The following is a 55901-nucleotide window of genomic DNA, read 5'->3' as shown; positions in this document are numbered from 1 at the left end:
ATCGCCAAGATGCGCGAGGCGCTCAACGGCTTCGTGATCCGTGGCATCAGCTCCAACATTCCGTTCCAGGCCGCGCTGCTGGCCCACCCCAAGTTCATCGCGGGCGACTTCAACACCGGCTTCATCGCCGAGCACTACGCGGGTGGCTTCCATGCCGAAGATGTGCCGCACAGCGACCCGCAGTTCCTCGTGGCGCTGGCCGCGTACATGAACCGCCGCTACCGCGAACGCGCCTCGACCATCACCGGCCAGATGCAGGGCCATGAACTGCAACTGGGCATCGATTACGCCGTGGTCACGCTGGGCGCCGAAGGCCGCAACCAGCACGCTTCGGTGCGCGTCGAAGACTTCGACCTCGCGCGCCATGCGAGCAAGGTCACGGTGCATGGCGAAGGCGGCGACAAGGTCTACGAGATCAGCAGCGACAGCCATCTGCGCGACGCACGTCTCGCCGGCCTGGTCAATGGCCAGCCGTTCACCGTGCAGATCGAGCGCGGCACGGGCAAGAACCCGCTGGCCCTGCGCGTCGCGCACAACGGCACGCAGATCGAAGCCCTGGTGCTGTCGCCGCGCGGCGCCGAGCTGCACAAGCTGATGCCTTACAAGGCACCGCCCGACCTCTCGAAGTTCCTGCTGTCGCCCATGCCCGGCCTGCTGATCGACATCGCCGTTCAGCCCGGCCAGAAGGTGCAGGCGGGCGAGAAGCTGGCCGTGATCGAAGCCATGAAGATGGAAAACATCCTGTTCGCCACGCAGGACGGCGTGGTGGGCAAGATCAGCGCCAGCAAGGGCGATTCGCTGGCGGTCGACGAGGTGATTCTGGAATTCGTCTGATCTGACGCCGTAAGTTCACTCACCCCGGTCCTGCCCCAGGGGATCGCCAATGCCAGGCGGTTCCCTGCGCTAGGCCCGGCGTTTTTGGGCCGCGGCATGGACCGCAATGACGCGACCGCGCGGCGCAGATGCGTGGTGCGGACCGCCGATGTGTTCCCAAGCGATGGGACGAGATCGGCAAGTCATAAACCTGACACAAGCGCAGTGGTCAGGAGGCCGCTTTGGGCAAGAGTGTAAGCAAAAGCATGCTATTTTTTGCACGGCATTCACGACCTGAAACGTGCCGACCTTTAACGCCTTGCCCTCGGTCCTCTCCCCACAGATTTCTATGTACTTCAACAACCTTTCGGTCGCCGGCAAGCTCTGGACGATCATTCTTGGTCTCATGCTGTCCCTGCTGGCCCTTGGCACCGGTCTTTACATGACGACGGTGCGACTCAACGCCGAGGCGGCCCAGGCCGTGCAGACCAAGGAAGACCGCATTTCCCTGGCGCTGCGCTGGAAAGGCATGACCGAGCTGGCAGTCGAGCGCGTGGTGATCGGCTCGATCACGACCGACGAATTGCTCAGCCAGCGCCTGCAGCCGCAACTCAAGACCAGCATCCAGGCCGTGTCGGCAGTGCAGAAACAGATCGTCGATGCCGCCGAATCGCCCGAAGACAAGGCCCAGCTCGAGCGCGTGGCCGCCGAGCGCGTCATCGTGCTGCAGCTTGTCGCCGAGGCGCAGAAGACGCGCAGCGCCGGCGATGTGGAAGGCGCGCAGCGCATAGTGAACGACCGACTGGTTCCTGCGGTGACCAAGTACACCGCCGCGCAGGAAGCCTTTGTCGAGCTGCAGCAACGCCAGCGCGACCTGATCAAGGCCGACGCCACGCAGCGCATCGCCGTGGCGCAATGGATAGGCGAGGCCTTCGCCGCCGTGGTGCTGCTCATCGGCGTCATGCTGGCCGCACTGACGGTGCGCTCCATCACCCGGCCGCTGGACCAGGCCGTGCGACTGACCGATGCCATTACCGCCGGCGACCTGACGGTGGACGTGCGCGATGACCGCAAGGACGAACTCGGTCATCTGCTCAGGTCGCTGTCCACGATGGCCGCGCAGCTGCGCGGCGTGGTGACCGAAGTGCGTTCGGGCGTCGAGTCGGTTTCGACCGCCTCCACGCAGATCGCCACCGGCAACCAGGATCTGTCGGCGCGCACCGAGCAGACGGCGGCCAACCTCCAGGAAACGGCCGCCAGCATGGAACAGCTGACCGCCACGGTGACCCAGTCGGCCGACACCGCGCGCCAGGCCAACCAGTTAGCGTCCACCGCGGCCCAGGCCGCCGAGCGCGGCGGCGAAGTGGTGGTCCAGGTGGTGCACAGCATGCAGCAGATCACCGACAGCTCGCGCAAGATCAACGACATCATCGGCGTGATCGACTCCATCGCCTTCCAGACCAACATCCTGGCGCTCAATGCGGCCGTGGAAGCGGCACGCGCGGGTGAACAGGGCAGGGGTTTCGCCGTGGTGGCGTCCGAGGTGCGCAGCCTTGCGCAGCGCAGCGCCGAGGCCGCAAAGGAGATCAAGCAACTCATCAGCGCATCGGTGCAGAACGTCGAGGCCGGATCGGCGCAGGTCGCACATGCGGGCCGCAGCATGGAAGAGATCGTGAGCAGCGTGCGCCGGGTCTCCGACCTGATCGGGGAGATCACGGCCTCGTCCACCGAGCAGCGCGACGGCATCGGACAAGTGAATCAGGCGGTCTCCAACCTGGACCAGATGACGCAGCAGAACGCGGCGCTGGTGGAAGAGTCGAGCGCGGCGGCCACGGCCATGAGCGATCAGGCGCAGCGCCTGTCGCAGGTGGTGGCGGTGTTCAATGTGGGTGCGGCAGTGGCCAAGGCGCCGGCGCTCTATTCGCCATCCGCCCAGCCCGCACGCGCAACGCCCAGGAAAGTGGCCGCAGCCCGGCCCGTATCGGCCCGCGCCTGGCGCCAACCGCGGCGATGCGCGGCCCGGACAAGGCGCCCGCGCCAGCCCCGCGTGTCGCGGGCAAGGCCGAGGACGAATGGGAAAGCTTCTAAGCGAGTATCTGCAAACCTGGTTTGCATACGGCCCGCCAGGCGTATGCATTCAATAATGTCGCCATGAAAATCGACACCCTCACGGTCCAGCTGGCACTGGCCGTCGCCGAGGAAGGCAGCATCTCGCGCGCGGCCGACAAGCTGCAGCTGGCCGTGGCGGCGGCGTCCAAGCGGCTCACCGATCTGGAGCGCCAGCTGGGTACGCCGCTGTTCAAGCGTGTGCCGCATGGCGTCAAGGTCACCGAGTCTGGCACCAAGCTGCTGGCCCATATCCACCAGATCGACAGCCTGATCACGCGCCTGGCCGACGACGCCCAGGCGATGCGCGAAGGCCAGGACGGGCGCATCATCATCGGCGCGCCCAAGGCCGCGATCATCGAATTCCTCGCCAGCGATCTCGCGCTGGTGCGCGCCAGGTACCCGCAGATCACGCTGCACATCATCGAGGAGAACAGCCGCATCATCCAGCAGCTGCTGCGCGACAAGGTGATAGACATAGGCATCTTCGAGAAGAAGAGCGGTTTCATCGACATGGAGAAGTTCGACTACCGCTCGGACGATCTGGTCGCCATCTACAGCCGCGCGCATTTTTCCTTTGCCGATGCTCCGCTCGAAGCCGATCCGCTGCTCGACTGCCCGTTGGTCAGCCTGGGCCAGGGCTCGGCGATTCTGGCCAGCCTGCAACGCCTGCACCAGAGCCGCGGCCGCACGCTGGGCCGGCATCTCACCGTGAGCGGCTTCGACACCATGCTCGCGCTGGTGCGCCACGGCCTGGGCGTGGGCCTGATGCCGCCCGCGGTGCTCGCGAGCCTGCACCCCGAGCCGGGAATAGGCCAGGTGGCGCTGGCCGGCGACTGGCACCAGCGCACCTATGTGCTGGCCAGCGTGCAAGGCCGGGCGCAGGAGCAGACGCTGCGCAATGTCGTCTGCGCACTGCTGAATTAACAGTTCGACCAGGGTTTCCTCGTATTTTGTGGGCTCCGCGGGCCTGGGTTTCGTAAAACACGAAGCCAGGCATGTGTGATGCATTCTTGCCGCCGCAGTCGCGCTCGGCGAGCATTGCTGCAAACAAAACACAGGAGACAAGATGAAGCGACGCGAATTCCTGGCCGGCAGCGCAGCTGCCCTGGCCACGCCCTGGGCCCTGGCCAATGCCGCCGACCTGCCCAAGGGCCCGGTGAAAATCCTCGTGGGCTGGGCGCCGGGCGGCGGCACCGACGTGTTCGCGCGCATCGTGGGCCAGAAGCTCACGGACCTCTGGGGCCGCTCGGTGATCGTCGAAAACAAGCCCGGCGCGACCGGCGCACTCGCGGCCGACTATTTCGCCAAGACCCGCTTCCACGACGGCCTGACCCTGCTGATGGCCCATGTCAACACGCATGCGATCTCGCCGCAGATCTTCAAGAGCATCACCTATGACCCGCTCAAGGACTTCGCGCCCATCGTGCTGATCGGTGCCACGCCGCACATTCTGGTGACCAGCCACAAGAACAGCTATGCGAGCGTCAAGGAAGTGGTCGAGCTGTGCAAGAAGAACCCAGGCAAGATCAGCTTCGGCTCGTCGGGCACGGGATCGGTACAGCATCTGGCGGCGGAAATGTTCAACATGGCCGCGGGCGTGCAGACCATTCACGTGCCCTACAAGGGCTCGGGCCCGATGCAGACCGACCTCATAGGCGGCCAGATCGATTTCAGCTTCGACACCATGACCGCGGCCACGGCCCAGGTCAAGGCCAAGAAGATGAACGCCATCGCCCAGACCCGCGTGAGCCGCGCCAAGGGCTTCCCCGAAGTCACGACCATGGATGAGCAGGGCTTCAAGGGCTTCGACGCCTCGAGCTGGTACGGACTCGTGGGCCCCAAGGACATGTCCAAGGAACTTGCCAAGCGCATCAATGCCGATGTCAACAAGGTGCTGGCCATGCCCGACGTGGTCGCGCGTTTCGACGGCTTCGGCGTCGAGGACGGCGGCGGTTCGGTGGAGAAATTCGCGGCCTTCATGGCCACCGAGTACAAGAAATGGGGCGAAGTCGTTCGCCTCGCCAAAGTGACCGAGGAGAGCTGAAATGACCCAGACCACCCCCCAATTGCCGCTGCAAGGCATTCGTGTTCTCGACGTGAGCCAGGTCATGGCCGGCCCGTTCGCCTGCATGCTGCTCGCGGATCTCGGCGCCGACGTGATCAAGGTCGAGCCGCCGACCGGCGACCAGACGCGCGGCGCCATGGGCTTCAAGATGAAGGGGCCCGACAGCATGGGCTTTCTCAACATGAACCGCAACAAGCGTTCGCTGACGCTGGACCTCAAGAGCGACGCAGGCCGCGAGTTCTTCTACAAGCTCGCCGAGACCGCCGACGTGATCGTCGAGAACTACCGCCCCGGCGCCGTGCAGCGCATGAAGATCGACTACGAGACGATTCGCAAGATCAATCCCAAGATCGTCTACGTGAGCATTTCGGGCTTCGGCCAGAGCGGCCCGTGGGCCACGCGCCCGGGTTTCGACCTGATGGCCCAGGCCATGTCGGGCGTGATGAGCGTCACGGGCTACAAGGGCGAAAAACCGGTCAAGGCCGGCGTGCCCGTGGCCGACATAGGCTGCGCGCTGTTCGCCACCTATGGGCTGCTGGCCGCCTACATAGGCGCGCAGAAGTCGGGCCAGGGCCAGCATATCGACGCCTCGCTGTTCGACTCGGCAATGGCGTTCTCCATCTGGGACATGTCCGACTACTGGGGCACGGGCGTGCCGCCATCGCCGCTGGGCACCAGCAACAAGATGAGCGCGCCTTACCAGGCCGTGAAGGCGCGCGACGGTTACTTCGTCATGGGCGCGACCAACCAGAAGCTCTGGGCCAAGCTGTGCGCGTTGCTCGAACGCCCCGACCTGGTCGAGCACGCGGATTACGCCACCGTCGCGCTGCGTCTCAAGCACCGCGAAGCGCTGATCGAGGAACTAGAAAAGAGCTTTGCCCAGCGCGACAGCGAAGACTGGGTGGACACCATGCTCGAAGCCGGCATTCCGGCCGGCCCGCTGCTGACCTATCCGCAAGCGTTTGAAGGCGAGCACGGCACGCACCGCAAGATGTGCATGGAGATCGACCACCCGATCGAAGGCAAGGTCAAGAACATCGGTTTTCCTGTCAAGATGCTGGGCACGCCGCAGCAGGTGCGCCGCCATCCGCCGCTGCTGGGCGAGCACAATGAGGAAATCATGGCCGAAATCTACGCACTCTCCGCATGAGCGAACTGGTCCAACTCAGCATCCAGCCTTCGGGCGCGGCGGAAATCACCATCAACCGCCCCGAACGCCACAACGCCATGACGCAGGCGATGTACGAGTCGCTGCTCGAACGCATCGCCGACTGCGCGCGCAACCCCCAGGTGCGCGCCATTCTGTTTCGCGGCGCGGGCGGCAAGTCCTTCATCTCGGGCACGGACATCGCGCATTTCGCCGACTTCCAGCGCGGCGAGCAGGGCATTGCCTACGAGGCCTTTGTCGAGAACGTGATCGACCGCGTGGAGCGCATCGCCGTGCCGACCATCGCCGTGATCGACGGCTGGGCCGTGGGCGGCGGCCTGGCCCTGGCCACGGCCTGCGACTTCCGCGTCTGCACCGAAGGCGCGCGCTTTGGCGCGCCGATTGCCAAGACGCTGTCCAACACCTTGTCGTCGCGCAACATCGCGCGGCTGCAGGCGGCCCTGGGCGTGCCGCGCGTCAAGAGAATGCTGCTGCTGGCCGAGTACATCGACGCCGCCGAAGCGCTGGCCTGCGGCTTTGTGTACGAAGCCTGCGCGGCCGATCAGCTGAGCGCCCGCGCGCACGCGCTGGCCGAACGGCTGATGCCGCTGTCGGGCGTGACCCAGGCCGCGGTCAAGGAAAGCATTCGGCGCATCGTCATCGAGCAAAGCCTCGAAGACGATGACCTGGTGCACGCGGTCTACGGCAGCGACGCCTTTCGCCAGGGCGTGGCCGGCTTTCTCAAACGCTGACCTTCGGCGTTCTCACCCGAACCGCCGGCCCCGGCGGTTTTTTTCTGGGCGCGCGCCAGGCCAAGGGCCGGCATTTCTCCGAAAATGGCGAAGGCGCCCGCACCGGGCACCGTTCAGAACAATACAAGGAGCAACATGACTGCAGCGCAGCGCCCATTCAAGGTCTTGGGCATTCAACAGGTGGCCATAGGCGGTACCGACAAGAACCGCATGAAGAAACTCTGGGTCGACATGCTGGGGCTGGAGCAGACCGGCACCTTCCAGAGCGAGCGCGAGAACGTGGACGAAGACATCCTGTCGATGGGCCGCGGCGCGATGAAAGTCGAAGTCGACATCATGCAGCCGCTCGATCTGGACAAGAAGCCCGCGGTCCACACCACGCCGCTCAACCATATCGGCCTGTGGATCGACAACCTGCCGCTGGCGGTCGAATGGCTCACTGCCCAGGGCGTGCGCTTCGCGCCCGGCGGCATTCGCGCCGGCGCCGCGGGCTACGACATCTGCTTTCTGCACCCCAAGAGCAATGACGAATTTCCCATCGCGGGCGAAGGCGTGCTGATCGAGCTGGTGCAGGCACCCGCGGACGTGATCGCGGCCCTGGGCTGAGCCCTCAGACCAGCAGCAAGGCCGCGAAGGCCGACAACGCCACGACGCGCAGCGGCGACTGGCGGCCCCAGGCCAGCAGGCCGAATGCCGCCAGCGCAATGCCGAAATCCAAACGGGTATGAATGGCGCTGGTCCACAGCGGATCGTAGAGCGCGGCGAGCAACAGGCCCACCACGGCCGCGTTTGCTCCGGCCATGGCGCGCTGCACCTTGCGCCGCTGGCGCAGCGACTCCCAGAAAGGCAATGCACCCGCGACCAGCAGCAGTCCGGGCAGGAACACGGCGGCGAGCAATAACAGCCCGCCCGTCCAGCCGCCCATGGGCGCGGGCATCAAGGCCCCGAGATAGGCCGCAAAAGTGAACAGCGGCCCGGGCACGGCCTGGGCCAGGCCGTAGCCGGCGATGAAAGCGTCGTTCGTGATCCAGCCCGGCGGCACCACGGCGGCCTGCAGCAGCGCCAGCACCACATGGCCGCCGCCGAACACCAGCGCTCCGGCCTGGTAGAACGCGGCGAACTGCGCGCCCAGCGAAGGGCCGGCAGCCACGGCCATGGACAGCAGCAACAGCAGGCCGAACACCAGCAGCAGAACTGCGGCCGTCTTCTTGCCCAAGCCAGGATTGCGCGGCATGGAAGCGGGCAGTGCCGTGGGCCGTATCCACCACCAGCCGACCAAGCCCGCGCCGGCGATGGCAACCACCTGTCCCAGTGCCGAAGGAATCGCCAGCGCGAGCAGCGCGGCCGCAATCGCCAATGCGGCCCGGGGTCGGTCGGGGCAGAGCGAACGTGCCATGCCCCAGACCGCATGCGCGACCACGGCGACCGCGGCCAGCTTCAGTCCATGCACGGCGCCCGATGTCGCCAGCCAGGCCCACTGCTGTATGCCGAAAGCAAACAGGATCAGCGCCAGCGCCGACGGCAGCGTGAAACCCAGCCAGGCGGCCAGTGCGCCCGGCCAGCCCGCACGCCCCAGGCCCAGCGCAAAGCCGACCTGGCTGCTCGCCGGGCCCGGCAGGAACTGGCACAGCGCGACCAGATCGGCATAGCCGCCGTCATCGATCCAGCGCCGCCGCTCGACGAATTCGGCGCGAAAGTAGGCCAGATGCGCGACCGGCCCGCCGAAAGCCGTGAGCCCCAGCTTCAGAAACACGAAAAAGACTTCGACGGCATGGCCTGCCGTGGCGCGGTGTGCGGGTGCTTCGGGCAAGGGTGGCGGGGAAGACATCAGGGACAGACCATGAAAACCGGTGAATGCCCGCGCAAACCGGGGCGCCGTGGCGTGAACTGACAGCATAGCGCGCGCCGATGACACGGGCCGTGGGCAAACGCCGGAATGGTCCTGGCGTTTTTGGCCGCAGTTGGCGTGCGTTGCGCGCAGCATCACAGCGACAGCCAACACAGTCACCAACACACATTCAATTTCACGCATCTCCTCTTAAAAATAGCTGAATTTGCCTGCATTTGCAGGCATCATTTTTAGCCCATTTATTTTGGGGCATGAGGCGCAGCGCAAGGGAATTCGGCTCCCACAATCGCTGCCATGGACTGCCAGCCGTCGCCAGCAGCCTGATCCAGGAGTCATTTCCATGCCTGTTTTGAACCCGTCTGCACCCGCAGCGCACACGCTGAATTTCCACCCACCGGTTTCCACCATGGCCGCTCCGCGGGCTGAAGTGGGCGAATGGAGCGAAGAAGCCGTGCAGCAATTGCTGGACCTGCCTTTTCTCGACCTGCTGCACCGCGCGCAAACCGTTCACCGCGAACACTGGCCCGAAGGCGACATGGAGCTGGCGACGCTGCTGTCGGTCAAGACCGGCGGCTGCCCCGAGAACTGCGGCTATTGCCCCCAGGCCGCGGAGTTCGACACCGGCGTCAGCGCGCAAAAGCTCATGGGCGTCGATGAAGTGCGCGCCGCGGCCCAGGCCGCCAAGGATGCGGGAGCGACGCGCTTTTGCATGGGCGCCGCCTGGCGCGCGCCCAAGGACCGCGATATCGAAAAAATGGCGGTACTGATTGAAACCGTCAAAGGCCTGGGAATGCAGACCTGTGCCACGCTGGGCATGCTGCAAAGCCACCAGGCCACGGCGCTGAAGGAAGCCGGCCTCGACTACTACAACCACAACCTCGACACCGCGCCCGAGTACTACACCGACGTGGTGAGCACGCGCAGCTACCAGGACAGGCTCGATACCTTGAGCGCCGTGCGCTCGGCCGGCATCAGCGTCTGCTGCGGCGGCATCGTGGGCATGGGCGAAGCGCCGGTACACCGCGCCGGGCTGATTGCCCAATTGGCGAACCTCGATCCCTATCCCGAGTCGGTGCCGATCAACAGCCTGGTCGCCGTTCCCGGAACGCCGCTGGCCGACAGCCCGCCCGTGGACCCGCTGGATTTCGTGCGCGTGATCGCGGCCTGCCGCATCACCATGCCCAAGGCCAGGGTGCGCATGTCGGCGGGGCGCCAGCAAATGGGGGAGGCCGTGCAGGCGCTGTGCTTCCTGGCCGGCGCGAACTCGATCTTCTATGGCGACAAGCTGCTGGTGACCGGCAACCCCGAGGTCGACGCCGACAACCAGCTGCTGCAAAAACTGGGCATGCGGGTTCGCCGCAGCCCAGTCTGAGTCGAAACCGCAGGGCAGGCGCGTGCAGCGCCTGCCACCTGCTTTATGCCAAGGTCAGCGTGACGTCGATATTGCCGCGCGTGGCGTTCGAGTAAGGGCAGACCTGATGGGCGGTGTCGACCAGTTCCTGCGCCTGGGCCTTGTCCATGCCGGGCAGCGAGATGGTCAGGCGCACGGCGATGCCGAAAGCCTGGCCCACGGGGCCCAGATCGACTTCGGCGTCGATGGCCAGATCCTGGGGCAGGGTCACTTTCTGACGCGCGGCCACGGCCTTGAGCGCGCCGATGAAGCAGGCCGAATAGCCTGCGCCAAACAGCTGCTCGGGGTTCGTGCCCGTGCCTGCGCCGCCGGGCGAAGACAGGCTGATGTCCAGGCGGCCGTCGTCACTGCTGGAAGCGCCGTCACGGCCACCGGTGGTGTGGGTGCGGGCGGTGTAGAGAACTTTGTCGAGCGATGCCATGGGGTGAACTCCTGAAAAGTGAATACGCTTCAATTGGAAGCGGGAGGGATCAGCGTGACCAGATGGTCGCGCCATTGCTGGAGTTGCAGGCGCAAGGCCTGCAGCTCGGAAAGGGTGCACGGGCTTTGCTGCAGCAGGCACTCGGGAATGCCCGCGAGCTTCTCGCGCAGATCGCGGCCGGCGTCGGTCAGGGCGATGCGCACACGGCGCTCATCGGCGCTGTCGCGCTGGCGTTGCAGCCAGCCCGCGCTTTCCATGCGCTTGAGCAGCGGCGTCAGCGTGCCGGAATCGAGAAACAGCTGCTCGCCCAGTTCGGACACCATGCAGCCATCTTTTTCCCAGAGCGAAAGCATCACCAGGTACTGCGGATAGGTCAGGCCCCAGGGCTTGAGCAGCGGCTTGTAAAGCTTGGTCGTCGCCAACGAAGCGGAGTACAACGCAAAGCACAGCTGGTTGTCGAGCTTGGGGAACTGATCGCTGGAAGGTTGAAGGGCGCTGGGCATGGGTGTATTGTTGCTCACAATTGAATTGTACGCAATCTAATTGGCAAAAGAACCTGCTTTCAGCAGGGTCGTGCCGCGCTCAGTTGGCGGCAGGAGGGCGCACCGCGCCCGGCTGCGCCTTGTGCGCCAGCCAGGCGCGGCGCACGAACGGGTCGGTCACGCAATACATGCCATGGCTCTTGCGCATGATGATGTTGGCATTGCGCAGCTCGTCGGCGACGCGCTGGACCTGGTCGGTCGTGACGTCATGGCCGACCGCGGCGCTGTACGCGCTCACCGATTCGGTGGAGAACAGCCCGCGCACGCCTTCCTCGGCAGCGACCACGCGCTCGAAGACCGCCATGGCCAGCATTCCCAGGTCTTCGATCTTGCGCAGCTCCACATCCGCGGACGCACTCTTGAGCGTCAGCGCGATCACGGGAAAGAACGTGTCGACCTGCTCCGGCACATACTGCTGGACCATGCGCAAGGCGCGCAGCAGTTCTTCGGGCCTGTGGCCCAGCGTATCGAACGCCGCGACCGCGACCGCAAGACTGGGCACTTTCGCGCCTTCCGCCCGAACGGCATCGAGCAGATACTCGACATAGTCGTCGCCCAGCGTGGGGTAGCTCAGCGACGTCGCGCCGGCAAAGGCCTGCTTGCCTTGCAGCGTGAGGCTCGCCACCTGGGCGCGGTGCGAGCCCGTGCCTATGAACAGGAAGTACCCAGGCGTGTCGGGCCGGGGATTGATCGCATCGCGCGCGGCCTTGAGCGCGAGCATCAGCTGCGCGCCCTGTTCGGTGGCCAGCACCTGCTGCACTTCATCGACGATCAGCACTACATGGGTCCTGGCCTTGTCGACGACTTCCATCAGCGCCTGGGCCAGGGGAGGGCCGGCCTTGGTGCCCAGGTCGGCAAGCTCGAAGCCGAACTTTACGCCCAGCGCCTCGACATCGAGCCCCTTGATGCGCGCCAGCCGCGCGAGTACGCTGGAGGCAGGCGTCTGCAGCTCCTGCAGCGCATTGCGAATCGCCGCATGCACCAGCGCGCCGGGCTCGGCATGGGTGTCGGACCACAGGTCCACATAGATGACGACCGCATCATGGGCTTCTAGCGCGGGCATCAGATCCTGCTGCAGGAACGTCGTCTTGCCCGTGCGCCGCGAGCCCGACAGAAACAGGCCCGAGCGCAGGCCCTGGTCCAGGATGCCCGGACGCAGCAGCTGTCTGGCCATCTGTTCGGCCAAGTCTTGACGACGGAAGTAGCTCATTATTGCCAATTATCCAATTTCGATAATTATCATTATTGAATAATTCACGCTAATTGACCAGCGCCGCCGGCGACGGCATCCGGATCACTTCTTGTCTTCCATCATGCGCGCCGCCTGGTTGCCCAGCGCGGATTCGGCGCGGAAGTAGCCCATCACCGTTGCCACGCTCTGGTGGCCGGTCATGGCCATGGTGTCTGACAGGGGAACGTTCTGGCGCCCGGCTTCGGTCACAAAGCCCGAGCGCAGAGAGTGCGCGGAGAAATCGCCTTCGATGCCGGCGAGCGCGCAGCGCTCGCGCACGATATTGCGCACCGCGGGCGGGCTCAAAGGCTCGGCCAGATGCCCGCCCTTGCGTATGCGCCGGAAGATCGCGCCTTCTGCGATGCCGCTGGCCTGCAGCCAGGCCGCGAGCGCCACCGCCGCCGCGCCCAGCACGGGCTTGTGGTTTTCTGGCGCATCGACACCCGCCTGGTTGGTCTTGGAATGGGCCAGCGTATAGAGATAGTCGCCCGAAGGCAGGAGCCGCAGGTACTGCATGTCGGCGCCCGCGACTTCGGAGCGCCGGCGCCCGCCGCTGGCCCAGGCGAACAGCAGCAGCGCGCGGTCGCGCCGCCCGCGCAGGCTGTCGTCGCAGGTGTCGAGCAATTGGGTCAGCAGGTCGCGCGTCAACGCTTCCTTTTTCTGCGGCAGCGCGCCGCGCTTGGCGTAGGCCTTGCGCGTGCGCGACAGCAACTCGCGCACGCGCGGGTCGTGGCAGGGGTTGGCCAGGTCGCGCACCTGATGCGCTTTCGACAGCACCGAGACGCGGTGCACCAGCGTGTTGTGCGCGGGCGCGCCGGGCCGCGTCTTGTAGCCGGCCTCGATCAGCGCCTGGTCCATGGCCGCAGGCAATTCGCAGATCAGGCCTTGCGGCGTGCTGCGCTGCGCATGGTCGACGACGAACTGCAGCACACAGTCGGCCGACAGCGGCAGCACGATCTGCCGGCCGTAGCGCAACGCATGCCAGGCCGCCCAGTAGCGCAGCGCACTCTGGTAACTCATGCGCGTATTGGCCGACTCGCCTTCGCGCAGCAAGGCCTGCATGGCCTGGCGCGCCTGCGCATCGAGCCCCTGGCCAGGCAATGTCGCGGGCAGGGCCGCATGCACCGACCCAACACGCAACGCATCGGACGTTTCGGCACCGGAATTCCCTGAAGAGGGCAGGGCAAGGTCAAAAACAGCAGGATGCATGGAATGATTTGTATTTTTGTATTATTTAATATGTAATACATATCATATAATACATATATAATTGATAGATCGCGATAACAATCTATTATCGATACTAATCCTATCAGGATGCGAAGATGAACCCACCAAAAGTCACGCGCGGCGTGCAGGAAGCCGATGTCTGGGCCGCGGCCGACGCCTTGCTCGCCCAGGGCCTGCGCCCGACGATCGAGCGCGTGCGCCAGCAGATAGGCCGCGGCTCGCCCAATACCGTGAGCCCCATGCTCGAATCCTGGTTCGCCACGCTGGGCCAGCGCCTGGGCGTGGCCCAGTCGGACGTGCAGGACGGCGTTCCCGAAAACGTTCTGCGCCTGGCGCAGGAGCTGTGGAACAGCGCCACGCAGCAAGCCGTTGCCGCGGCGCAAAAGACGCTGGAAGAGCGCGAAAACGCGCTGCAGGCCAGTCGCCTGTCGCACGAAGCCGACCTGGAGCACATGGCGCAGCGGGAAAAAGCGCTGCACCAGCAAAAGCAGGCCATGGACGAAGCCATGAAGCTGGCCCAGGGCCAGGCCCAGGAGCTGTCGCGCCGCCTCGATGAAATGCAGCAGCTGGCCCAGGACCGCGAAGCCCAGCTGGGCAGCCTGCGCGCCGAAATCGCCGCCCAGACCAAGGCGCGCGAACTCGAACGCAAGGAGCACAGCGAAGAGCTGCAGGCCGCGGCCCAGGAGCGCCAGCGCCTGGCAGAACAGTTCGCCGGCAACGAGCGCCGCATGCTGACCGACCTCGACCGCGCGCGCCAGGAAGTCACCAGCGCCAAGAAAACCCAGGCGGAGCAAGAGCGCAAATCGGAAGCCCGGTTGGCCGAATGGCAAAGCCGCCAGCAGCACCTCGAAGAAGAACTGTTGCAGGCGCGCACCCAGCTGCTGGGCGCGCAGCAATCGGCCCAGGCCGCGCAGGAACGCGTGACCGATCTCAAGGCCTTGCTGCTGGCCACGCAATCGGCGAGCGCACCGGCAGCCGCCGCCAAGGCAGCGCCGCGCTCGGGCAGTCCGTCGCTGCAGCGGCGCGGTCTGTCGCAGCGCGCGCGCAATCTGCCGCGCAAGTAAGCCACGCTTAGAGCAGCTAACAGAACCCAGCAAATCGAAGATTTGCGGTTGAGACTAGGCGCGTTGCCGCAGACAGTGCGAGTAGCACGGCAAGGCAACGCAACGACGTCTCAAGGGTTTTGTTAGGTGCTCAAGGCAGGCGAGGGCGTTTCCCGGTCGCGTGTACTGCCTATCGTTGCAAATGCCCTGGCGCCGGTCTAGGCTGGCGGCTTCTCAGGAGCATCGCCATGCGGGCCTTTGTCTTCCCCTTGCTGTATCTGCTCGCCAGCCTGGCCCAGGCCACACCCGGCGGGCTGGACGCCAGCGGCTGCCATCACTCGAAGAAAAAAGACTTCCATTGCCATATGACGCGCGACAAACCCCAGGCCAAGACCCAGGGCCGCGCCGAAACCACGGCCCAGCGCGAAAAGCGCCTGCTGCGCGAATGCCGGGGCCGTCCCAACGCGGGCGCCTGCCTGGGTTATGCGCAGCAGACGGAGGGTCCGACGCGATAGCAAGAAGGCGTTGATGGGCGACGATACGCGCCACAGCGCAGGCACCCAAGGTGCTCGTTGCGTGGACGTTCTGTGGTTTTGCGGAGAATATGCCACCTATTCTCCGCAAAAATGCGGAGAATAGGCGCTCTAATCACCGCAAACCTATGGTCACCGAACCCCGCACCTATATCTGGCAGTTGCCCGAATGGCCACAGTGGCGCTACGACATCGGTGCGCTCGCTGCGCCTCTGACCGAAGTCGCGATGGCGCAAGGAAAACTGTTTGGCGCGTTGTCGCAGTTGGGCCTGGCCGTGCGTGAACGCATGGAAGTCGACGCTTTGACCTCCGACGTTCTCAAGACCAGCGCCATAGAGGGCGAGCATTTTCCACCGCAATCCGTGCGCTCTTCAGTTGCCCGCCGCCTCGGCGTGGATGCCGGCGCAGTAGTGGCGGCCGACCGCAACGCCGAAGGCGTGGTAGACATGGTGCTCGATGCCACGGCCGGCTGCGCCCAGCCCTTGAGCCAGGAGCGACTTTTTGCCTGGCATGCCGCATTGTTCCCCACGGGCTATAGCGGCTTGCAGCGCATACAGCCCGGCGAGTGGCGCAAGGATGAGCAAGGCCCCATGCAAGTCGTGTCGGGGAGAGTCGGCCGTGAGCTGGTGCACTTTGAAGCGCCCGCGGCGGACCAGCTCACGGCGGAGATGGCACGATTTGTCGACTGGGCCAACACCGATACCAGCCACCATCCACTGGTCAAGGCGGGGCTGGCCCACCTGTGGTTCGTGACACTGCACCCCTTCGAGGATGGCAACGGCCGCGTCGCACGCGCAGTGGGAGATCTGTTCCTGGCCCGCGCCGATGCCAGCCCGCAGCGCTACTACAGTCTCGCCGCTCAGATCCAGCGCGAACGCGAAGCCTATTACCAGATTCTGGAACAGACACAGCAGGGCAGCATGAACGTCACGGCCTGGCTGCAGTGGTTTCTGCGCAGCGTACGCCTGGCAGTCGAGCATGCCTTGGCGGGCGTTGGCATCAGCCAGCAGCGCAACGCGTATTGGAGCAAGTTTGCGCATGTGGCGCTCAACGCGCGCCAGCAAAAGGTGCTCAACCGCCTGTTCGAAGACTTCGAAGGCAAGCTGACGGCCAAGAAATGGGCGGCCATCGCCAAGACTTCGGACGACACCGCCTTGCGCGACATCACCGCGCTGGTGGATGCAGGTATGCTCGTCAAGGCAGCCGCGGGCGGACGCAGCTCGGCCTATGAAATTCCCGCAGAATTTCGCTGAGAGGGCTTGCGCTGGCCCACATCGAGCGTGTCAGACCTTTCTACAATGCCCGCGATGCACAGCAGCAACGACAACAATAATCCCGTGGTGGTGGTTCTCGCCGCGGGCCAGGGCCAGCGCTTTCGCGCTTCAGGCGCACAGACCGGCAAACTGCAGGCGCAGCTGCATGGGCGCAGCGTGCTCGAACACACGCTCGCCGCCGTCGCCGCCAGCGGCCTGCGCGCGGTGCTCGTCGAGAACGGACCGCATTGGCACAGCGCCGGCATGGGCCATTCGATCGCGCGCGGCGTGGCGCTGTCGCCCGATGCCAGCGGCTGGTTGATACTGCCCGGCGATCTGCCGGCGGTCGCACCCGGCAGCCTGCGTGCCGTGGCCCAGGCACTGCAGGCGCAGGGCGGGGTGGTTCGGCCGCAGGTCGAGGGCCGATGGGGGCATCCCGTCGGTTTTTCCGCGGCATGGAAGGCGCAGCTGCTGCAGTTGACGGGCGATACCGGTGCCCAGAGCATCGTGCGGGCCGCGCAGGCCCAGCTGCATGTCCTGGCGCTCGATGACTGGGGTATGTTGGCGGATACCGATACGCGCGCGGATCTGGCGGCGGTCGCGGACCGCTGGACGCAGCGCCGGGTTTGAATCGCTTCTATGCCGCCGGCACAGGCTGGCTCTGCGCAGCGGGAATGAAATCACCGCGCACGCGGTCGATATCCGGAATATTCGGATAGCGCAGCACACGGTATCCGGCAGCGACCAACATGGCATCGCGCGCTGCATCCTTGTCGGTTTTCCCCTTGTGGCTGGCGTCGTCCAGCTCGATCACGGCCAGCACCTGGAAAGCCTTGTCGCACACCACGAAATCCGCGGTCTTGCGATCGAACGTGTTGCGCGCGGCATAGGCCCTGGCGGTCAGCAGCGCACTGAAGCTTACCTGGGCCAGCACCACCAACTCGGGAAGCGCATGCGAAAGCCGGTTGTGCATGGCTTGTTCACGCTCCGAAAGCAGTTGCCTGCGTCGGGGTTGCTCTGCGGAGTTTCCTTTTTCATCCGCGCCCGGCGCTGCGCCTTTTTTGGCGATCTTGGTGAAATACACCCATGCCAGAACGGCCAGAACGATGACAAATAGCAATGTTTTCATGATTTCCTCCCTTGTGAGGGCAGTCTCGCATGAAACGGCTATTCGTCACAAATCGTAACTTTCAGCACGGTTATTTCTTGGGCGTTCTTTCGCGCCGGTAGCTTTTGGGTGAGTAGACCGTACTCAGGTGGGAAAAACGCCGTTGCTCGCGTGGCGATCGCAGCAGCGGCGCCGCAGAGACGCGGCCACGCCGATATGCGCGTCTTGTGCCCGCCAAGCGTATCGCGACACCCACGCCGATGAGCAAGCCCAGCAGCATCCACGGGTGACTCGCGGCCCATTGCATTGCAAGTTTTATCGAGTCCATGCGCCGCAAATTAGCACAGTTGTCGAGCGGGCACGAATAGCATCTGGAACTTGCGCGTTAGGATTGCGCGCTATGGCCATTGATACCCGCGACTACTACAGAGACAAAATCCGCAAGAAGACTGGCTACGTCGAGCGCGCCGATTTTCGAGTGAGCGAACATGACGTCTCGCGCCGCAAGCACGCCAACGCATGGCGCGGCAACTGGATCAAGCTGGGAATCTTTCTGGCCTTGCTGATCGCCTGGATCTGGTTCAAGCGATAGGGGTCACGGCAGATCGGGAGTGGCGCGCCATCGGCACGCTGGAGTTCACGCAAACACTCGGGCCCCGAAAGCAGCAATCTGCGTGGTGACGGCGGGGGGCTGGCAGTTCATGGCGATGCTCTGTCGGAATGATACTTAACATAATATACATCGTATCTACCACCATGTTTTCGAGGCACAGTGCCCTGAAAGACGCTCAAATGAGAATGCATATCAGTTGTATAGAATGCTGCAACTTATCGACATTTCGAGAAAAGTCCCGTGACCCCATCGACCGACGACGCCGCCAGTCTTGCGCTGGGCAGCATGTACGTGCAGCACAATCATTGGCTGGTCGCGTGGCTGCAGCGCAAGCTCGGCAATCGCGGCGATGCAGCGGATCTTGCCCAGGACACTTTCACGCGCATCTGGGCCAGCGCAAAGACGGACGCCATCGCGGAAATACGCGAGCCCAGGGCCTATCTGACGACCGTGGCCAAGCGCTTGCTGGTCAATCATCTCGAACGTCGATCGCTGGAACAGGCTTATCTCGCCTCGTTGCATCTGCTGCCGCAAGCTTCGGTGCTGTCCGTCGAAGCACGCGCCATTCTGCTGGAGACATTGCAGGAACTGGACGCGCTGCTCGATGCCTTGCCACCCAAGGTCCGCATGGCATTTCTCATGTCGCAGCTGGAAGGCATGTCTTACGAAGAGATCGCTGCACATATGCAATTGAGCGTGCGCACCGTGACCCGCTACATGGCACAGGGCTTTCGCCAGTGCCTGCGGGTGATGCTCGAGGCCTGAGCATGCGCGTTGCCGATCCACGCATCCTCGACGAAGCCGCGCATTGGCTGGCCCGCCGACATGCGTCGGACTTCAGTGAAGTCGAGCAGGCGGCCTTGGCCCGTTGGCGCGGCCAGAGCAGTCAGCATGAACATGTTTGGCAGCGTGCGCAGCAATTGCAAAGCCAGATGAGCGGTTTGCCCGCGGCAATGGGCATGGCCGTTCTGACGCGCCCTCGCCCTTCGAACTCGCGTCGCCAGCTTTTGCGCGCAGCAGCCTTGGTCGTCACCACTCCTGCGCTGGGATGGTTCACCTACCAGCACCTGCCTTGGCGCAGCTGGACGGCCGACTACCGCACGGCCACGGGCGAGCTGCGCACGTTCACGCTGGCCGATGGCAGCCGGGTGCAACTCAATACGGCCTCGGCCATCAGCGTTCGCATGGACCGTGAGGCACGGCGCATACGCCAGCACGCGGGCGAAATTCTCATAGAAACATCGCACGCACCGGAGTTTGCGCGCCAGCCTTTCATCGTGGAGACCAAGGACGGCCAGATGCAGGCGCTAGGCACACGGTTCGTGGTGCGCAAGCACGAGAACGGCACCACCCTCTCGGTGCTCGAAGGCGCGGTGCGCGTCACCCCGGCATCCGTCCCCACGCCGGTGGTCGTGAACGCAGGAGAGCAGTTGCGTTTCGATGGCAATGGCACCAGTCCGGGCGTCGCGTCCGCGCTCCAGTCGGATGCCTGGACACAGAGCGTGCTCTATGCACAAAACATGCGTCTGCAAGATTTCCTCGCAGAGGTCGGGCGTTATCGGCAAGGCATTCTGCGTTGCGACGCCGACGTGGCGGATCTGCGCGTTTCGGGCACCTACCAACTGCGCGACACCGACAGCATCCTGGCGCTGCTGGAGCAGACCTTGCCGGTGCGTGCGCACCAGCGCACCCGCTACTGGGTCACGCTCGCGCGTCGCTGAAATTTTTTCTCCATCGCTGTCCGGTTTTTTGCTCTCGCCTGTCATGGCTTGTGAAGTCCATCTTTTTGACAGCTACGGGAATCAAACGACATGCACACCAGCCCATTGCGCGCCACGGCCCTGGCCGCCCTCACCCTCACCACGGCGATGCTTCTGCAATCGCCGGCAGCGCAGGCCGCCGGTCCGGCCGCCCACAGCGCGCAAAAGTCCTACCAAGTTGCGGCTGGACCGCTGGGCCCGGCGGTGATGGCCTTTGCCGCGCAGGCGGGTGTCAACCTCAGCGTGGACTTGAAGCAGCTCGGCGGGATGAACGCGCGCGGCTTGTCTGGACAATTCTCCGTGGATGAAGGTTTTGCGTACCTGCTCGAAAACACCGGGTTTGGCGTGCGCCGGGTGAGTCCTGGCAACTACGTCGTGGAAACCCGGTCCGCGCCCGTGCCGGCTTCGAACTCCGCACGGGAGGCATCGGATCTGGCCACGGTCACGGTGACCGCACGCACACAGAACAACCTCGTGGCGCCCTCGCGCCAGGTCAGCATTCTCGAAAGCGATGAAATAGAGCAACTGCGGCAAGGTTCGGACAGCCTGGCCACCATGCTCAGCAAAGTCGTGCCAGGCATGGCGGACTCCAGCCATACCATCACGGACTATGGTCAGACCCTGCGCGGGCGCAACATGCTGATCCTGGTCGACGGCATTCCGTTGAACACCAATCGCGATTCGTCGAGAAACCTCGCCAACATCAACCCAGCGGATGTCGAACAAATCGAGGTGTTGCGCGGCAGCAGCGCCATCTACGGCAGCGGTGCGGCCGGCGGCATCGTCTCCGTGCGCACCAAGCGCCCGTCGGGCGAGACCAAGGCCGAAACCATCGTGACGGGCTCCTCCCCGCTCTACAAGCCCAAAGGCGCGGGAATCGGCGGCGAAGTGCAGCACTATCTGTCTGGCGGCGGCGACGTCGTCGACTACTCGGTGAGCCTGGGTGCAAAGCATGTCGGAGGTTCATTCGATGCGAAGGGCAATCGCATTGCACCGGAACCCAGCCAGGGCGATCTTTTTGACTCCAATGTGTACAACGCATCGGCCAAGATCGGTTTCAAGCTCGATACCAACCAGCGACTGCAGCTTTCGGCGAGCCACTACAACGCCAACCAGGACACCGACTACGCTTCCGATCCTTCGGTGGCGCGCCTGCCTGCGGGCTCGGCGGCGGCAAGACCCATCAAGGGCCTGGTGCTGGCCGATCAGAACCAGATCAAGAACACCATGCTGGGGCTCGACTACGAGAACCGCGACCTCGCTGGCAGCACGCTGGCCGCCCAGCTCTACTACCGCGACTTCCATACGCGCTTTGCACCGTTCGACGCCCGCGCGGTCCCGGTGCGCGGCGCCAATGTCGACCAGTCGATGCAGAACTCCGATGTCTTCGGTGGGCGTCTGACCCTCAAGACGCCGCTGGGCAAGGAGAAGAACACGTTGCTGATCTCGGGCGCCGACTTCAACCATGAGCGCACCGATATGCCCATAGACATTTTCGACCCCAAGGTCTATGACGCCACGGGGGGGCTGGCTTTTCAGAAGGTCGGTCGCCTGATTTACATGCCTCCTGTGACGACGGGCAGCCTTGGCGCCTTTGCCCAGTTGCAGCACAAATTCAACGACCAATGGTCGGTAGAGGGTGGTGCGCGCTATGACCGGGCACAGGCGAGCTTCAACGACTTCACGCCGCTGTCCCAATCGAGAGTGCCCAGCCCCCAGTCGGTGGCCGGTGGTACCGTCAAGTACGACGCCTGGACCTACAACCTTGGCAGCGTTTTCACGCCGACCAAGGGCCAGGAAATCTACGCGTCCTATAGCCAGGGCTTTGAACTGCCCGACATCGGTGTAGTGGTGCGCAACGCGACCCTGGGCTTCAACATCGGCAACTCCAACCTGCAAGCGGTCAAGACCAACACCGTTGAAATCGGCTGGCGCGGAAAGTTCTCCAACGTGATGGCCAACTTCGGCGGCTTCCAGTCACAATCCGATCTCGGCGCGGTGCAGAGCTTCAACAACGGGCTCACGCTGCTGCGTACCAAGGAGAAGATCCATGGCCTGGAAGGTGGCCTGGACTATTACAGCGATGACGACCATTGGAGCACCGGCGGCAGCTTCACCTGGATGAAGGGGCGCGAACTTCCGCAAACGGCCAACGGATACCAGGGCATGACGGGCTTTCGCATTCCTCCGCTGAAGCTCAGCGCGTATGTGGAGTACCGGCCCAATGCCCGCTGGAGTCACCGTATCCAGGCCACGTCCTATGCGGCCAAGGACTACCGTCTGGATGGCAAGACGAGCTTCGGCCGCTATGACACCAGCGGCTACACCACCGTGGATTTGATCAGCCAATGGAAAATCGACCCGAAAAACCGCGTATCGCTGGGAGTGGAAAACCTCTTCAACCGGAGCTACTTCCCGCTCTACAGCCAGTTGCTGCGCAGCAATAACAACACCAGCCGTCTGCCCGCAGCGGGTACGGTGCTCAGGGTCAGCTACGCCCACACCTGGTGATACGCGATGCGCGCCCTGCTGCGCAGGCTGCACCGCTGGTGCGGCCTGGTCATCGCGATTCTTCTTCTGGCGTGCAGCGTCACGGGCAGCATCATCGCCTTCGAGCATGAACTGGACGCGGCGCTGAACCCCGCGCTGTTTCGCACCGGCAACGCACAGCCGGCGCTGCCGCTGGATGCGCTGATTGCGCGCATCCAAACCCAGGACCCACGCCTGCGTGTCACACAGCTGCCGCTGGACACCAGACTGGGTCAAGCCAGCGAAATGCATGTGCAGGCACGGGAGGGCAGCACGGCCGCGCTCGGTTTCGATCGCCTGTTCGTCGACCCGTCTTCCGGCCGGGTGCTCGGGGCGCGCCAATGGGGCGGGTGGCGATGGGATCGCGCCCACTTGCTGCCCTGGATCAACCGCTTCCACCGCACACTGACCCTGCCGGGCAGAATCGGCAATCAGCTGCTGGGCACCATGGCCGTCCTGTGGCTCTTCCTGTCGATCAGCGGCCTGGTGCTGACGCTGCCCGCACGCTGGTCCCAGTTCTGGAGCCGCTGGAAGCCGGCATGGCAAGTGAAGGCCGGGAGCAAAGGCTTTCGGTTTGTGAACGATCTGCACCGCGCCATGGGGCTTTGGGTATTGCCTTTTGCCCTGTGCACGGCCTTCACAGGCATCTACCTCAACCTGGGCAATGAAGTCTTCAAGCCGGTTGCCAGTCTGTTCGGTGCCATTTCGCCCCACCCTATTGCGGGCCTGCCGCATCTGGATTCTCCACGCCCCGCCGCATCGGTGCTCACGCCCGAACAGGCGCTGAGCGCCGCGCGCAGATTGCTGCCCGAGGCAACGCAGGACTATGCGCCCTGGTACATGGGACACCTGGCGCCGCGTGGCGCGTACCGTGTGGCCTTCAAGGAGCACGGCATGCGCGAACAAGCCTTGCGCGTGCGCTACGAGCAGGTCTTCATCGACGACCAGACGGGGGAGCTGCTGGGGCGCTTCGGCTACCTGAGCGGCACCCCGATGGACCGGTTTCTGGTCTGGATGTACCCCTTGCACTCCGGCAAATCCCTGGGCATTTCGGGACGCCTGGCCATCGGTCTGAGCGGACTGTGTGTGGCACTGCTGTGCATCACCGGGCTGCTGCGCTGGCTGAAAAGGCGAAGCATGGGCAACTAGACTTGAGCAACAACGTTTCTCGGCGCGCCGCCGAGAACAAGACCACATGTAAGTTACATTGAATAACTCACATGAAAGCCTGCGCAAGCCGTTTTTTGCGTCCGATGCAGCGCACGACCATGCATACCCATTCGGTAAAGTTCCCCAACTTTACATCCCGTTCAAAAAAACATGACGAGAAAGTAATATATTGAGACTTATTCGCATTCAATACATAACATGAACGTTCCATTTCCACTGGATGCGCGCAGCCCTGCGCGCGTATGTGCCCTTTGCCTCCGGCAGCATGCGCGGGTTTGCAATGAGTGATGTTGCTTCCATTCCAGAGCCGGGCCTGCGGCCCAAGAAGGCTGCAGTCGCCATGGGCCGTTACCGTTGTGCCGTCGCCTCGCGCGCGCTGGCGGCGGCATTCGGCGGCTATGCCCTGTCTTCGGCGATCGCCGCGGGCGTGGGACTGGCGCTGGCCCGCTCCGGCAGCAGTTCGGTCGACGCGGTCCTCTGGGCGACCATGCTCGCTTTCATCGCCCATGCCGTCGCCGCCCTGTGGGCTTTCGGCTGCGCCAATGCGCGGCGCGCGTGGCTGGGCATAGCCATTCCCGCGGCGCTGCTGGGCGCTCTGGCCCATGCACTGCGAGGAGCCGGCGCATGAGGCCCGATGGCAAACCCGAAGGACTGCGACAGTCCATGTCATGGCTGCACACCTGGAGCGGCCTGCTGTTGGGCTGGCTGCTCTATGCGGTGTTCTTCACGGGCACGCTGAGCTATTTTCTCGACGAAATCACCGACTGGATGCGGCCGGAGCTGCACCAATCGGTGCCCGGCCCGCAGACCGCCGCGCTCGCCGTGGCGACGATGCAAAAGCTCGCGCCCGATGCCTCGACCTGGACCATCAATCTGCCCGGCGAACGCCAGACCGCGGTCGAGGCAAGCTGGCGCAAGCCGGGCGCGGCTGCGGGGCGCGCGGGGAACCAGCGCGTGCAACTCGATGCCGGCACGGGCGAAGTGCTGCACCCGCGTGAAACCCGCGGCGGCAGCTTTCTCTACCGCTTCCACTTCGAGCTGTACGCCATGCCCCGCGTCTGGGGCCGCTGGATCGTCGGCATCGCCACAATGTTCATGTTCGTCGCGATCATCAGCGGCGTGATCACGCACAAGAAGATCTTCACCGAGTTCTTCACGTTCCGCCCGCGCAAGGGTCAGCGTTCATGGCTTGACGCGCACAACGCCACGGCGGTGCTGGCCTTGCCATTCCACATCATCATCACCTTCAGCGGCCTGTTGCTGCTGATGTTCATGCTGATGCCCTGGGGTATAGATGCGGTCTACAACGGCGATACGCAGAAGTACTTCGCCGAAAGCCGCGGCTGCCCCGCTGCCGGTGCGGGCGAACGCGAAGGCGGGCCGCGCGGCGGTCGGGCGCAGGCCGCCGAGCCCGCGCAGTTGACGGCCATCACTCCGTTGATGGAAACGGCCCAGGCGCGCTGGCCGGACCGCGGCGTGGGCAGCATCGTGGTGCAGCGCCCCGGCACGCCGGGCGCGACCATCGAGTTGCGCGAACAAGGCGCACGCGCGCTGGTGCGCGGCGGCGGCGAGCGGCTGCTGTTCGACGGCGTCACCGGAGCGCCGCGCACCCCGCCCGAAGCGCGTGCCACCTCGGCCGCACAGGCCGTCTCCGGCGCGGTCATGGGCATCCATCTGGGACGGTTTGCCGACCCGGCAGTGCGCTGGCTGCTGTTTCTTTCGGGCTTGATCGGCACCGTGATGGCGGGTTCGGGCATGGTGCTGTGGGTCGTCAAGCGCCTGCCCGAACGCCGCAAGCTGGGCCGTACGCCGCGCGGTCACCGGCTGGTCGAAGTGCTGAACATCGCCGCCATCGGCGGTCTGTCGGTCGCCACGGCCGCTTATTTCTGGGCCAATCGACTGGTACCCGTGGACATCGCCCAGCGCGCCGACACGGAGATCCGCTGTTTCTTTGCCGTCTGGGGGCTTTGCCTGCTGCATGCGATGCTGCGCCCGCACCGGCGCGCCTGGCTGGAGCAGTTGTGGATCGCGGCCATCGCCTTTGCCGCGCTGCCGCTGCTGAACGCGGCCACGGGCGGCGTGGCCCTTCCTGCCGCCATGCTGCGAGGCCAGTGGGGCATCGCCGGCTTTGATCTGGTGGTGCTCGCGCTGGCAGTACTGCACGGCTTCGCGGCCTGGAAGCTGGGCGCATCGGCGGCCCTTGCCGCACCCCAGCGCAATGCCAGCGGAGCAGGCATGCGCATTCCGCGCCCCGTGGCGCAGTCACCGGAGAAACAAGCATGAGTGCCTGGATTGCCGGGGCCCTGGCCCTGCCCGCCTTCACCGCCCTGAGTCTTGCCATGGAGCGCCACCAGGATCAGGTCTTTGGCCGCACGCTGGCGGCGAAAGCCAGCGTGGCCTGGCGCCTGGCGGGAATCGCCCTGCTCAGCCTGTCGCTGGCCGCCTGCCTGGCTTCGGGCTGGAGCGGCGCGGTCGCTGCCACGGCCTGGTTCGGCGTACTGACCGTCGGCGCGATTGTGACGGGCTGGATACTGGCCTATGTTCCGCGCCACCTGCTGCGCCTGGCGGGCGCGAGCCTGGCAGTGGCGGCGCTGGCCCTCGTTGTCAGGGGCTGGTAGAGCAACGCCAACGCTCAGGTCGGTGCACAGGGCTTTATCTCGCGGCACAATCGAACGCATGAGATTCCTACACACGATGCTGCGCGTTGGCAACCTTCAACGCTCGATTGATTTCTACACCAATGTGCTGGGCATGCAACTGCTGCGCAAGTCTGAAAACAGCGAATACAAGTATTCGCTGGCGTTTCTGGGCTATGACGGCGGCAATCCCGGCCAGGCCGAGATCGAGCTGACCTACAACTGGGGCACGGAAAGCTATGACCTGGGCACGGCCTACGGCCATGTGGCGCTGGGCGTGGCCGATGCCTACGCGGCCTGCGAGAAGATCAAGGCCGCGGGCGGCAATGTGACGCGCGAAGCCGGTCCGGTCAAGGGCGGCAGCACGGTGATCGCATTCGTCACCGACCCGGATGGCTACAAGATTGAGCTCATCCAGGAGAATTCCCGCGCGCATGCCGCGGGATCGAACGCAGACCCTCTGCGCGCCGCCTGAAACGGCACAGCCTTCGCGGCTGTGTCGATCCAGCATGCCGCCATGCTCCACAATGGCGGCATGAGCCAAATTTCCTCTTCCATTGCCGATCTGCGCAAAAGTTACGAGCGCGCGGAACTCAGCGAAGACGCTTCGCACGCCAATCCCATGCAGCAGTTCGACCAATGGCTGCAGGAGGCAGTGAATGCCCAGGTGCCCGAGCCCAATGCGATGACGCTGGCCACCGTGGGCGCCGACCAGCGCCCCAGCACGCGCATCGTGCTGATCAAGGGCTATGACGAGCGCGGCATCGTCTGGTACACCAACTACGACAGCCGCAAGGGCCGTGAACTCGAAGCCAATCCGTTCGCGGCGCTGCAGTTTCACTGGGTCGATCTCGAACGCGTGGTGCGCATCGAAGGCCGGGTGGAGAAAGTCAGCGCCGAGCAAAGCGATGCCTATTTCCAGAGCCGCCCGCTCGACTCGCGCATAGGCGCCTGGGCCAGCCCGCAAAGCCAGGTGATTTCCGGGCGCGGCGTGCTGGTCGCCAACGCGGCGCGCTATGGCGCGCAATTCCTGCTGTCCCCTCCCCGGCCGCCGCACTGGGGCGGTTTCCGTCTCGTGCCCGAACGCTTCGAATTCTGGCAGGGCCGCAAGAGCCGTCTTCACGACCGTCTGCGCTACCGCCTGGACAACGGCGAATGGACCCGGGAACGCCTCGCTCCTTGATGACTTATGGGCATGGAACATGCCCATCCAATTTATGTGGTCCATGCGCTTGCGCATGGCATTTTTTCTTTTTCGTTGAAATCTAGCCATTAACCACTTCATGTAAGTTACATTCAATGAATGAGAAATGAACAGCTCACGCACCCCGCAAGCCAATCCGCGCGACCTGCAGCGCTGCCCGATGCGACGGCGGTCTTCGTGCATTGGCAGCAGGCCGAGCTCGGCCGCGCCGAAGATGAAACGCCCGACGCCGAGTTGCCGGCCAGCGGCTATGCGCTGGTGTGGAATGCCTGGGTTCTTCATCTGCAGAGTCAAGCTCCCACTTCTGCAGAAAAGCCGCGCGCCGGGCACCGCACTGCTGCTTTCAGCAAGGCCTGGCACGAAGCCACGCCTGAAGATGTCGTGCGCTTTCTGCAGATACGCCCTGGCCAGCGCGCCCACCACCAGCCCGGGCGCCAGATCAGCGAAGTCACGCGCCGGCGCTACTGGCGCCTGCTCGATCGCATCTACGCGCATGCATTACTGCAGGAATGGGTAGCGTACAACCCCGTTCAGGCTTTGCATCCCATGGAACGCCCTGCCCCCGAGCAACCCACGGGCCATATGCTGCCGCCTGCACTGTGGCAGGCCCTGCCCCGCCATTTTCCCGGCAGCGATGATCTGCAAGGTGCGCGAGACCACGCGGTATTGCGCCTGCTGTATGACCTCGCGCTTGCGCCCGAGGAAGTGCGGCTGTTGACGCTGGGATCGCTGCGCAATGCGCGCCAGGCCGAGATGGCCGCCAACGACAAGCCGTCTTTCATTCAAATAGAAGGAACGCGCGCCGCGCAGAACCGCTGCCTGGCCCTGCCCCCGGCCACGCAGTCCGCGCTGCGCGCCTGGCTCGCGTTCCGGCGCAAAAGCGGCACGCCCGCGGCCCCGCGCGCGCCGCTGTTCGAGTCGCGCAAGGGCGGGCCGCTGACCATTCGCGCGCTGTTCCACATCGCCTCCAAAACGATTGCGCTGGCCCAGCAGGCCGGCCAGGACCGCGTTCTGCCCCTGGCCCGCATGGGCCCGCAGGTGCTGCGCAACACGGCCATCGTGCACTGGCTGCATGCGGGCGTCGCGCCGTCGGAAGTGGTGCAGCGCATAGGCGTCGAGCAGGTGCGCGCGCTCGCGCATCTGCAGCATTGCGTCGATGCGCTGCAACCCATAAGGCTGTCGTAAGTGCCTTTTTCGTCAAACTGTACAGATATACAGTTAAGCCAAAACCGGCACTTCAGGACCCCTTAGAAGTCCATCTTCACGCCCACGGTGATGTTGCGCCCCATCAGCGGCGCAGCCGACTTGATGAACGAAGTGTGCGCATAGCCCAGGCGATCGGTCAGGTTGCGGCCCTTGACATAGATCTGCCAGGGCGTTCCGCCCGCAGTGCGCATCTGGTAGCTGGCCGACAGGTTCAGCATGCCGTAGCCGTCGGTCGTGCTCTCGAATTCCGCGACGCGGTTCTGCTTGCCCACCTGCACCCACTCGGCCATGCCTTGCCAGCCGTTCCAGCGCGCGTCCACGCGCAGGCCTACACGTGCCGAAGGAATGCGCGGCAAGGTGCCGCCGGCATCGAGCCGTGCGCGCACGGTGTCGCCGAACAGCGTCACGCCCCAATGGCTGCCCAGGCGCTGTCGCACCTGGCCTTCGAGGCCCGTGAAGCGCGCATCGGCCTGGCTGTACTGCAGCAGTTGCAGGCCGTCGTGCTCGTCGAGCGTGCGACCGTAGATGTAGTTGTTGACGCGGTGCTGGAACGCGCTGACGCTGAACGTCGTAGGCCCGGCGGTCTTGCGCAGCGACAGGTCCCAGGCCTTGGACTTCTCGCGCTGCAGATCGGCATTGCCGCGCTCATACGTCGATGTGGCCATGTGCAAGCCCTGGGCGTAGAGCTCTTCCACAGTGGGCAGACGGCTCGAATGGGTGAAAGACGTCGCGAGCTGGTAGCCCGGCACCAGTTGCCAGACCGCGCCCAGCGACGCCGAAGTGCCGCTGTGCTTGCGCTCCAGGCCCGAAGTCAGCGCTTCGGCGGTCTGGCGTTCGTGGCGCAGTGCGCCTTCGAAACGCCAGTCCTGCCAGCGGTACTCTTCGAGAATGAACAGGCTGTTGCGCCGCGTTTCGGTCGGCTGCACATAGGCTTCCTCGCCGATCGCGCTGAACTTGCGATTGGTGGTCTGCATGCCGACCACGCCGCGCAGCCCGCCAATCGGCAGGTGCTCGACTTCGACGCGCGCATCGTGCGCCTTGTTGGTGAAGGTCGTGGCAATCGCGCCCTCCTCGATCTCGTCGTGGCGGTAGTCGGTGACGCCGGCACGCAAACGTACGGCGGCCACGCCCGCAAACGGCTGACGCAGCTCGCCGCGCAGGTCCACGCGCTCGCTGACCATGTCAACCACAGGCACTTCGCTTTCCGCGTGGTCGTGATCATGGTCGTGTTCATCGTGGTCATGCCCATCGTGGCTGCCGCAATGCAGGTGATCGCCATGGGTATGGCAGCCTTCGAAATCATGGCTGTGGCCCGGCAGGCCGTAGCGCGCTGCCTGGCGGGTATAGGCCGCGCCCAGGTAACCCTGCGTGCCAATCCACGACAGCCCCAGGCTGCCGGAGTCGCCGCGGCTGAAGCTGCCGCCCACGCGCTTGCCGTCGGCCCAGCCGCTGCCCACGCGGTAGTCATCCGCGTCGCGCTTGAGGCCTTCGACATGCACCGCCACCTGGCCTGCGCCGCCGGTCAGCGAGAACGCCCCGGCTTTCTCCTTCGCGCCGCTGCCATAGCGCACTTCGGCGCTGCCTTCGTAGCCCTTTTCAGGAATCTTGGTGGGAATCTTGTTGTCGAGAATGTTGACCACGCCGCCCATCGCGCCGCCGCCGTGGATCAGCGCCGAAGGGCCGCGCAGCACTTCGATCTGGGTGGCAAGCATGGGCTCCATGGCGACAGCATGGTCGGGGCTGATCGACGAGGCATCGTGCAGCTCGGCGCCGTCGCTGAGGATCTTGACGCGCGGGCCGTCCATTCCGCGAATGATGGGGCGGCTCGCGCCCGCACCGAAATGGCTGGACTGGATGCCCGGCTCGCCGCTGAGCGTCTCGCCCAGCGTGGCTTCGCGGCGCAGCACCAGCTCCTGGCCTTCGAGCACGCTCGCGGGCGTGGTCATCTCGCTGCCCGATTGGCCCAGGCCGCCGGCCGAGACCGTGACTTCGGACAAAGCGTTCTCGGCCACGGCCGGCGCCACGCTCTGGGCCGAAGCCAGGCCCGAAAAAGCCCAGGCGGCCAGGGTGGCGCAGGCGATGGCGACCGGCGTGGGGCGCGCAAAGGTGAAAGACTCACCCCGGAGGGATTGGATGCGGTGCATGGGAACGCTTTCTAAACAGGCATGGCGGCGCGCCGGGGCAAAGCAATACACCGGGAACGCGCGACGCCGGCGCAGGTCGGTGCCTGCGCGAAAAATCAGGGGAACGGGGAATACGGCGCCGCGAAACGGGCGCCGCGAAGATCAGGCGGCGGCGGGCGGCGCGCGCGGATCGAAGAAAGCGGCCGAACCGGCGAATGCGGTTCTGCCTTCCACATGGCGTGGAGGTTCCTGGAGCAAGGCCGCAGGCAGAGCCTGGGCGAGTATGGGCGGGCTGGCCCAGGCATTGAGCTGGTCGTGCAGCTGGCAGTCGCTGTGGCTGTGACCGACAAACAGCGCCAGCAGCCAGGGGTCGGCGTCGGCTTGGCGCGCGCCGGAATGCACCGCCGCCGCGGTCTGCGAATGCGCATGCGCATGCACAAGGCCCGCCGTGGACTGCCCCTGCCACGCGGGCGGATGCAGCACCTGGTGAATGCGCCCCAGCGCGGGCGCGAGCAGCATCGCCAGCACCAGCCACCACAGCAGGCGCGCGGGCGCAGCGGCGCGCGGGCGGGCAACTGGGCGAGGTGACTGCATGGGGGTCGGGGCGGTGAAGCGGCTGCGCAGTTCAGTTCAGGCGGCTCAATGGGCGTGGCGCATGCCGCAGTACTTGCCTATGGCCAGGCCCTTGCAGGCCTGCAGCAATTCCTTCTGGCAGACCGCATGCGCCTTGCCCGCGGCCAGGCATTGGGCCGCGCCCTGGTGCGCGGCGGCCATCGCCTGGTGGCGCTCGATGTCGACCTTCAACTCCTGCGCGGTGTGCTTGTCCTTGTCCTTGGCATCGTGGTCATGGGCCTGGGCCACGGGCAGCACCGACAGGCTCAGGGCGGCAAACAACAGGGCGGCGGTGCGCAGGACGTTCATGGCGGATCTTTCAGGCAGAGAAGGTGAAAACAGAAATGGGGAGCGCATCAGGACACGGCGTCGGGCGTCTGCACACAGCCGGCGCAGCGCCCGCGCACGGCCAGGTCCAGCCGCAGTTCCTCGTGGCCTGCGGCCTGCAACTCCTGGCGCAGCGCGCGCAATGCGGTCTGCAAGCGCGCCTGGTGGCCCGCAAGGCGGAACTGCTGGTGGCAGCCGTCGCATTCGAAACGCGGCACCTGCGCCGCGCCATCCGCGCCGCACGGCATGTAGCGCGCGATCCGGTCGGCATCGACACTGCGTTCCAGCAGACCGGCCGCATGCAGCTTGTTCAGCAGGCGGTAGACCGTGACGCGGTTCACGGCAATGCCCTGGACCTGCAGGCTGCGCTCGACATCGGCTTCGCTGACCACAGCGTCAGGGCGCGCGGCAAACAGCGCCAGCACGGCCTGGCTGGCGCGCGTGGAGCGCATTCCGGCAGGCAGGGTCAGGGGAGCGTTGGCGATGGGCATGGAGGGCGCGGAGATAAACAGAAAATCTCGGTTGCCGCGCGCACCTAAGCACAGGCACTAACGCAACCGCGTTGCATTATGCCCAGTTTTTCCCAGATTTTTTACAAATACCGGACGCTTGCCCTAACGCCCGGTGAACGCGCTCGTCAGGCGTCGGGTTTCATCCACTGCGAGAAGCTCTTGCGAAACTTCTGCACCTTGGGGCTCACGACAAACGCGCAGTAGCCCTGCTCCGGGTGCTGGCGGAAATAATCCTGGTGGTAGTCTTCGGCGGGCCAGTAGCTTTCCAGCGGCAGCACTTCGGTCACGATGGGACCGCCCGCCTCGGGCGCCAGCTCGGCGATCACGCCGCGCGCCACTTCGGCCTGCAGCGCATCCAGGAAGTAGATGCCGCTGCGGTATTGCGTGCCCACATCGTTGCCCTGGCGGTTGAGCGTGGTCGGATCGTGCGTCGCGAAGAAAATCTCCAGCAACTGGCGCAGGCCGATGATCTGCGGGTCGAACACCAGACGCACGACTTCGGCGTGACCGGTCGTGCCTTCGCAGATCTGCTCGTAGCTGGGGTTCTTGACATGGCCGTTGGCATAGCCGCTTTGCACGTCCATCACGCCGCGCACGCGATCGAACACGGCTTCGGTGCACCAGAAGCAACCTCCCCCAAGATAGATAGTTTCTTGACTTAAGTTGTTGATTTCATTCATAATGCCTCTGTTTCGAAGTCGAAAATTTCACAATAAAAACGCTAGATTTCACAAATTTTTTGAAGATTTCACATGATCACTCTGCCCCGTGGCATCCAAAAGCTTGAGAGATCCAACAAGGACGGTTCGAAGGTCATCGCTTTTCGTGTGCAGATGAAGCGTAAGAACATAGTAGTTGACCAGCTGTTTCCGTCTGTAGAAGAAGCTCTTAACTTCTTGAACGAACAAAGAGCAAAGCTCAAGTTGGACAGAGTTCGTATTAAAGTTTCATCAAAAGATATAGATACTGATGAACGAAAACGATTTATTGAAAACTACTTTACCAATCCACCATTTTCAAAGTGCATTGAAAAATATATAGAAGTTTATGTAAAGCCGAGGTACGAAAAATTTCTACTTGAAAAATATCTGCATAACACAGCAGAATCGAAGATGAAACTCAGAAACTACAATAATACATTGAGTTTCTTCAAAACAATTAAGAACACGAACGTCAAACAAGAGTTTTGGGGGTCAATGGAAATCGTTTTTGAAGGTGGATTCAATAACACAGATACAAAACTCGGCAGTGTAAATATCGAAGATATTGACGTTAGAACCATCAACTCATATATTCAAACCAGAGCTTTGATGGGAATAAAAGCTGTATCAATTCAAAGAGAAATTACATACATAAGCAACGTCTTCAACAAATTAAAGTACTTAAGTGCAGATTTTGAAAAAATCAAAAATCCTACCAAAGATTACGACAGAGATTTACTTAAACTTGCAGAGAAATCCCCTAATCGATTATTCAGATTTACAGACAATAGAAAACAAGAGTTCTTAACTGCAATTCATACCCACGAGAATCCAGATTTTTCAAGAATTATTGAGTTAATGCTATTAACTGCTATGCGACGCTCTGAAGTGGTATTGCTGAAATGGTCACAAATCTATGGTGATTACATCGAGCTTGAGCAAACAAAAACTACCCCTCGAAATGTTTTTTTGACTAAAGAAGCCAAGGAACTAATTCAATCAATACCACGCCACCAGAGCCGCGACAGGCTGTTTAAATACACCGTGCTAGGGTTCGATGGCTCTTATACCAAATGGCTCAAAGACCACGGCTTTAGCGACATTACAAGCCACAAGCTACGCAAAGAAGCGATAAGTAATTTTGTAGAGCGTATTGGTGCAGAAAATTCTCTTCTAATCGCTGAAATACTTGGTATTTCTAGTGTGCGAAAGCTCGAAGAGAACATTAAAAAGATGCCGACCTCTATCATAAATCAAAGCGATTTGCTTAAGAATGTTGGTCATAAAAACTCAGATGTGACTAAAAGACATTATTTCTCATTGAAAAAGTCTTGACTTTAATAAAGCATCTGATAAAAAGAAAAGGGTAAGCAGTTTACAAGACTACTTACCCAAGTTAAACAGCATTGCCGTGCTAAGTAACCTCTTTAAATCAAGTATATGAATACTTAAACTAAAAGTCAAGATTACCCAACCACTGCAAACGCTTGTTGCAGTGGTTTTTTATTGGTATTTAAATTATGCGTCAATTGAGTTTCACGATTCGTTTATATACCATTTATTCAAGCATATAAGCTCTTTAGAGGGATGAATAATAAATCAAGTTACTAGAATGGACACTGTAGAAAGTAACACGTAAGACTAGTCAGACACGCTACAGGTAGTTAAAGCATTACGCACTGATAAACAGAGACAGCTTAAGTAATGCCCAATGGGGTGTGAAAATTGTTCTCGTGGCCTAGATGTGAAAAACGTCAGATGGTTCAAAGTCCAAACCCGTTTTTTCAAAAAACGGGTAGGGTAAAACTTTGGGCCATCGTGTGGTAAGCGAAGCCAAAAGAAAGGGCTTAAGCGAAGCTTAAGTATACAGATGGCACAAAGAGAATAAAGATTAGTTGATTTATATTGATTTTTATCTTACATGAATAATAACTAAAAAAGGATGCTCAATATGATGACTGGTTTTTTGTTTGTTTTTGGCGTGATTGCTGCGATACTTTCTATCGCATTGATCCTGAATGGATTTTTTTGGAAATGGATTGTATTCCCAATTGTTTTTCTTATTGGTGGCTTTTATTTAAAAGACCTTAAGGGTGAAGATTTTTATATTGGCGTAGCATTATTTTTGGGATTGTTATTTTTATGGGCTTACATCCTGGATAAAACAGAGGATAAATGATGCAGCTACAAAAATTAACAGACTTCTATTTTTACGACAAAGAACAAAAAAACTCAAAAGGATTTTTTTATATTCTTAAATTAAATGACAATGACGAATTAAGAAGAGTAGAAAATTTCTTCTACGATGAAAAAGCAGATGAGCTATTTGTCTGTGAAGAGTAAAAAACCAACCACCTTAACAGGTGGTTTTTTTACTTACACTATTTAGGCCAGAAAATAAAAATATCTTTTACCTTGATTTTTTCTTTTTATCTGATAATTTGGAATATATATAAAAAGAAAGAGGTGAAAAATGGATAGAAGTGAATATATAGCTATGTGTAGCGACAATGGTCGAAAAGGTGGGAAAAAGAAAGCAGAAAATCGGCGTGCATTTTTAGAAAAAGCATCTAGAAAAGCGATAAATTTATACGTGAATGATTTAACTTTAAATCAAAGTGATATAGCAGAGATTTGCGGAATTTCTCAAAGCTACGTAAGTAAATGCACGGAAGGATTGAGCAAAATACGCAAAGCAAATAAGAGCACCAGGAAGACAATAAATCAAGAAGAAGTTTTAAAAGTCATCTCAATTTTTCACACGAATCAAAAAATTGAAATGGAATTTTTGAAGCAAGTTTTCGAAGATAACCAAGAAGAAATTGATAGCGATTTTAAGCTATAAAATAAATTTATTATATACACTATAGCTTTTCAGATTTTTTGAGCAAACCAAAAGAACCTATAGGGTTCTTTTTTTAATGCCGATTTATCGGGGTGGCTGTTTGTCTTGGGCGTTTCAAAAATCAGCTTCATGCTGATTTTTTCAAAGATAACTTTGACTTTTGTATTTGCGTAGCTTAAGCTTAATATTATCCAAGCAAGGGTAATCAAATCGCAAGCGATTATGATAACCAGTCACTTCGTTCCTTCCCTTGTTAGAGGGTTGCACCCCCTAAGACCCTGCTAATACCACCAGCCTAAACGGCTGGTAACACCCAAAATACCAAACAGCCACCACACCTAAAGGCTTGAGGTTTTAGACTTGGTAGGACCTTGGCATAAGGCTAGAGAATATTTTTATTTTCTGCCCTTAAAAATAAGAATAAGAATAAGAAGGTTAAATTATGAGAAAAATAACAAGAACAAAAAGTATTGAAATACGTTTGACTGATGATGAACTCAATGCACTTCATCAAGCCAAAGGTTCCCAAGGAACCTTGGCACGTTATGCCAGAGAGAAACTTCTGTCAGATACTACATACGTAGAACGTCAACAGACAATAAGCCAGTATACAGAATTGATTTTTCAATTAAAAAAGATTGGCACCAACATAAATCAAATTGCTTATCAGCTAAATAAATACGATATTTCGAAAGTCGAGGCAATCGTAGCATTGAGGCAAGAGCTTAAAAACATAAGAGCTTTAGCAGATGAAAAAGTCGATGAGGTTATCAAATGATAATCTCAACTTTCAAAACTGGCAAAGGCAAAAGCAAAGGCCCCCTTAATTACCTGCTAGGCAATGATAAAGACAATAATCCAAGAAACCCAGCACCTATTATCGTTAAGGGCGACAAGAGGCTTACAGAGGTTCTAATTGACTCAAATCACAGACAGTATAAATACACCAGCGGTGCTATTGCATTTAGAGATAATGAAAAACCCACATCCCAGCAATTAGAAAAAATTATAAGTGCTTTTGAAAAAACGTTCACCCCTGGATTAGAGGAACGTGTTCCCATTCTTTGGGTAAAACACGAGGACAAGGGCAATATTGAATTGCATTTCATTTGCCCAATGCAAGACAGTAAAACAGGGAAACAGTTCAACATATGCCCACCAGGTAATCAGTTTAAACAGATGTTTAAAGACTTCCAGAGCCTAGCAAATGATGCAAACGACTGGGAACAGGTTAGGCCAAATTTATTTAAATCTCAAATGACTAAATTCGAAGTAATTGCACCAGAGGAAAAGCCACTGCAATTAAAGAAGCTTTTATCATCAGATTTAGAAAAAAGGGTGGAAAATGGAAGTTTAAAAAATCGCAATGATTTTATCGAACTGATAAAAAAAATTGGATTTGAAATTACGAGAGTTGGAAAAGATTATCTAAGCATTAAGCATCCGAAGGCAAATAAAGCAACCAGATTAAAAGGACCGGCATTTTCAGAGGGGGTCTTTTATTCAGACCTGCTTAATCAGTCTGATAAGTCCGCAAAGCTTACAGATACAGAACGTAATGACGTTAAGAAGAGACTTGCTAGAGCCATGAAAAATAGACAACGTAGCTTGCTGGAATATCTTGACAATGCTCCTAAAGTTGTGATGGATAAAAAACCAGCACAAGAGGTCATCAAGTTAGATGCCAGCAACATATCAAACGTTAGAAGTGAACCGCCACAGGCTACGCCTGACCTACCCGAAATTTCTAGCCAAAGGCTAAAAATTTAGGACAGGAATTTATTTTTGCTTATTGATTTTATTATCAAACCTGACAATTGCCTGTATTGTTGCCAAAAAATAGTAAAACATCCAACTTAGCCAAATATTGGCATCGTAGTCAGTTTTTTGACTTTTACTATGATGCCTAATTCCATAGTTGTTTATAAGCTCAAACAAAAAGCTTTCATCCTTTCTATTTAAACTATTTTTAATAGCAGGCTTCAAATACTCCAAAACATCGGCTAAATCTCTTACCGCCTGCTTTCTGTCATCGACAGACGAGCCGTGCCTTCTGTAATTCTTTATTGCCTTGTCTACCCGTGATTTTATATTTTCCTCATCACTTGTTGGAATATCTGCAGTAAAAAGATTCTGAAAACCTTCATCTACTTTGGAAAGAATTAAACCCTCTTTTGAAAGTTCGAATTTAATTTCATAATGAGAAAGAAGTTTGTTTATCTCGACGACAAAGAAATCTTGCCCTTCTTTCTTATTGAATGTTTCCCAATGCATTCCACATTCATTATGTGTGTGCATAAAACCGTCAACAGGCTTTGATATTTTTTGATAAAGATATTCTATAATATCCAGCAAATCATCTTCAGAGTATTGAGAGTAATAAGTTTCTATTGGAAATAAATGTTCTTTCCTTAAAGCAAGAAAAATATCAAGATCGGGATCTTCTAATGTTCCAGCAACATCTCCTGCATCAACACAATAGAAGCCGAAAACCTCGTCAAAGTACCCTTTAACTCTAAAACCTTTGTAAAGCCGTCCAAAAAGCATAAGGAGACTGTCCAAAGGTATCCCGTTCGCAAGAGGATTCAGTCCGTTCCTCAACGAGTAGTACTGTTGCTGTTGACTCATTTAATTTTTAGAACAAAGGTTTCGATGATCTTCGATAGCTTGAAAGATGTCTATCTGAGCAGGAAATTTCACAAAAACAACACAAAGAAAAATTTCACAAACCCATATAAATCAAAGACTTACGCAGCAAGTAGTACATCCGTGCACCAGAAGCAGCCGCCGCCCAGGAAGATCGTCTCCAAGTTGCTATCTTGTTGATTCTGAAGTTTGTTTTCCATGGCGGTGTTTCCTGAAGTCTGAAAAGGAGCTGGGCAAGTTTAGGGTATGTAGGGGCAGCAAGGCGAATGACCAGCCCTGAACGCCGGACCCGCCGGGCCTGCAGCGACAATTCCTCGCACGCCCGGGCCTGCGCGGGCCGCCAGGCAACCTTCAAGAGAGCGCTTTCCATGGATTTGAAATTCAGTCACATCGACGTGTTGGTGAACGACCTCGAAGAGGCCTGCAGCTACTACGCCAGGCTTTTCCGCGCCGAAGTCTCCAGGACCCAGACCTGGGATCGCGGCGGACTGCGGGTGCACTATGCGATGGTCAGGTTCGGCCAGGAACGCTTCATCCTCGTTCAGCCCCTCCAGGGCAATCTCAAGGAACTGCTCGACAGCCAGGGGGAAGGCACGATCTACCGCCACTGCTATACAACGCCCGACATCGAAGCCGCCTACGATGAATTCATCGCCCAGGGCGTGCAACCCGAAGACGAGAACGGCATCGCTCTGACGAAGGACAGTCTGCAGTCCCCCAGCGGTACACGCATCCTCTGGCTGCCCAAGAAGTTCGGCAATTTCTCCATCGAACTGCTGGAAGAAAGCGAACTGAACAAGTTCATTCAGGACATTTTCTGAGCATCGCGGCCCCGATTTGGCCTGGTTGCCGGACCGCGTCGAGGCTGCCCTGTTTATCCCAGCGGCCATTCCCTCCAACCCGCTGCGCGATTGCACGCCAATGCGGCTTCACACGCCCGCGCATTGACGCTCGCAAAGCCCCTGGTTATATTAATAACCCATCAGTCATTAACATGCCCCATTCCGCTTCCGACCCTTCCTCGCCGACCGCCGACGCCTCCGAGCCGCAGCGCCGCTCGCGCCGCAAGAACGCCCGCCCGGGCGAGTTGCTGGCCGCGGCGCTCGATCTGTTCGTCGAAAAAGGCTATGCCGCCACGCGCGTGGAGGAAGTCGCGTCACGCGCCGGCGTGTCCAAGGGCACGCTGTTTCTTTATTTCGCGAGCAAGGAAGAACTGTTCAAGGCCGTGGTGCGCGAGAACATCGCCGGGCGCTTTGCCGAGTGGCAACTTGAACTCGATGTGTTCGAAGGCGACAGCGAGGCCTTGCTGCGCCACTGCTATGCGGTCTGGTGGGAGCGCATAGGCAGCACCAAGGCCGCGGGCATCACCAAGCTGATGTGCAGCGAGGCCCGCAACTTCCCGGCGCTCGCGCATTTCTACCAGCGCGAAGTGATGCTGCCCGGCAATGCGCTGGTGCGGCGCATTCTGGAGCGCGGCATCGCGCGCGGCGAAATCCGCCCGCTTGACCTGGACACCGGCGTCTATCTGGTGCTCGCACCGATGATGTTCCTGATGTTCTGGCAAAACTCCATGGCCTGGTGCGTGCCCACGCATGCCGACCACGCCCCTGGCAGCGGCTGCGCCGTCATGCCGTTCAGCCCCGAAGCCTATCTCGAGGCCCAGGTCGACAATTTGGTACGCGGCCTCGCGCTGCGCGCCTGATTCATTCCACGCCCCCATGCCACGCCGCAAAGTCCTGCTTCTGGTGATCGCCGCTGCGCTGGCCGTGTCGGTCGCCGTGGGCCGCGCGCTCATCAAGCGCCAGCACCAGCAGCAGGCCGGGCAGCAGGCGGCGAGCGCCGCGCCCTTGCCGCTGCGGCTTTCGCCCGGCGAAGTGCTGACCGTGCAGCGGCGCGCCTTGCCGCTGGGCGTGCACGTATCGGGCGTGGTCGAAGCCCTGCAGGTGGCGAGCATCAAGTCGTACGCCGCGGGAACGCTGCAGGACTTGACGCTGCGCGAAGGCGACAGCGTGCAGGCGGGCCAGGTGCTCGCGCGCGTCGATGCCGCGGACGCGAGCGCGCGCCTGCGCCAGGCGCAGCAAGAGGCCGAGGCGGCGCGCGCCCAGCAGTCGATACAGCAACGGCTGCACAGCAACAACGAGGCGCTGGTCGCCCAGGGCTTCATTTCGCAGACCGCGCTGCGCACGTCGGACGCCAATCTGCAGGCCGCGCGCGCGCAGTACCAGTCAGCCCTGGCCCAGGCCGATGTGGCGCGCAAGGCTGTGGCCGACACCGTGCTGCGCAGCCCGATCGCGGGCCAGGTCGCGCAGCGCCTGGTCAACAACGGCGAGCGCGTAGCCGTGGAAGCCAAGGTGCTTGAAATCGTCGACCTGCGCCAGCTGCAACTGCAGGCGCTGCTGCCGCCCGCCGATTCGCTGCAGGTGCGCGTGGGCCAGCAGGCGCGGCTGCGCCTGGACGGCAGCGCGCAGGATTTCGCGGCGCGCGTGGTGCGCGTAAGCCCCCGGGCCGATGCCGCGACGCGCAGCGTTGCGGTCTATCTGCAGCTGCTGCCGCCCTCCTCCACCGACACGCCCGTGCTGCGCCCCGGCATGTTCCTGCAAGGCCAGATCGATCTGGAGTCCGGTGCGGCGCAGCCCCCCCTGGCCCTGCCGCTGGACGCCGTGCTCACCGACAAGCCCCAGCCCTATGTGCAACTGGTGCTGACGACCAACGGCCAGCAGACCATCGCCCACCGCGCCGTGACCGTGGGCGCGCGCGCCCTGATCGACGGTCAGGCCTGGGCCGCGATCGAAGGCGTGGCCGAAGGCAGCCAAGTGGTGGCGTCGGGCGCGGGCGCGCTGCGCGAAGGCACGGTGGTGGAGATCGCAGCCAGCGCCAGCGCGCCGCCGCCGCGCTGAAAGCCCGCCGCACATGTGGTTCACGCGCGTCAGTCTGCACAACCCGGTGTTCGCGACCATGGTGATGCTCGCCTTGCTGGTGCTGGGCGTGTTTTCCTACCAGCGGCTCAAGGTCGACCAGTTTCCCAATATCGACTTCCCGGTGGTGGTGGTGACCGTGGCCTATCCCGGCGCGGCGCCCGAGATCGTCGAAAGCGAAGTCACGCGCAAGATCGAGGAAGGCGTGAACTCCGTTGCCGGCATCAATGCGCTGACTTCGCGCAGCTACGCGGGCACCAGCGTGGTGATCATCGAGTTCCAGCTGCAGATCGACGGTCGCAAGGCGGCCGAAGACGTGCGCGAGAAAGTGGCGGCCGTGCGGCCCTTGCTGCGCGACGAAGTCGAGGAGCCGCGCGTGCAGCGCTTCGATCCCGCCGACGCCGCGGTCTGGTCGCTGGCCGTGCTGCCCACCAACGAAGGCCGGGACAAGCCGCTGTCGCCTGTGGAACTCACGAGCTGGGCCCAGCAGGTGCTCAAGAAACGGCTGGAGAACGTGCGCGGCGTGGGCGCGGTCAATCTCGTCGGTGCGACGCCGCGCGAAATCAATCTCTATCTCGACCCCCAGGCGCTCGAAGCCTTCGGCATCAGCGTGGACCAGGTCGCGCAGGCGGTGCGCAGCGAAAACCAGGACCTGCCGCTGGGCGCCGTGCGTTCGCTCACGCAGGAGCGCATGGTGCAGATCGACGCCCGCATGCAGCGCCCCGCAGATTTCGCCGACATCATCGTCGCGCGCCGCCAGGGCAGCGCGGTGCGGCTGGGCCAACTGGCCCGCGTGCTCGACGGCGCGCAGGAAGTCGAAAGCCTGGCGCTCTACAACGGCCAGCGCAGCCTGCTGCTGTCGGTGCAAAAAGCCCAGGGCGACAACACCATCGAAGTCGTCGAAGGCCTGCGCCGCGCCGTGGCCGCGATGCAGGCCGAGCTGCCGCCGGGCATTCGCCTCGAAGCCATTGGCGACATGGCGCGGCCGATACGCGTGGCCGTCGACAATGTGCGCCAGACGCTGATCGAAGGCGCGGCGCTCACAGTGCTGATCGTCTTTCTGTTTCTCAACTCATGGCGCTCCACGGTCATCACCGGGCTCACGCTGCCGATCGCGCTGATCGGCACCTTTCTGTTCATGCACGCGCTGGGCTTCTCGATCAACATGGTGACGCTGATGGCGCTGTCGCTGTGCGTGGGTCTGCTGATCGACGATGCCATCGTGGTGCGCGAAAACATCGTGCGCCATCTACAGATGGGCAAGACGCCCTATGCCGCGGCGCTCGACGGCACGCAGGAAATCGGCCTGGCCGTGCTCGCGACCACGCTGTCCATCGTCGCGGTGTTCCTGCCCATAGGCTTCATGCAGGGCATCATCGGCAAGTTCTTCCATGAGTTCGGCCTGACCATCGTCGTCGCGGTGCTGATCTCGATGTTCGTGAGCTTCACGCTGGACCCCATGCTGTCGAGCATCTGGCACGACCCCAGCGTGCACGCGCCGGCCGAGCCCGGCCAGCGCAAGAGCCTCTACGACCGCAGCATAGGCCGCGTGACCGCCTGGTTCGAGCGCGCGACCGAACAGCTGGCCGGCGTCTACCAGAGCATCCTGCGCTGGGCGCTGGGCCACAGGCTCGCGACCGCGCTTTCGGCGCTGGCCATCTTCGCGCTGAGCCTGGTGATGGTGCCGCTGCTGGGCACCGAGTTCGTGCCCAAGGCCGACTTCTCCGAAACCACCATCCAGTTCCATACGCCCGAGGGCAGCTCGATAGAAACCACCGAGGCCAAGGCCAGGCAGGTCGAAGCGCTGCTCCAGGCCCTGCCCGAAGTGCGCTACACGCTGGCGACCATCAACACCGGCGCGGCGCGCGGCAAGACCCATGCGAGCATCTACGTGCGCCTCACGGACCGCCATGAGCGCAAGCGCAGCGTAGAGGCGCTGGCCACCGAGTTGCGCACGCAGCTGCGCCAGGTCGCGGGCATCACCGTGACCCAGGTCGGCCTGCTCGACCCCGTGGGCGGACAAAAGCAGATCGCGTTCTCGCTGCAGGGCCAGGACCTGGCCGAGTTGGGCCGGCTCAACCGGCAGGCGCTGGCGTTGATACGCGACATTCCCGGCCTGGTCGATGTCGACTCCAGCCTCCAAGGCGATACGCCGCGCGTGACGCTGGTCATCAAGCGCGACGCCACCTCCGATCTGGGGCTGTCGACCGGCGCCGTGGCGAGCGCGCTGCGCACGCTGCTCGCGGGCCAGGACGTGGGCAACTGGCGCGCGAGCAACGACGAAACCTACGACGTGCAATTGCGCCTCGCGCCCGAAGACCGGCTGTCGCCGCTGCAGCTCGGGCGCCTGCCGCTGCTGGTCACGGCCCAGGACGGCACGCGCCGCAGCATACGGCTGGACCAGGTCGCCGAGATCCGCGCATCGGCCGGGCCCAGCCAGATCAACCGCCGCGCGCTCACGCGCGAAGTGTCCATCACCGCCAACGTGTCCTGGCGCTCGGTGGGCGAAGTCTCGGCCGATATCCGCAGCGCGCTCAAGGGCCTGGCGCTGGCCCCGGGCTACAGCTGGCAATTCAACGGCTCGACCAAGGACATGAACGAATCGTTCGGCTACGCGCTGTCGGCGCTGGCCCTGGCCATCGTGTTCATCTACATGATCCTGGCGAGCCAGTTCAAGAGCTTTCTACAGCCCATGGCGCTGATGACCGCCCTGCCGCTGACGCTGATCGGCGTGGTGCTGGCCTTGCTGATGTTCGGCTCGGCGCTGTCGATGTTCTCGATGATCGGCGTGATCATGCTGATGGGCCTGGTGACGAAGAATGCCATCTTGCTGGTCGATTTCGCGATTCGCGCGCGCCAGGACACCGTGGACCCCGATACCGGCGCCGTCACCCGGGGCCTGGCGCGCGAGCCCGCGCTGCTGCTCGCGGCGCGCGTGCGGCTGCGCCCCATTCTGATGACCACGCTGGCGATGATCTTCGGCATGCTGCCACTGGCCTTGGCGGTCAGCGAAGGCTCCGAGCAGCGCGCGCCCATGGGCCAGGCAGTGATAGGCGGCGTGATCACCTCCTCGCTATTGACGTTGGTGGTGGTGCCGGTGATGTACTGCTATATGGACGATCTTGCCAACTGGGCGCGTCGCCTGGCGGGGCGAACACGCCACAAACCGGGCCCGGGCTGAAACATATGCCCACTCGCTCGTAGAATCAAAGGTTTGTCGAGATCTGCCTTTCCCCGGAGTAACCCCATGAACATGCCCTTGAACACCTCTGCCAACGCCAACGACCCCGTCGAGCAGGCCCGCTACAACATGATCCAGCAGCAAATCCGCCCCTGGAACGTGCTGGAGCAGGACGTGCTGGAGGCGCTGGACAAGGTGCCGCGCGAACAATTCGTGGCGCCCGAGCACCAGGGCCTGGCCTTCATGGACATCGAGATTCCGCTGCACGGCACGCCCGAGGAAGCGGCCCAGAAGGGCTGGAGCATGCTCGCGCCGCGCGTCGAAGCCCGCATGCTGCAAGACCTGCGCATCCAGCCCACCGACAAGGTGCTCGAGATCGGCGCCGGTTCGGGCTACATGGCCGCCTTGCTGGCCCACCAGGCACGCGAAGTGCTGAGCCTGGAAATCGTGCCTGAGCTCGCGGAACTCGCGCGCGAGAACCTGCTGGGCGCGGGCGTGACCAACGCCACCGTGCGCCTGGCCGACGGCGCCAGTGACCCGCTGCCCGAAGGTCCGTTCGACGTGATCGTGCTCAGCGGCTCGGTCGCCGAAGTGCCGCCAGCGCTGCTGCAGCACCTGACCGAAGGCGGCCGCCTGGGCGCCATCGTCGGCAATGACCCCGTGATGCGCGCCACGTTCGTGCGCCGCACGGGCAACAGCTTCGAGACCACCTCGCCCTGGGACACCTACGCGCCGCGTCTGGTGGGCTTCGCCGAGCCGTCGCCGTTCAAGTTCTGAACCGCTGGAGCCACCGATGCTTGCCCAAGTCCGCCCCGCGCAATTCGATCAATGGCTGCAACAGGTCCAGGCACAGGGCCTGACGCCGCTGGTGCTCGACGTGCGCGAGCCCTGGGAATGCGCGACCGCCAGCGTCACGCCGCAAGGCTTTGAACTGGTGAACATTCCCATGCAGGACATCCCCGCGCGCCAGCAGGAGCTGGACCCCGAGCGTCCCATCGCCTGCCTGTGCCACCACGGCATGCGCAGCATGCATGTCGGCATGTTCCTGCTCAACCAGGGGTTCGAGCAGGTCACCAACATCACCGGCGGAATCGACGCCTGGTCACGCGAGCGTGACACGGCGGTTCCCGTCTACTGAGACCCAGGCCATGGCGCATGGGTCTTTTCTCCGCGCCTGTCCGTGCCCCCGCACGGGCGGCGCGGCTGGCTTTTCTCAGCAAGGAACACCATGCCCCTGGCCCGCACGCTGCGGCTCCCGCCCTCCACCTGGCGCAAATCCAGCATTCTTCTGGCGATCCTCGCCTTCGCGCCGCTGGCGCCCGCGCAAAGCCTGATCGAACTCGCCGAGCGCGCGCGCGGCTTCGATGCCGTGTGGCAGGCGCGCCAGGCCGAAACCGATGCCGCCTACAGCCGCTCGGAGCAGGCACGTGCCGGCCTGCTGCCGTCGGTAGGCCTGCAGGTGGGAGCGAGCCGCGCGCACACCGAAATCAGCCGGCCCGATTTCACGCTCAATGCGAGCACGCAGACCGCGACGCTCAGCGCCTCGCAGCCGCTGTACCGGCCGGCCAACCGCATTGCCTTCACCCAGGGCCAGCGCAGCTTTGAAATCGCGCTGGCCCAGCGCGATGCCGCCGAGCAGGACCTGATCGTGCGCACCAGCCAGGCCTATTTCGATGTGCTGGGCGCCGAAGATGCACTGCGCTTCGTGCAGGCGCAAAAAGAAGCGGTGTCCGAGCAGCGCGCCTTCGCGCAGCGCAATTTCGACGTCGGCAATGCGACCATCACCGATTCGCGCGAAGCCCAGGCGCGCTACGACCTGATCGTCGCCCAGGAAATCGCCGCCGACAACGATTTGCGCGTCAAGCGCCTGGCGCTCGAGCAGCTTGTCGGCACGCCCGGCGTGCAGCCGCTGCCGCTGGCCCAGCCCGTGGTGCTGCCGCCGCTGTCGCCCGCCGATCCCCAGGCCTGGGTCGACGTTTCGCAGGGCACGCAGCCCCAGCTGCGCCAGGCCCAGCTCGCACTCGATGTCGCGCGGCTCGAAACGCGCAAGGCCGAAACCGGCCATCTGCCCACGGTAGACCTGCAGGCCGGCTACAGCGTCAACAACAACCCGCAAGGCACGACCACCGCGCCGCAAAACGGTTTCCGCGCCAATGTGGCCAGCGTGGGTGTGCAACTGAACATGCCGCTGTTCGCGGGCTTCTCGGTGCAAAACCGCGTCAAGGAAACCCTGTCGCTGGAACGCAAGGCCGAATCCGATCTCGACAACGCGCGCCGCAGCGTCGCCCAGGCCACGCGCGCCGCGTTCTATGGCGTGCAGTCGGGCCAGGGCCAGATCACCGCACTCGAAGCCGCCGAGGCCTCGAGCCAGAGCGCGCTCGACGCCAACCGGCTGGGCTACGAAGTGGGCGTGCGCATCAACATCGACGTGCTCAATGCGCAAAGCCAGCTCTACCAGACCAAGCGCGATCTGGCGCTGGCGCGCTACAACCTGATCCTGGGCCAGCTCAAGCTGCGCCAGGCCGCGGGCACACTGAACAGCGACGACCTGCGCGCCGTCAATGCCTTGCTGAGCAGCGCACCGGCCCAGCGCTGATCAGCGACGGGCCACGGCGCTGCGTAATTTCAGCGCCGGGCCACGGCCCCGCTGCGCAGCAATTCCTCTATCGCCTGCGCCGTCGCCTGCGCCGCGCCGCGGTGCGCCTGGGCGAACTCCAGGCAGCGCGCCACGGCCGCGGTGCGCGCGGGCACGTCGTGCACCAGCGCCAGCGCGGCCTGCACGCCGGCATCGAGATCGGCCACACGCCGCGCCGCGCCCGCCGCGCAGGCGAGTTCCGCGGCTTCGGCGAAGTTGAAGGTCGATGGACCGACCAGCATCGGGCAGCCGCAGGCGGCGGCCTCGATCAGGTTCTGGCCGCCGAACGGTTCAAAGCTGCCGCCCAGCAGCGCGGCATCGGCCATGCCGTAATAAAGCGGCATCTCGCCCAGCGAATCGCCCAGCCAAAGGCATTCCTCACCGGCCTGGGCCAGCGCGCGCGGCGGCGCGCCCAGCCATTCGCTGCGCCGCGAAACCCGCAGGCCCGCGGCATGCAGCGCCAGCGCCACGGTGTCGAAACGCTGCGGATGGCGCGGCACCACCAGCCATTGGACTTTCAATGCCTGAGCGCCCAGCCGGCGCAAGGCGTCGATGAACAGCGCTTCTTCGCCTTCGCGGCTGCTGGCCAGCATCACCACGGGCCGTGCCGAACGATGGCGCCATTGCGCGCCCTGGGCGAGCTGGGCGGCGTCGGGCAGCACATCGAATTTGAGATTGCCCAGCACGCCGCGCACCGGTGCCGCGAGCGCGCGCAGGCGCTGGGCATCGGTCTGGGTCTGGGCCCACACCGCGGCCAGCGCCTGGTAGGCCGGCATCGACAGCGCCGACAGCTTCAATGCCTTGTCCAGCGACTTGCTGTTGAGCCGTGCATTGGCCAGCGCCAGCGGCACGCCCTGGGCGCGGCAAATGGCGGCGAGATTGGGCCAGACTTCGGTTTCCATCAGCACGCCCACAGCCGGGCGAAACTGCGCAACAAAGCGCTCCACTGCGCCGCGCGTATCCCAGGGTTGCCACACCTGCAGATCGCCGGTGCGCAGCAGCTTCTGGCCTTCGGCGCGGCCCGTGGCCGTGCCGTGCGTGAGCAGCAGGCGCATGCCGGGCATCTGCGCGCGCAGCGCGGTGATCAGAATGGCCGCGGCGCGCGTCTCGCCCAGCGACACCGCATGCACCCAGACCCAGCGGCCCGCGCCGTCGCGCCCCAGGCTTTCGGGTTCGTAATGGCCGAAGCGCTCCTGGACCTTGACCCCATAGCCGGGCTCGGCGCGCGCGCGTTGGCGCAGCTTGCGCCGCAACAAGGGCTGCGCGACCCAGGTCAGCGCCGAATACAGCGCCAGTGCCCAGTTCATTTAATGCGCGGCGCTGCCGATTTGAGCACCGGGCTTGACGCGCTCGAGCAGCGCCAGCATGTCGGCCTCGATGCGCTGCAGCGCCTGGGCGTTGTGGCCTTCGAAGCGCAGCACCAGCACGGGCGTGGTGTTGCTCGCGCGGATCAGGCCGAAGCCATCGGGCCAGTCGACGCGCAGGCCGTCGATGGTGTTGAGCTGGGCCGGCGCGGCAAAGCTGCCGGCGGCCAGCGCCTGCAGTTCGGCCGTGAGGCGGTGCGGCTCGCCTTCGGCGCAGGCGACGTTGAGCTCGGGTGTCGAGTGGCTGGTGGGCAAGGCGTTCAGCAGTGCGCTGGGATCGGCGCTGCGGCTGACGATTTCCAGCAGGCGGCAACCCGCATAGGTGCCGTCGTCAAAACCGAACCAGCGCTCCTTGAAGAAAATATGGCCGCTCATCTCGCCGCCCAGCGGCGAATCGAGTTGCTTCATGCGCGCCTTGATCAGCGAATGGCCGGTCTTGAACATCACGGGCTCGCCGCCGGCTTCGCGGATCGCGGGCGCGAGCCGCTGGCTGCATTTGACGTCGAACACAATGTGGCCGCCGGGCACGCGCGACAGCACGTCGGCGGCGAACAGCATCATCTGGCGGTCGGGGAAGATATTGCTGCCGTCCTTGGTCACGATGCCCAGGCGGTCGCCGTCGCCATCGAAAGCCAGGCCCAGCTCGGCATCGCTGCCTTCGAGCGCGGCAATCAGGTCGCGCAGATTCTCGGGCTTGCTCGGATCGGGATGGTGATTGGGGAAATTGCCATCGACTTCGGAGAACAGCTCGATCACCTCGCAGCCCAGCGCGCGGAAGATGCCCGGAGCCGAAGCGCCGGCAACGCCATTGCCGCAATCGACGACGATCTTCATCGGCCGCGCGAGTTTCACGTCGCCGACGATGCGCGCCGTGTAGTCGGCCAGCACATCGGCATGGCGCACCGAGCCACCGGGCAGCAGCTGCCAGGTCTCTTCTTCCATGGTGCGGCGCAGGGCCTGGATCTCTTCACCGTAGATCGCGCGGCCGTTGAGCACCATCTTCAGGCCGTTGTAGTCCTTGGGGTTGTGGCTGCCCGTGACCTGGATGCCGCTTTGGCACAGCGTCGCGGCCGCGAAGTACAGCATGGGCGTCGTGGCGACGCCGATATCGATCACTTCAATGCCCGCGGCCACCAGGCCGTCGATCAGCGCCGCCGACAGAGAAGGCCCCGACAGACGGCCATCGCGGCCCACGGCCACCGTGGTCTGGCCTTCGGCGCGCGCGGCCTGGCCGAACGCGAGGCCGACGCCGCGCACCACGGCTTCGTTCAGGGTCGTCGGCACCACGCCGCGGATGTCATAGGCTTTGAAAATGGAAGGTGTCAGCTGCACGGAATGACTCTTGTAGAGAATGGACTCCGGCGCCGTCGCGGGCACCGGCGAAAAGAGGCGGCCATTGTAGGCCGGCCTTGCAAGGCTCCCGCGGCGGCGCGCGGGCGCATGCCGGCTTACTTGATGAGCGCCAGCACGTCCTTGAACGCGGGATGCTCGCAGCTGCCCAGCCATTCGAACACCACCATTTCGGTGGTCACGAGTTCGACGCCCGCGCCGGCCAGGCGGTCGAAGGCGGCGTCACGGTTGCGCTCGGTGCGCGAGCTGCAGGCATCGGTCACGACCCACACATCGAACTCTTCCTCGACCAGATCGAGCGCGGTCTGCAGCAGGCAGACATGGGCTTCGCAGCCCGCGAGCACGATGGTGCCGCGTTCGGCTTCCTGGGTCTGGGGCTTTTGCAGGTGCTTGGGCAGGCTGCGCGCATTGCCGCCCTGGGGGCGTGCGGGGGGACGCAGCCACTCGCCCAGGCCTTCTTCGACGCCGCTGAACTGCATCTTGGCCAGCGTCTTCTGGCACAGCGCGCGCAGCTGGGCGTCATTGGCGCCGAGCTTGGACGGATTTTGCTCCGTGCCCCACACAGGCACTTCAAGCTGCTGGGCCACCTGGGCCAGCAGGCGTGCATTGGCCAGCACGGCCGCGCCTTCAAAAATGGCCGGCATCAGGCGTTCCTGGTAGTCCACCAGTACCAGCTGGGATTCAAACGAGTCAAGCAACATGGAAATCTTTCTTTTTCGGTCCGCAATGGCTGCATTGTCGCAGCCTGGGCCCGGCCCTGGCGCCTGACGGACTCCCTGCCCTGCGCAGCGGCCGAGGGCGCGAATGCAAATACGTTGCAATCCGCAAAAAAACTGTAAAACCTGACTTCAAGGTGCATCACCCAAGCTTTCCATGTTACCCTTTGCCCCCATGTCCAGATGGTTGTGTGCTCTTCTTTTTACCTGTGTCAGCGCCCATGCAGCGCCTGACAGTCGCTCCGCCGACGACGACATGCAGCGCTTGCTGGTCAGCAAGGGCCTCATCTCCCAAATCAACACCCACTTGCACGAAGCCGGCCATAACGTGGCGGCACGCACCTCCGAATTGGTAGGCGCGGCCATGGGCTTCCTGGGCGTTCCTTATCGCCGCGGCGGCAACAGTGCCACCACGGGTTTCGACTGCAGCGGCTTCGTGCGCGCCATCTACTCGCAGACCGTGGGTCTGGTGCTGCCGCGCCGCGCCGACGAGCAGGCGAACGCCACGCAGAAAATCGACAAGAACGAATTGCAGCCTGGCGATCTGGTGTTCTTCAACACCATGCGCCGCACGTTCAGCCATGTCGGCATCTATGTCGGCGAGGGCAAGTTCATTCACTCGCCACGCTCGGGTGCAACGGTGCGTGTCGAAAGCATGCAGACGCCATATTGGTCGCGCCGTTTCGACGGTGCGCGCCGCGTCGAAACCGCCGAACTCACGGGCGATCCCCTGGCCGTCACGCGTTGAGTCGGTAATTTGTCGGGTACAGGCGCCCTGCGCGACAGGTTAAGCCCCTGTCCGACACGGCCCGCAGTGGCCTGGGCACTAGAGTCGGGTATCGAATCCCTCACTCTCAAGGAGCCCGCCTTATGTTCTCTCTTCTCGGAACCTTGATCGTCGGTCTGATCGTGGGCTTGATTGCACGGGCCATCAAGCCCGGCGACGACAGCCTGGGCTGGATCATGACCATCCTGCTGGGCATTGCGGGCGCTTTCCTCGCCAGCTATATCGGCGTGGCCATGGGCTGGTACCAGCAAGGCGATGCCGCCGGCTGGATCGCTTCCATCGTGGGCGCCATCGTGCTGCTGGTCATCTACCAGTTCGTGCGCAGCAAGACCGCTGACCGATGAGTTCGACGACAGCTTTTGACGGCGCCGTGGCGCCCGAAAGACAGGCGCAGATCGATGCCGCGGCGCAGCGTTCGCGCAAGCTGCTGCACCGGCGTGCGCTTGCCGGTGCCTTCGTCAGCGCCGTGCCCATTCCCGGCCTTGACTGGGCCGTGGACGCGGCGCTGCTGTCGCGCCTGGTGCCGCGCATCAGCAAGGAGTTCGGCCTGAGCGCGGAGCAGCTCGATGCCCTTGAGCCCTCGCGGCGCGAAGGCATACAAAAGGCGGTGGCCGTTGTGGGCTCGGTGCTGATCGGCAAACTGGTCACACGCGAAATGATCATCCGGCTGGTGCAGAAAATCGCGACCCGCATGGCAGCCAAGCAGGTCAGCAAGTTCGTGCCCATTCTCGGCACCGCCGCCGCGGCGGCCATGGGCTATGCGGCCTTGCGCTTTCTCGGCGAGCAGCATATCCGCGACTGCATACGCGTCGCCCAGACTTCCGACATCGACCTGCCTGTGGGCAGCTCGGCACATGCCGACGCGCTGCTGAACCGGGCGCGCAACGCGGCGCGGCGCTGAGCTGGCAAGCCCGCCCGGGCTTTGTCACAATGCAGCCATGCCCGCTGCCCTCTCCTCCTCCTCCGAGCGCCGTTTCTGGCTCATGAAAAACGAGCCAGAAACCGAATCCATAGACCACGCGCTGGCCGCGCCCCATGCCACCCTGGCCTGGAGCGGCGTGCGCAATTACCAGGCGCGCAACTTCATGCGCGACCAGATGCAGGTGGGCGACGGCGTGCTGTATTGGCATTCGAGTTGCGCCGAGCCCGGTATCTACGGGCTGGCCGCCATCGCCAGCGGAGCACGCGTGGACCCCACGCAGTTCGATCCCGCCAGCCCCTACTACGACCCCCGATCGAGCATCGACAAGCCGCGCTGGCTGCTGGTCAATGTCAAGGCGCTGCGCAAGACCCGGCCCGTGGGCATTGCCGAGCTGCGCAGCCATCCCGAACTCGCCGGCATGACGGTGTTGCAAAAAGGCAATCGCCTGTCGATCAGCGAAGTGACGCCGCAAGAGTGGCAGTTCCTCAACGAGAACGTGCTGCAGCCCGGCTGATCCCTGCCGGAGTCATCCGCGCCGGTAGGGCCTCTGGATGCCCCCGATCCACCCGGATTTACCATGAAAACGCGGCCAACGGCAGCGCAGTGCGCAACCGTCCCGCAGCGATGGGGATCAGCCCGAGCCGGTGGCGCTGGCAACCGCCGACTTCGGCTGACCCTGGTTCCGTTGCATGGACAGGGAGGGGGTACAACATGTATCAATGCCAATGCCAGATCATTCCAGATGATGTACTCAAGCGCTGGGCCTGTGACCCGGCACTTTCAGAAGACCTCTGCAAGAATGCCGATTACTCCGCAAAACTGAGCAAGCACTTTCGCAGCATCCGGCTGGAGAACAAAAGGCTGGCGGGCTTCCTGCTCGAAAACCACGCGCTGACGACGCTGACGGAGAATCCCGAAGTCACGTTGTTTGACTGCCGGCAGACACAGAGCCTGCCGGGCACGCAAATCAAGGATCCGTTCAACGACGAGGATCCGACCGTCAGCCGCACTTACACCGAAACCGACCATCTCGCGACTTTCCTGCGCAAGGTCTTCAAGCGCAACTCGATCGACAATGCGGGCATGACATTGATGTCTTCCGTGCATTACGGCAAGAAGTACAACAATGCGATGTGGAACGGCCTGCAGATGATCTACGGTGACGGAGACGGCGAACTGTTTGTCGATTTCACGTTGGGCACCGATGTGATCGGTCATGAACTGGCCCATGGCCTGACCCAGTACACGCTGCAGCTCGACTACGACGAAGAGCCCGGCGGCCTCAACGAAAGCATTTCCGACTGCTTCGGCTCGATGTTCCGCCAATGGCGGCTGAACCAGGATGCGACCACGGCCGACTGGCTGATCGGCCACGACATCCTGGGCAAGACTTCGCGCAATCGCAGCTTCACCTGTCTGCGCGACATGGCCGACCCGGGCGGCAAGCACTGCCTCGCGCCCCAGCCCGTGCATTTCTCGGAAATCAAGTCGGGCATGGACCCGCACTACACCAGCGGCCCGCCCAATCTCGCGTTCTGTACCGCCTGCAGACAGGCGGGCGGCAAAAGCTGGGAAACCGTGGGCCCGGTCTGGTACCACGTGATCACCAACGCCGGCCAGCGCCCGCGCATGTCGATGAGCGAGTTTGCCACCGAGACCCGACAGGCGGCCAGCGAGCTCTATGGCAAGGAATCGGCGGTGGCCAACGCGGTGCATGCCGGCTGGCAGAAAGTGGGGTTGTGACCATGGAGCCCGAACTGCTTTTCACCAGCCCGGTCACCGGCTGGGGCCGCATCGACGTCGAACGGCTGGGCGGCCTTGCCGGCTATGGCATGCCGGGCTCGCGCATACGCAGCCGCGGACACATCCTGGCCAAAGACTTGAGTCCCGCCGATCAAAACGCGCTGCGCACTCTTTTCATTCAGCCCACCGAGGCCCCCACCTGGATGCGCGACGGCTTTCGCTACCACCTGACCCGGCAAAGCGATTGCGGCCCGCAGACCATAGTCGCGGCGGAGGCGGCCGTGCCTGACGCCATCCGGGAATGCGTGCGCGATGAACTCATTCCCGATGGCGCGTCCAGCCTGCGCTGACGCCGCGGCATGAAAAAAGCCGCACAGGCCCCGAAGAGCCTGTGCGGCCTGTCGACCCGCGCAGACGCGCGAATTACTTGCGCACTGGCGGAACGTCCGTGCAGCTGCCGTGCGCCACTTCCGCGGCCATGCCTATGCTTTCGCCCAGCGTGGGATGGGGGTGGATGGTCTTGCCGATATCGACGGCGTCGGCGCCCATTTCGATCGCCAGGGCGATTTCACCGATCATGTCGCCCGCATGCGTGCCGACCATGCCGCCGCCCAGGATGCGGCCGTGGCCATGGGCCTCGGGCGAATCGTCGAACAGCAGCTTGGTCACGCCTTCGTCGCGGCCGTTGGCAATCGCCCGGCCCGACGCGGCCCAGGGGAACAAGCCCTTCTTGACCTTGATGCCCTGCGCCTTGGCCTGGTCTTCGGTCAGACCCACCCATGCGACTTCGGGGTCGGTATAGGCGACGCTTGGAATCACACGGGCATTGAACGCGGCTGCGGCCAGTTCCTTGTTGCCCTGCAGTTCACCGGCGATGACTTCGGCCGCCACATGCGCTTCGTGCACCGCCTTGTGGGCCAGCATGGGCTGGCCGACGATGTCGCCGATGGCGAAAATATGCGGCGCGCTGGTGCGCATCTGGATGTCGACCGGAATGAAACCGCGGTCGGTCACCGACACACCGGCGGCTTCGGCCGCGAGCTTCTTGCCGTTGGGCGTGCGGCCCACGGCCTGCAGCACCAGATCGTAGGTCTGCGGCTCGGGGGCCGTGCCGCCCTCTTCGGCCGCGGCGAACGTGACCTTGATGCCTTCAGGCGTGGCTTCGGCGCCCACGGTCTTGGTCTTGAGCATGATGTTGTCAAAACGCGGCGCGTTCATCTTCTGCCAGATCTTGACCAGGTCGCGGTCGGCGCCCTGCATCAGGCCGTCCATCATTTCGACCACATCCAGGCGTGCGCCCAGCGTCGAATACACGGTGCCCATTTCGAGGCCGATGATGCCGCCGCCCAGGATCAGCATGCGCTTGGGAACTTCCTTGAGTTCCAGCGCGCCCGTGGAATCGACCACGCGCGGATCTTCAGGCATGAACGGCAGACGCACGGCCTGCGAGCCCGCGGCGATGATCGCGTTCTTGAACTGCACGACCTGGGTCGTGCCGCTGCGCTCGGTGCCTTCACCTTGCGTCGCTTCGACCGCCAGGTGGTGGCTGCCGACGAACTGGCCGTAGCCGCGCAGCACGGTGACCTTGCGCATCTTCGCCATCTGCGCGAGACCGCCGGTCAGCTTGCCGATGACCTTTTCCTTGTGGCCGCGCAGCGTGTCGATGTTGACCTGGGGCGCACCGAACTCCACGCCCACGGCCGACAGGTGCTTGACCTCGTCGATCACGGCCGCCACATGCAGCAGCGCCTTCGATGGGATGCAACCCACGTTCAGGCACACGCCGCCCAGTGTTGCGTAGCGCTCGACCAGAACGACCTTGAGGCCCAGATCGGCGGCGCGAAACGCTGCCGAATAGCCGCCAGGACCGCCGCCGAGCACGACCACATCGCACTCG

General features: G+C 62.4%; 58 protein-coding genes (1 of these 58 running past the window's edge). 42 read left to right on the top strand and 16 right to left on the bottom strand.

Annotated elements, in window-relative coordinates:
• The 7 genes from KHY18_RS02950 to KHY18_RS02920 all read left to right on the top strand — a co-directional run.
• Window positions 1–834: the end of an acetyl-CoA carboxylase biotin carboxylase subunit gene (locus KHY18_RS02950; protein ID WP_213294153.1), read on the top strand. Its footprint begins 1227 nt before the window's first position; only the last 834 of its 2061 coding nucleotides appear in the window; its start codon lies beyond the left edge, outside the window; its stop codon occupies window positions 832–834.
• Between the two features lie 328 nt (window positions 835–1162).
• Window positions 1163–2968 (top strand): methyl-accepting chemotaxis protein, encoded by a 1806-nt coding sequence (locus tag KHY18_RS02945; protein WP_213294151.1) that lies wholly within the window; start codon window positions 1163–1165, stop codon window positions 2966–2968.
• Window positions 2965–3846, top strand: a complete 882-nt coding sequence (locus KHY18_RS02940) for a LysR family transcriptional regulator (RefSeq protein ID WP_213294149.1) — start codon at window positions 2965–2967, stop codon at window positions 3844–3846. Before KHY18_RS02945 ends, KHY18_RS02940 begins: the two co-directional genes overlap by 4 nt.
• Before the next feature lie 142 nt (window positions 3847–3988).
• Window positions 3989–4966, top strand: a complete 978-nt coding sequence (locus tag KHY18_RS02935) for a Bug family tripartite tricarboxylate transporter substrate binding protein (protein ID WP_213294147.1) — start codon at window positions 3989–3991, stop codon at window positions 4964–4966.
• A gap of 1 nt (window position 4967) precedes the next feature.
• Window positions 4968–6137: a CaiB/BaiF CoA transferase family protein gene (locus KHY18_RS02930; RefSeq protein ID WP_213294145.1), complete on the top strand. Its 1170-nt coding sequence runs from the start codon at window positions 4968–4970 to the stop codon at window positions 6135–6137.
• A complete protein-coding gene (locus tag KHY18_RS02925; RefSeq protein ID WP_213294143.1) occupies window positions 6134–6886 on the top strand; it encodes an enoyl-CoA hydratase in 753 nt (250 codons plus the stop codon). Before KHY18_RS02930 ends, KHY18_RS02925 begins: the two co-directional genes overlap by 4 nt.
• A 135-nt stretch (window positions 6887–7021) precedes the next feature.
• Window positions 7022–7492 (top strand): VOC family protein, encoded by a 471-nt coding sequence (locus KHY18_RS02920; RefSeq protein ID WP_213294140.1) that lies wholly within the window; start codon window positions 7022–7024, stop codon window positions 7490–7492.
• Window positions 7493–7496: 4 nt separating this feature from the next.
• On the opposite strand, the gene chrA is transcribed toward KHY18_RS02920, so the two are convergent.
• Window positions 7497–8714 carry a chromate efflux transporter gene (gene chrA, locus KHY18_RS02915; RefSeq protein WP_213294137.1) on the bottom strand — a complete coding sequence of 406 codons (1218 nt, stop codon included), beginning with the start codon at window positions 8712–8714 and terminating at the stop codon, window positions 7497–7499.
• A 361-nt stretch (window positions 8715–9075) separates the two neighbouring features.
• On the opposite strand from chrA, the gene bioB reads away from it, so the two are divergent.
• Window positions 9076–10107 carry a biotin synthase BioB gene (gene bioB, locus KHY18_RS02910; RefSeq protein ID WP_213294135.1) on the top strand — a complete coding sequence of 344 codons (1032 nt, stop codon included), beginning with the start codon at window positions 9076–9078 and terminating at the stop codon, window positions 10105–10107.
• A gap of 43 nt (window positions 10108–10150) precedes the next feature.
• Here the strand turns inward: bioB and KHY18_RS02905 are convergent, their stop codons facing one another.
• From KHY18_RS02905 to KHY18_RS02890, 4 genes are all read right to left on the bottom strand, one after another.
• Window positions 10151–10567 carry an organic hydroperoxide resistance protein gene (locus tag KHY18_RS02905; RefSeq protein ID WP_213294132.1) on the bottom strand — a complete coding sequence of 139 codons (417 nt, stop codon included), beginning with the start codon at window positions 10565–10567 and terminating at the stop codon, window positions 10151–10153.
• Window positions 10568–10596: 29 nt separating this feature from the next.
• Entirely contained in the window at window positions 10597–11070 is a 474-nt protein-coding gene (locus KHY18_RS02900) for a MarR family winged helix-turn-helix transcriptional regulator (protein WP_213294130.1), read from the bottom strand.
• Window positions 11071–11149: 79 nt separating this feature from the next.
• Window positions 11150–12319 (bottom strand): AAA family ATPase, encoded by a 1170-nt coding sequence (locus KHY18_RS02895; protein ID WP_213294128.1) that lies wholly within the window; start codon window positions 12317–12319, stop codon window positions 11150–11152.
• Between the two features lie 84 nt (window positions 12320–12403).
• Window positions 12404–13549, bottom strand: a complete 1146-nt coding sequence (locus KHY18_RS02890) for a tyrosine-type recombinase/integrase (protein WP_213294126.1) — start codon at window positions 13547–13549, stop codon at window positions 12404–12406.
• A gap of 116 nt (window positions 13550–13665) precedes the next feature.
• On the opposite strand from KHY18_RS02890, the gene KHY18_RS02885 reads away from it, so the two are divergent.
• The 4 genes from KHY18_RS02885 (at window position 13666) to KHY18_RS02870 (ending at window position 17029) form a co-directional block, all read left to right on the top strand.
• Window positions 13666–14634: a DNA-binding protein gene (locus KHY18_RS02885; protein ID WP_213294124.1), complete on the top strand. Its 969-nt coding sequence runs from the start codon at window positions 13666–13668 to the stop codon at window positions 14632–14634.
• 227 nt (window positions 14635–14861) lie between these two features.
• Window positions 14862–15128 (top strand): hypothetical protein, encoded by a 267-nt coding sequence (locus KHY18_RS02880; RefSeq protein ID WP_213294265.1) that lies wholly within the window; start codon window positions 14862–14864, stop codon window positions 15126–15128.
• 146 nt (window positions 15129–15274) lie between these two features.
• Window positions 15275–16399 carry a Fic family protein gene (locus tag KHY18_RS02875; protein WP_213294122.1) on the top strand — a complete coding sequence of 375 codons (1125 nt, stop codon included), beginning with the start codon at window positions 15275–15277 and terminating at the stop codon, window positions 16397–16399.
• A 54-nt stretch (window positions 16400–16453) separates the two neighbouring features.
• Entirely contained in the window at window positions 16454–17029 is a 576-nt protein-coding gene (locus KHY18_RS02870) for a nucleotidyltransferase family protein (protein ID WP_213294120.1), read from the top strand.
• Between the two features lie 7 nt (window positions 17030–17036).
• Here KHY18_RS02870 and KHY18_RS02865 read toward each other — a convergent pair whose 3' ends face one another.
• Window positions 17037–17528, bottom strand: a complete 492-nt coding sequence (locus KHY18_RS02865) for a DUF2726 domain-containing protein (protein ID WP_213294117.1) — start codon at window positions 17526–17528, stop codon at window positions 17037–17039.
• A 379-nt stretch (window positions 17529–17907) separates the two neighbouring features.
• On the opposite strand from KHY18_RS02865, the gene KHY18_RS02860 reads away from it, so the two are divergent.
• From KHY18_RS02860 to KHY18_RS02810, 11 genes are all read left to right on the top strand, one after another.
• Complete coding sequence (locus KHY18_RS02860; protein WP_213294115.1) at window positions 17908–18099, top strand: hypothetical protein; 192 nt, start codon at window positions 17908–17910, stop codon at window positions 18097–18099.
• Between the two features lie 306 nt (window positions 18100–18405).
• Window positions 18406–18885 (top strand): sigma-70 family RNA polymerase sigma factor, encoded by a 480-nt coding sequence (locus tag KHY18_RS02855; protein ID WP_213294262.1) that lies wholly within the window; start codon window positions 18406–18408, stop codon window positions 18883–18885.
• Window positions 18886–18887: 2 nt separating this feature from the next.
• Window positions 18888–19841, top strand: coding sequence for a FecR domain-containing protein (locus tag KHY18_RS02850; protein WP_213294113.1), 954 nt, complete (start codon window positions 18888–18890; stop codon window positions 19839–19841).
• 147 nt (window positions 19842–19988) lie between these two features.
• Entirely contained in the window at window positions 19989–22391 is a 2403-nt protein-coding gene (locus KHY18_RS02845) for a TonB-dependent receptor (protein ID WP_502768171.1), read from the top strand.
• A 6-nt stretch (window positions 22392–22397) separates the two neighbouring features.
• Complete coding sequence (locus KHY18_RS02840; protein WP_213294110.1) at window positions 22398–23558, top strand: PepSY-associated TM helix domain-containing protein; 1161 nt, start codon at window positions 22398–22400, stop codon at window positions 23556–23558.
• A gap of 301 nt (window positions 23559–23859) precedes the next feature.
• Window positions 23860–24207, top strand: coding sequence for a DUF3649 domain-containing protein (locus KHY18_RS02835; RefSeq protein WP_502768147.1), 348 nt, complete (start codon window positions 23860–23862; stop codon window positions 24205–24207).
• The gene (locus KHY18_RS02830; RefSeq protein ID WP_213294108.1) at window positions 24204–25862 is read left to right on the top strand and encodes a PepSY-associated TM helix domain-containing protein; all 1659 of its coding nucleotides are present in this window, start codon (window positions 24204–24206) and stop codon (window positions 25860–25862) included. Before KHY18_RS02835 ends, KHY18_RS02830 begins: the two co-directional genes overlap by 4 nt.
• On the top strand, window positions 25859–26197 hold the full coding sequence (locus tag KHY18_RS02825; RefSeq protein WP_213294106.1) for a DUF3325 domain-containing protein: 339 nt from the start codon (window positions 25859–25861) through the stop codon (window positions 26195–26197). Before KHY18_RS02830 ends, KHY18_RS02825 begins: the two co-directional genes overlap by 4 nt.
• Window positions 26198–26255: 58 nt before the next feature.
• Window positions 26256–26690, top strand: coding sequence for a lactoylglutathione lyase (gene gloA, locus KHY18_RS02820; protein WP_213294104.1), 435 nt, complete (start codon window positions 26256–26258; stop codon window positions 26688–26690).
• Window positions 26691–26750: 60 nt separating this feature from the next.
• Entirely contained in the window at window positions 26751–27398 is a 648-nt protein-coding gene (gene pdxH / locus KHY18_RS02815; RefSeq protein ID WP_213294102.1) for a pyridoxamine 5'-phosphate oxidase, read from the top strand.
• 120 nt (window positions 27399–27518) lie between these two features.
• Window positions 27519–28604, top strand: coding sequence for a tyrosine-type recombinase/integrase (locus KHY18_RS02810; protein WP_213294100.1), 1086 nt, complete (start codon window positions 27519–27521; stop codon window positions 28602–28604).
• Window positions 28605–28666: 62 nt separating this feature from the next.
• On the opposite strand, the gene KHY18_RS02805 is transcribed toward KHY18_RS02810, so the two are convergent.
• From KHY18_RS02805 to msrA, 5 genes are all read right to left on the bottom strand, one after another.
• Window positions 28667–30769 (bottom strand): TonB-dependent receptor domain-containing protein, encoded by a 2103-nt coding sequence (locus KHY18_RS02805; RefSeq protein ID WP_213294098.1) that lies wholly within the window; start codon window positions 30767–30769, stop codon window positions 28667–28669.
• Between the two features lie 141 nt (window positions 30770–30910).
• On the bottom strand, window positions 30911–31342 hold the full coding sequence (locus KHY18_RS02800) for a hypothetical protein (RefSeq protein ID WP_213294097.1): 432 nt from the start codon (window positions 31340–31342) through the stop codon (window positions 30911–30913).
• A gap of 45 nt (window positions 31343–31387) precedes the next feature.
• The gene (locus KHY18_RS02795; protein ID WP_249728869.1) at window positions 31388–31669 is read right to left on the bottom strand and encodes a hypothetical protein; all 282 of its coding nucleotides are present in this window, start codon (window positions 31667–31669) and stop codon (window positions 31388–31390) included.
• A gap of 47 nt (window positions 31670–31716) precedes the next feature.
• Entirely contained in the window at window positions 31717–32178 is a 462-nt protein-coding gene (locus KHY18_RS02790; protein WP_349630238.1) for a Fur family transcriptional regulator, read from the bottom strand.
• Window positions 32179–32324: 146 nt separating this feature from the next.
• Window positions 32325–32879 (bottom strand): peptide-methionine (S)-S-oxide reductase MsrA, encoded by a 555-nt coding sequence (gene msrA, locus KHY18_RS02785; protein WP_213294095.1) that lies wholly within the window; start codon window positions 32877–32879, stop codon window positions 32325–32327.
• Window positions 32880–32951: 72 nt separating this feature from the next.
• On the opposite strand from msrA, the gene KHY18_RS02780 reads away from it, so the two are divergent.
• The 6 genes from KHY18_RS02780 to KHY18_RS02755 all read left to right on the top strand — a co-directional run bounded on the left by KHY18_RS02780 (window position 32952) and on the right by KHY18_RS02755 (window position 37515).
• A complete protein-coding gene (locus tag KHY18_RS02780) occupies window positions 32952–34235 on the top strand; it encodes a site-specific integrase (RefSeq protein ID WP_213294093.1) in 1284 nt (427 codons plus the stop codon).
• Between the two features lie 616 nt (window positions 34236–34851).
• Window positions 34852–35079, top strand: a complete 228-nt coding sequence (locus KHY18_RS02775) for a hypothetical protein (protein ID WP_213294090.1) — start codon at window positions 34852–34854, stop codon at window positions 35077–35079.
• Window positions 35079–35243 (top strand): hypothetical protein, encoded by a 165-nt coding sequence (locus KHY18_RS02770; RefSeq protein WP_213294087.1) that lies wholly within the window; start codon window positions 35079–35081, stop codon window positions 35241–35243. The genes KHY18_RS02775 and KHY18_RS02770 overlap by 1 nt, the downstream gene beginning before the upstream one ends.
• A gap of 130 nt (window positions 35244–35373) precedes the next feature.
• The gene (locus KHY18_RS02765; RefSeq protein ID WP_213294085.1) at window positions 35374–35745 is read left to right on the top strand and encodes a hypothetical protein; all 372 of its coding nucleotides are present in this window, start codon (window positions 35374–35376) and stop codon (window positions 35743–35745) included.
• Window positions 35746–36187: 442 nt separating this feature from the next.
• A complete protein-coding gene (gene mobC, locus KHY18_RS02760; RefSeq protein WP_213294082.1) occupies window positions 36188–36523 on the top strand; it encodes a plasmid mobilization relaxosome protein MobC in 336 nt (111 codons plus the stop codon).
• Complete coding sequence (locus tag KHY18_RS02755; protein WP_213294079.1) at window positions 36520–37515, top strand: relaxase/mobilization nuclease domain-containing protein; 996 nt, start codon at window positions 36520–36522, stop codon at window positions 37513–37515. Before mobC ends, KHY18_RS02755 begins: the two co-directional genes overlap by 4 nt.
• Before the next feature lie 9 nt (window positions 37516–37524).
• Here the strand turns inward: KHY18_RS02755 and KHY18_RS02750 are convergent, their stop codons facing one another.
• Window positions 37525–38373 carry a hypothetical protein gene (locus tag KHY18_RS02750; protein WP_249728868.1) on the bottom strand — a complete coding sequence of 283 codons (849 nt, stop codon included), beginning with the start codon at window positions 38371–38373 and terminating at the stop codon, window positions 37525–37527.
• Between the two features lie 386 nt (window positions 38374–38759).
• On the opposite strand from KHY18_RS02750, the gene KHY18_RS02745 reads away from it, so the two are divergent.
• The 7 genes from KHY18_RS02745 to KHY18_RS02715 all read left to right on the top strand — a co-directional run bounded on the left by KHY18_RS02745 (window position 38760) and on the right by KHY18_RS02715 (window position 47083).
• Window positions 38760–39212, top strand: coding sequence for a VOC family protein (locus KHY18_RS02745; protein WP_213294076.1), 453 nt, complete (start codon window positions 38760–38762; stop codon window positions 39210–39212).
• Between the two features lie 173 nt (window positions 39213–39385).
• Window positions 39386–40093 (top strand): TetR/AcrR family transcriptional regulator, encoded by a 708-nt coding sequence (locus KHY18_RS02740; protein WP_213294074.1) that lies wholly within the window; start codon window positions 39386–39388, stop codon window positions 40091–40093.
• A gap of 16 nt (window positions 40094–40109) precedes the next feature.
• On the top strand, window positions 40110–41288 hold the full coding sequence (locus KHY18_RS02735; protein ID WP_213294071.1) for an efflux RND transporter periplasmic adaptor subunit: 1179 nt from the start codon (window positions 40110–40112) through the stop codon (window positions 41286–41288).
• 13 nt (window positions 41289–41301) lie between these two features.
• Window positions 41302–44487, top strand: coding sequence for an efflux RND transporter permease subunit (locus tag KHY18_RS02730; protein WP_213294068.1), 3186 nt, complete (start codon window positions 41302–41304; stop codon window positions 44485–44487).
• 66 nt (window positions 44488–44553) lie between these two features.
• Window positions 44554–45264 (top strand): protein-L-isoaspartate O-methyltransferase family protein, encoded by a 711-nt coding sequence (locus KHY18_RS02725; RefSeq protein ID WP_213294065.1) that lies wholly within the window; start codon window positions 44554–44556, stop codon window positions 45262–45264.
• A 16-nt stretch (window positions 45265–45280) separates the two neighbouring features.
• Window positions 45281–45625 (top strand): rhodanese-like domain-containing protein, encoded by a 345-nt coding sequence (locus KHY18_RS02720; RefSeq protein WP_213294062.1) that lies wholly within the window; start codon window positions 45281–45283, stop codon window positions 45623–45625.
• A gap of 90 nt (window positions 45626–45715) precedes the next feature.
• On the top strand, window positions 45716–47083 hold the full coding sequence (locus KHY18_RS02715; protein WP_213294059.1) for a TolC family outer membrane protein: 1368 nt from the start codon (window positions 45716–45718) through the stop codon (window positions 47081–47083).
• Between the two features lie 29 nt (window positions 47084–47112).
• Here the strand turns inward: KHY18_RS02715 and KHY18_RS02710 are convergent, their stop codons facing one another.
• From KHY18_RS02710 to KHY18_RS02700, 3 genes are all read right to left on the bottom strand, one after another.
• Window positions 47113–48429 (bottom strand): 3-deoxy-D-manno-octulosonic acid transferase, encoded by a 1317-nt coding sequence (locus tag KHY18_RS02710; protein WP_213294056.1) that lies wholly within the window; start codon window positions 48427–48429, stop codon window positions 47113–47115.
• Window positions 48430–49818 (bottom strand): phosphomannomutase/phosphoglucomutase, encoded by a 1389-nt coding sequence (locus KHY18_RS02705; RefSeq protein ID WP_213294053.1) that lies wholly within the window; start codon window positions 49816–49818, stop codon window positions 48430–48432.
• A 116-nt stretch (window positions 49819–49934) separates the two neighbouring features.
• Window positions 49935–50537 (bottom strand): isochorismatase family protein, encoded by a 603-nt coding sequence (locus KHY18_RS02700; protein ID WP_213294051.1) that lies wholly within the window; start codon window positions 50535–50537, stop codon window positions 49935–49937.
• A 190-nt stretch (window positions 50538–50727) separates the two neighbouring features.
• Between KHY18_RS02700 and KHY18_RS02695 the strand changes: the two genes are divergently transcribed.
• The 6 genes from KHY18_RS02695 to KHY18_RS02670 all read left to right on the top strand — a co-directional run bounded on the left by KHY18_RS02695 (window position 50728) and on the right by KHY18_RS02670 (window position 54354).
• Window positions 50728–51300 carry a C40 family peptidase gene (locus KHY18_RS02695; protein WP_213294049.1) on the top strand — a complete coding sequence of 191 codons (573 nt, stop codon included), beginning with the start codon at window positions 50728–50730 and terminating at the stop codon, window positions 51298–51300.
• 122 nt (window positions 51301–51422) lie between these two features.
• Window positions 51423–51683, top strand: coding sequence for a GlsB/YeaQ/YmgE family stress response membrane protein (locus tag KHY18_RS02690; protein WP_213294047.1), 261 nt, complete (start codon window positions 51423–51425; stop codon window positions 51681–51683).
• Window positions 51680–52240 carry a hypothetical protein gene (locus KHY18_RS02685; protein WP_213294045.1) on the top strand — a complete coding sequence of 187 codons (561 nt, stop codon included), beginning with the start codon at window positions 51680–51682 and terminating at the stop codon, window positions 52238–52240. The genes KHY18_RS02690 and KHY18_RS02685 overlap by 4 nt, the downstream gene beginning before the upstream one ends.
• Window positions 52241–52277: 37 nt before the next feature.
• Window positions 52278–52775 (top strand): EVE domain-containing protein, encoded by a 498-nt coding sequence (locus tag KHY18_RS02680; protein ID WP_213294043.1) that lies wholly within the window; start codon window positions 52278–52280, stop codon window positions 52773–52775.
• A 197-nt stretch (window positions 52776–52972) separates the two neighbouring features.
• Window positions 52973–54004 (top strand): M4 family metallopeptidase, encoded by a 1032-nt coding sequence (locus tag KHY18_RS02675; RefSeq protein WP_213294041.1) that lies wholly within the window; start codon window positions 52973–52975, stop codon window positions 54002–54004.
• A gap of 2 nt (window positions 54005–54006) precedes the next feature.
• Window positions 54007–54354 carry a protealysin inhibitor emfourin gene (locus KHY18_RS02670; RefSeq protein ID WP_213294037.1) on the top strand — a complete coding sequence of 116 codons (348 nt, stop codon included), beginning with the start codon at window positions 54007–54009 and terminating at the stop codon, window positions 54352–54354.
• A 73-nt stretch (window positions 54355–54427) separates the two neighbouring features.
• On the opposite strand, the gene lpdA is transcribed toward KHY18_RS02670, so the two are convergent.
• Window positions 54428–55901 (bottom strand): dihydrolipoyl dehydrogenase (gene lpdA, locus KHY18_RS02665; RefSeq protein ID WP_213294034.1); only part of this gene is annotated, 1474 nt, incomplete at its 5' end.

The sequence above is a fragment of the Acidovorax sp. CCYZU-2555 genome (assembly GCF_018413525.1).
Taxonomy (GTDB): domain Bacteria; phylum Pseudomonadota; class Gammaproteobacteria; order Burkholderiales; family Burkholderiaceae_C; genus Comamonas.
Note: the sequence above shows the minus strand (reverse complement) of the source record. Positions and strands in the feature narration are given on the sequence as shown.

Bases quoted from the DNA above. Each gene is read 5' to 3' on its own strand.
- KHY18_RS02945 (WP_213294151.1), top strand. From the start codon at position 1,163: ATGTACTTCAACAACCTTTCGGTCGCCGGCAAGCTCTGGACGATCATT.
- KHY18_RS02940 (WP_213294149.1), top strand. From the start codon at position 2,965: ATGAAAATCGACACCCTCACGGTCCAGCTGGCACTGGCCGTCGCCGAG.
- KHY18_RS02935 (WP_213294147.1), top strand. From the start codon at position 3,989: ATGAAGCGACGCGAATTCCTGGCCGGCAGCGCAGCTGCCCTGGCCACG.
- KHY18_RS02930 (WP_213294145.1), top strand. From the start codon at position 4,968: ATGACCCAGACCACCCCCCAATTGCCGCTGCAAGGCATTCGTGTTCTC.
- KHY18_RS02925 (WP_213294143.1), top strand. From the start codon at position 6,134: ATGAGCGAACTGGTCCAACTCAGCATCCAGCCTTCGGGCGCGGCGGAA.
- KHY18_RS02920 (WP_213294140.1), top strand. From the start codon at position 7,022: ATGACTGCAGCGCAGCGCCCATTCAAGGTCTTGGGCATTCAACAGGTG.
- chrA (WP_213294137.1), bottom strand. From the start codon at position 8,714: ATGTCTTCCCCGCCACCCTTGCCCGAAGCACCCGCACACCGCGCCACG.
- bioB (WP_213294135.1), top strand. From the start codon at position 9,076: ATGCCTGTTTTGAACCCGTCTGCACCCGCAGCGCACACGCTGAATTTC.
- KHY18_RS02905 (WP_213294132.1), bottom strand. From the start codon at position 10,567: ATGGCATCGCTCGACAAAGTTCTCTACACCGCCCGCACCCACACCACC.
- KHY18_RS02900 (WP_213294130.1), bottom strand. From the start codon at position 11,070: ATGCCCAGCGCCCTTCAACCTTCCAGCGATCAGTTCCCCAAGCTCGAC.
- KHY18_RS02895 (WP_213294128.1), bottom strand. From the start codon at position 12,319: ATGAGCTACTTCCGTCGTCAAGACTTGGCCGAACAGATGGCCAGACAG.
- KHY18_RS02890 (WP_213294126.1), bottom strand. From the start codon at position 13,549: ATGCATCCTGCTGTTTTTGACCTTGCCCTGCCCTCTTCAGGGAATTCC.
- KHY18_RS02885 (WP_213294124.1), top strand. From the start codon at position 13,666: ATGAACCCACCAAAAGTCACGCGCGGCGTGCAGGAAGCCGATGTCTGG.
- KHY18_RS02880 (WP_213294265.1), top strand. From the start codon at position 14,862: ATGCGGGCCTTTGTCTTCCCCTTGCTGTATCTGCTCGCCAGCCTGGCC.
- KHY18_RS02875 (WP_213294122.1), top strand. From the start codon at position 15,275: ATGGTCACCGAACCCCGCACCTATATCTGGCAGTTGCCCGAATGGCCA.
- KHY18_RS02870 (WP_213294120.1), top strand. From the start codon at position 16,454: ATGCACAGCAGCAACGACAACAATAATCCCGTGGTGGTGGTTCTCGCC.
- KHY18_RS02865 (WP_213294117.1), bottom strand. From the start codon at position 17,528: ATGAAAACATTGCTATTTGTCATCGTTCTGGCCGTTCTGGCATGGGTG.
- KHY18_RS02860 (WP_213294115.1), top strand. From the start codon at position 17,908: ATGGCCATTGATACCCGCGACTACTACAGAGACAAAATCCGCAAGAAG.
- KHY18_RS02855 (WP_213294262.1), top strand. From the start codon at position 18,406: ATGTACGTGCAGCACAATCATTGGCTGGTCGCGTGGCTGCAGCGCAAG.
- KHY18_RS02850 (WP_213294113.1), top strand. From the start codon at position 18,888: ATGCGCGTTGCCGATCCACGCATCCTCGACGAAGCCGCGCATTGGCTG.
- KHY18_RS02845 (WP_502768171.1), top strand. From the start codon at position 19,989: ATGCTTCTGCAATCGCCGGCAGCGCAGGCCGCCGGTCCGGCCGCCCAC.
- KHY18_RS02840 (WP_213294110.1), top strand. From the start codon at position 22,398: ATGCGCGCCCTGCTGCGCAGGCTGCACCGCTGGTGCGGCCTGGTCATC.
- KHY18_RS02835 (WP_502768147.1), top strand. From the start codon at position 23,860: ATGAGTGATGTTGCTTCCATTCCAGAGCCGGGCCTGCGGCCCAAGAAG.
- KHY18_RS02830 (WP_213294108.1), top strand. From the start codon at position 24,204: ATGAGGCCCGATGGCAAACCCGAAGGACTGCGACAGTCCATGTCATGG.
- KHY18_RS02825 (WP_213294106.1), top strand. From the start codon at position 25,859: ATGAGTGCCTGGATTGCCGGGGCCCTGGCCCTGCCCGCCTTCACCGCC.
- gloA (WP_213294104.1), top strand. From the start codon at position 26,256: ATGAGATTCCTACACACGATGCTGCGCGTTGGCAACCTTCAACGCTCG.
- pdxH (WP_213294102.1), top strand. From the start codon at position 26,751: ATGAGCCAAATTTCCTCTTCCATTGCCGATCTGCGCAAAAGTTACGAG.
- KHY18_RS02810 (WP_213294100.1), top strand. From the start codon at position 27,519: ATGAGAAATGAACAGCTCACGCACCCCGCAAGCCAATCCGCGCGACCT.
- KHY18_RS02805 (WP_213294098.1), bottom strand. From the start codon at position 30,769: ATGCACCGCATCCAATCCCTCCGGGGTGAGTCTTTCACCTTTGCGCGC.
- KHY18_RS02800 (WP_213294097.1), bottom strand. From the start codon at position 31,342: ATGCAGTCACCTCGCCCAGTTGCCCGCCCGCGCGCCGCTGCGCCCGCG.
- KHY18_RS02795 (WP_249728869.1), bottom strand. From the start codon at position 31,669: ATGAACGTCCTGCGCACCGCCGCCCTGTTGTTTGCCGCCCTGAGCCTG.
- KHY18_RS02790 (WP_349630238.1), bottom strand. From the start codon at position 32,178: ATGCCCATCGCCAACGCTCCCCTGACCCTGCCTGCCGGAATGCGCTCC.
- msrA (WP_213294095.1), bottom strand. From the start codon at position 32,879: ATGAATGAAATCAACAACTTAAGTCAAGAAACTATCTATCTTGGGGGA.
- KHY18_RS02780 (WP_213294093.1), top strand. From the start codon at position 32,952: ATGATCACTCTGCCCCGTGGCATCCAAAAGCTTGAGAGATCCAACAAG.
- KHY18_RS02775 (WP_213294090.1), top strand. From the start codon at position 34,852: ATGATGACTGGTTTTTTGTTTGTTTTTGGCGTGATTGCTGCGATACTT.
- KHY18_RS02770 (WP_213294087.1), top strand. From the start codon at position 35,079: ATGCAGCTACAAAAATTAACAGACTTCTATTTTTACGACAAAGAACAA.
- KHY18_RS02765 (WP_213294085.1), top strand. From the start codon at position 35,374: ATGGATAGAAGTGAATATATAGCTATGTGTAGCGACAATGGTCGAAAA.
- mobC (WP_213294082.1), top strand. From the start codon at position 36,188: ATGAGAAAAATAACAAGAACAAAAAGTATTGAAATACGTTTGACTGAT.
- KHY18_RS02755 (WP_213294079.1), top strand. From the start codon at position 36,520: ATGATAATCTCAACTTTCAAAACTGGCAAAGGCAAAAGCAAAGGCCCC.
- KHY18_RS02750 (WP_249728868.1), bottom strand. From the start codon at position 38,373: ATGAGTCAACAGCAACAGTACTACTCGTTGAGGAACGGACTGAATCCT.
- KHY18_RS02745 (WP_213294076.1), top strand. From the start codon at position 38,760: ATGGATTTGAAATTCAGTCACATCGACGTGTTGGTGAACGACCTCGAA.
- KHY18_RS02740 (WP_213294074.1), top strand. From the start codon at position 39,386: ATGCCCCATTCCGCTTCCGACCCTTCCTCGCCGACCGCCGACGCCTCC.
- KHY18_RS02735 (WP_213294071.1), top strand. From the start codon at position 40,110: ATGCCACGCCGCAAAGTCCTGCTTCTGGTGATCGCCGCTGCGCTGGCC.
- KHY18_RS02730 (WP_213294068.1), top strand. From the start codon at position 41,302: ATGTGGTTCACGCGCGTCAGTCTGCACAACCCGGTGTTCGCGACCATG.
- KHY18_RS02725 (WP_213294065.1), top strand. From the start codon at position 44,554: ATGAACATGCCCTTGAACACCTCTGCCAACGCCAACGACCCCGTCGAG.
- KHY18_RS02720 (WP_213294062.1), top strand. From the start codon at position 45,281: ATGCTTGCCCAAGTCCGCCCCGCGCAATTCGATCAATGGCTGCAACAG.
- KHY18_RS02715 (WP_213294059.1), top strand. From the start codon at position 45,716: ATGCCCCTGGCCCGCACGCTGCGGCTCCCGCCCTCCACCTGGCGCAAA.
- KHY18_RS02710 (WP_213294056.1), bottom strand. From the start codon at position 48,429: ATGAACTGGGCACTGGCGCTGTATTCGGCGCTGACCTGGGTCGCGCAG.
- KHY18_RS02700 (WP_213294051.1), bottom strand. From the start codon at position 50,537: ATGTTGCTTGACTCGTTTGAATCCCAGCTGGTACTGGTGGACTACCAG.
- KHY18_RS02695 (WP_213294049.1), top strand. From the start codon at position 50,728: ATGTCCAGATGGTTGTGTGCTCTTCTTTTTACCTGTGTCAGCGCCCAT.
- KHY18_RS02690 (WP_213294047.1), top strand. From the start codon at position 51,423: ATGTTCTCTCTTCTCGGAACCTTGATCGTCGGTCTGATCGTGGGCTTG.
- KHY18_RS02685 (WP_213294045.1), top strand. From the start codon at position 51,680: ATGAGTTCGACGACAGCTTTTGACGGCGCCGTGGCGCCCGAAAGACAG.
- KHY18_RS02680 (WP_213294043.1), top strand. From the start codon at position 52,278: ATGCCCGCTGCCCTCTCCTCCTCCTCCGAGCGCCGTTTCTGGCTCATG.
- KHY18_RS02675 (WP_213294041.1), top strand. From the start codon at position 52,973: ATGTATCAATGCCAATGCCAGATCATTCCAGATGATGTACTCAAGCGC.
- KHY18_RS02670 (WP_213294037.1), top strand. From the start codon at position 54,007: ATGGAGCCCGAACTGCTTTTCACCAGCCCGGTCACCGGCTGGGGCCGC.